This window comes from Chitinophagales bacterium, from assembly GCA_019638515.1.
Classification (GTDB): Bacteria; Bacteroidota; Bacteroidia; order Chitinophagales; family LD1; genus UBA7692.
The window spans coordinates 57,672-115,342 of record JAHBTS010000001.1 but is presented as its reverse complement, the minus strand read 5'-3'; the positions used below and the strand labels follow the sequence as shown (position 1 = coordinate 115,342).

Annotated in this window: 53 protein-coding genes and 1 tRNA gene (2 of these 54 cut by a window edge); 22 read left to right on the top strand and 32 right to left on the bottom strand. The window is 39.7% G+C overall.

The annotated features are described in order from the left end of the window. Position 1 carries a 1-nt sliver of a DUF2795 domain-containing protein gene (locus tag KF872_00530; GenBank protein ID MBX2902007.1) on the bottom strand. It extends 221 nt beyond the left edge of the window, so just 1 of its 222 coding nucleotides falls inside the window; only part of the start codon is in view: it crosses the left edge, with 1 base visible at position 1; the stop codon falls past the left edge of the window. Positions 2–149: 148 nt separating this feature from the next. Between KF872_00530 and KF872_00525 the strand changes: the two genes are divergently transcribed. Together KF872_00525 and KF872_00520 are read left to right on the top strand one after the other, a co-directional pair. Continuing rightward, the gene (locus KF872_00525) at positions 150–1,097 is read left to right on the top strand and encodes a hypothetical protein (protein MBX2902006.1); all 948 of its coding nucleotides are present in this window, start codon (positions 150–152) and stop codon (positions 1,095–1,097) included. Continuing rightward, entirely contained in the window at positions 1,098–2,540 is a 1,443-nt protein-coding gene (locus KF872_00520) for an O-antigen ligase family protein (protein MBX2902005.1), read from the top strand. On the opposite strand, the gene KF872_00515 is transcribed toward KF872_00520, so the two are convergent. Next, entirely contained in the window at positions 2,511–3,782 is a 1,272-nt protein-coding gene (locus KF872_00515) for a serine/threonine-protein phosphatase (GenBank protein MBX2902004.1), read from the bottom strand. The genes KF872_00520 and KF872_00515 overlap by 30 nt on opposite strands. A 151-nt stretch (positions 3,783–3,933) precedes the next feature. Between KF872_00515 and folB the strand changes: the two genes are divergently transcribed. Further along, entirely contained in the window at positions 3,934–4,284 is a 351-nt protein-coding gene (folB, locus tag KF872_00510; GenBank protein ID MBX2902003.1) for a dihydroneopterin aldolase, read from the top strand. Between the two features lie 43 nt (positions 4,285–4,327). Here the strand turns inward: folB and KF872_00505 are convergent, their stop codons facing one another. Then, a complete protein-coding gene (locus tag KF872_00505; protein ID MBX2902002.1) occupies positions 4,328–6,334 on the bottom strand; it encodes an OmpA family protein in 2,007 nt (668 codons plus the stop codon). Positions 6,335–6,506: 172 nt separating this feature from the next. On the opposite strand from KF872_00505, the gene KF872_00500 reads away from it, so the two are divergent. Beyond that, positions 6,507–7,781, top strand: a complete 1,275-nt coding sequence (locus tag KF872_00500; protein MBX2902001.1) for a DUF2851 family protein — start codon at positions 6,507–6,509, stop codon at positions 7,779–7,781. Positions 7,782–7,788: 7 nt separating this feature from the next. On the opposite strand, the gene radC is transcribed toward KF872_00500, so the two are convergent. The 8 genes from radC to KF872_00460 form a co-directional block, all read right to left on the bottom strand. Further along, a complete protein-coding gene (gene radC / locus KF872_00495; protein MBX2902000.1) occupies positions 7,789–8,490 on the bottom strand; it encodes a DNA repair protein RadC in 702 nt (233 codons plus the stop codon). 48 nt (positions 8,491–8,538) lie between these two features. Beyond that, entirely contained in the window at positions 8,539–10,029 is a 1,491-nt protein-coding gene (locus KF872_00490; GenBank protein MBX2901999.1) for a magnesium chelatase, read from the bottom strand. Between the two features lie 94 nt (positions 10,030–10,123). Further along, complete coding sequence (locus KF872_00485) at positions 10,124–10,501, bottom strand: hypothetical protein (GenBank protein MBX2901998.1); 378 nt, start codon at positions 10,499–10,501, stop codon at positions 10,124–10,126. Positions 10,502–10,513: 12 nt separating this feature from the next. Then, on the bottom strand, positions 10,514–11,098 hold the full coding sequence (locus tag KF872_00480; protein ID MBX2901997.1) for a DUF502 domain-containing protein: 585 nt from the start codon (positions 11,096–11,098) through the stop codon (positions 10,514–10,516). 25 nt (positions 11,099–11,123) lie between these two features. Beyond that, positions 11,124–11,654, bottom strand: coding sequence for a DinB family protein (locus KF872_00475; GenBank protein MBX2901996.1), 531 nt, complete (start codon positions 11,652–11,654; stop codon positions 11,124–11,126). 80 nt (positions 11,655–11,734) lie between these two features. Further along, positions 11,735–12,772 carry a hypothetical protein gene (locus KF872_00470; GenBank protein MBX2901995.1) on the bottom strand — a complete coding sequence of 346 codons (1,038 nt, stop codon included), beginning with the start codon at positions 12,770–12,772 and terminating at the stop codon, positions 11,735–11,737. Next, positions 12,753–13,649: an SDR family oxidoreductase gene (locus tag KF872_00465; protein MBX2901994.1), complete on the bottom strand. Its 897-nt coding sequence runs from the start codon at positions 13,647–13,649 to the stop codon at positions 12,753–12,755. The genes KF872_00470 and KF872_00465 overlap by 20 nt, the downstream gene beginning before the upstream one ends. Next, entirely contained in the window at positions 13,649–14,986 is a 1,338-nt protein-coding gene (locus KF872_00460; protein MBX2901993.1) for a T9SS type A sorting domain-containing protein, read from the bottom strand. The genes KF872_00465 and KF872_00460 overlap by 1 nt, the downstream gene beginning before the upstream one ends. 194 nt (positions 14,987–15,180) lie before the next feature. Between KF872_00460 and KF872_00455 the strand changes: the two genes are divergently transcribed. After that, positions 15,181–16,560: a hypothetical protein gene (locus KF872_00455; GenBank protein MBX2901992.1), complete on the top strand. Its 1,380-nt coding sequence runs from the start codon at positions 15,181–15,183 to the stop codon at positions 16,558–16,560. Positions 16,561–16,568: 8 nt separating this feature from the next. Here the strand turns inward: KF872_00455 and ftsY are convergent, their stop codons facing one another. The 8 genes from ftsY to KF872_00415 form a co-directional block, all read right to left on the bottom strand. Further along, positions 16,569–17,525, bottom strand: coding sequence for a signal recognition particle-docking protein FtsY (gene ftsY, locus KF872_00450; GenBank protein MBX2901991.1), 957 nt, complete (start codon positions 17,523–17,525; stop codon positions 16,569–16,571). A gap of 61 nt (positions 17,526–17,586) precedes the next feature. Beyond that, positions 17,587–17,754, bottom strand: coding sequence for a DUF4295 family protein (locus tag KF872_00445; protein MBX2901990.1), 168 nt, complete (start codon positions 17,752–17,754; stop codon positions 17,587–17,589). A gap of 19 nt (positions 17,755–17,773) precedes the next feature. After that, positions 17,774–17,962, bottom strand: coding sequence for a 50S ribosomal protein L33 (gene rpmG / locus KF872_00440; protein MBX2901989.1), 189 nt, complete (start codon positions 17,960–17,962; stop codon positions 17,774–17,776). A gap of 22 nt (positions 17,963–17,984) precedes the next feature. Then, entirely contained in the window at positions 17,985–18,218 is a 234-nt protein-coding gene (gene rpmB, locus KF872_00435; protein ID MBX2901988.1) for a 50S ribosomal protein L28, read from the bottom strand. A 107-nt stretch (positions 18,219–18,325) separates the two neighbouring features. Continuing rightward, on the bottom strand, positions 18,326–21,757 hold the full coding sequence (locus KF872_00430; protein ID MBX2901987.1) for a hypothetical protein: 3,432 nt from the start codon (positions 21,755–21,757) through the stop codon (positions 18,326–18,328). A gap of 78 nt (positions 21,758–21,835) precedes the next feature. Next, positions 21,836–22,471: an O-methyltransferase gene (locus tag KF872_00425; protein ID MBX2901986.1), complete on the bottom strand. Its 636-nt coding sequence runs from the start codon at positions 22,469–22,471 to the stop codon at positions 21,836–21,838. 33 nt (positions 22,472–22,504) lie between these two features. After that, positions 22,505–23,590 carry an endonuclease/exonuclease/phosphatase family protein gene (locus tag KF872_00420; protein ID MBX2901985.1) on the bottom strand — a complete coding sequence of 362 codons (1,086 nt, stop codon included), beginning with the start codon at positions 23,588–23,590 and terminating at the stop codon, positions 22,505–22,507. An 18-nt stretch (positions 23,591–23,608) separates the two neighbouring features. After that, positions 23,609–25,297 (bottom strand): AarF/ABC1/UbiB kinase family protein, encoded by a 1,689-nt coding sequence (locus tag KF872_00415; GenBank protein ID MBX2901984.1) that lies wholly within the window; start codon positions 25,295–25,297, stop codon positions 23,609–23,611. Between the two features lie 149 nt (positions 25,298–25,446). Here KF872_00415 and KF872_00410 point away from each other — a divergent pair, with 149 nt between their 5' ends. Next, positions 25,447–26,697, top strand: coding sequence for a hypothetical protein (locus KF872_00410; GenBank protein ID MBX2901983.1), 1,251 nt, complete (start codon positions 25,447–25,449; stop codon positions 26,695–26,697). A gap of 16 nt (positions 26,698–26,713) precedes the next feature. Here the strand turns inward: KF872_00410 and KF872_00405 are convergent, their stop codons facing one another. From KF872_00405 to KF872_00395, 3 genes are all read right to left on the bottom strand, one after another. Then, positions 26,714–28,267 carry a PglZ domain-containing protein gene (locus tag KF872_00405; protein ID MBX2901982.1) on the bottom strand — a complete coding sequence of 518 codons (1,554 nt, stop codon included), beginning with the start codon at positions 28,265–28,267 and terminating at the stop codon, positions 26,714–26,716. A gap of 52 nt (positions 28,268–28,319) precedes the next feature. Continuing rightward, positions 28,320–29,012 carry a response regulator transcription factor gene (locus KF872_00400; GenBank protein ID MBX2901981.1) on the bottom strand — a complete coding sequence of 231 codons (693 nt, stop codon included), beginning with the start codon at positions 29,010–29,012 and terminating at the stop codon, positions 28,320–28,322. A gap of 107 nt (positions 29,013–29,119) precedes the next feature. Beyond that, on the bottom strand, positions 29,120–29,965 hold the full coding sequence (locus KF872_00395; GenBank protein ID MBX2901980.1) for a transketolase: 846 nt from the start codon (positions 29,963–29,965) through the stop codon (positions 29,120–29,122). 244 nt (positions 29,966–30,209) lie between these two features. Between KF872_00395 and KF872_00390 the strand changes: the two genes are divergently transcribed. The 4 genes from KF872_00390 (at position 30,210) to KF872_00375 (ending at position 33,894) form a co-directional block, all read left to right on the top strand. Next, positions 30,210–30,827 carry a superoxide dismutase gene (locus KF872_00390; GenBank protein ID MBX2901979.1) on the top strand — a complete coding sequence of 206 codons (618 nt, stop codon included), beginning with the start codon at positions 30,210–30,212 and terminating at the stop codon, positions 30,825–30,827. Positions 30,828–30,932: 105 nt separating this feature from the next. After that, positions 30,933–31,652 carry a lysoplasmalogenase gene (locus KF872_00385; protein MBX2901978.1) on the top strand — a complete coding sequence of 240 codons (720 nt, stop codon included), beginning with the start codon at positions 30,933–30,935 and terminating at the stop codon, positions 31,650–31,652. Positions 31,653–31,697: 45 nt separating this feature from the next. Continuing rightward, on the top strand, positions 31,698–32,783 hold the full coding sequence (locus KF872_00380) for a glycosyltransferase (GenBank protein ID MBX2901977.1): 1,086 nt from the start codon (positions 31,698–31,700) through the stop codon (positions 32,781–32,783). Then, positions 32,764–33,894, top strand: a complete 1,131-nt coding sequence (locus tag KF872_00375; protein MBX2901976.1) for a glycosyltransferase — start codon at positions 32,764–32,766, stop codon at positions 33,892–33,894. The genes KF872_00380 and KF872_00375 overlap by 20 nt, the downstream gene beginning before the upstream one ends. A gap of 3 nt (positions 33,895–33,897) precedes the next feature. On the opposite strand, the gene KF872_00370 is transcribed toward KF872_00375, so the two are convergent. Further along, on the bottom strand, positions 33,898–36,771 hold the full coding sequence (locus KF872_00370) for a tetratricopeptide repeat protein (protein ID MBX2901975.1): 2,874 nt from the start codon (positions 36,769–36,771) through the stop codon (positions 33,898–33,900). 136 nt (positions 36,772–36,907) lie between these two features. Between KF872_00370 and KF872_00365 the strand changes: the two genes are divergently transcribed. From KF872_00365 to KF872_00350, 4 genes are read left to right on the top strand one after another with little or no spacing between them, the layout of a single operon-like run. Beyond that, positions 36,908–38,533 (top strand): alkaline phosphatase family protein, encoded by a 1,626-nt coding sequence (locus KF872_00365; protein MBX2901974.1) that lies wholly within the window; start codon positions 36,908–36,910, stop codon positions 38,531–38,533. Positions 38,534–38,575: 42 nt separating this feature from the next. Then, complete coding sequence (locus KF872_00360; protein ID MBX2901973.1) at positions 38,576–39,229, top strand: CoA transferase subunit B; 654 nt, start codon at positions 38,576–38,578, stop codon at positions 39,227–39,229. Between the two features lie 50 nt (positions 39,230–39,279). Then, positions 39,280–39,885: an NAD(P)H-dependent oxidoreductase gene (locus KF872_00355; protein ID MBX2901972.1), complete on the top strand. Its 606-nt coding sequence runs from the start codon at positions 39,280–39,282 to the stop codon at positions 39,883–39,885. Further along, entirely contained in the window at positions 39,882–41,759 is a 1,878-nt protein-coding gene (locus tag KF872_00350; protein MBX2901971.1) for a monovalent cation:proton antiporter-2 (CPA2) family protein, read from the top strand. Before KF872_00355 ends, KF872_00350 begins: the two co-directional genes overlap by 4 nt. A 1-nt stretch (position 41,760) precedes the next feature. On the opposite strand, the gene KF872_00345 is transcribed toward KF872_00350, so the two are convergent. Then, positions 41,761–42,324: a chalcone isomerase family protein gene (locus KF872_00345; GenBank protein MBX2901970.1), complete on the bottom strand. Its 564-nt coding sequence runs from the start codon at positions 42,322–42,324 to the stop codon at positions 41,761–41,763. A 79-nt stretch (positions 42,325–42,403) separates the two neighbouring features. Between KF872_00345 and KF872_00340 the strand changes: the two genes are divergently transcribed. From KF872_00340 to KF872_00310, 7 genes are all read left to right on the top strand, one after another. Then, a complete protein-coding gene (locus tag KF872_00340; protein MBX2901969.1) occupies positions 42,404–43,162 on the top strand; it encodes a hypothetical protein in 759 nt (252 codons plus the stop codon). A 90-nt stretch (positions 43,163–43,252) separates the two neighbouring features. After that, positions 43,253–43,963 carry an ATP-dependent Clp protease proteolytic subunit gene (locus tag KF872_00335; GenBank protein ID MBX2901968.1) on the top strand — a complete coding sequence of 237 codons (711 nt, stop codon included), beginning with the start codon at positions 43,253–43,255 and terminating at the stop codon, positions 43,961–43,963. Positions 43,964–44,033: 70 nt separating this feature from the next. After that, entirely contained in the window at positions 44,034–45,365 is a 1,332-nt protein-coding gene (locus KF872_00330) for a cellulase family glycosylhydrolase (GenBank protein MBX2901967.1), read from the top strand. 79 nt (positions 45,366–45,444) lie between these two features. After that, positions 45,445–47,022 carry a CapA family protein gene (locus KF872_00325; GenBank protein ID MBX2901966.1) on the top strand — a complete coding sequence of 526 codons (1,578 nt, stop codon included), beginning with the start codon at positions 45,445–45,447 and terminating at the stop codon, positions 47,020–47,022. 52 nt (positions 47,023–47,074) lie between these two features. Continuing rightward, positions 47,075–47,665, top strand: coding sequence for a Crp/Fnr family transcriptional regulator (locus KF872_00320; GenBank protein MBX2901965.1), 591 nt, complete (start codon positions 47,075–47,077; stop codon positions 47,663–47,665). Positions 47,666–47,732: 67 nt separating this feature from the next. After that, entirely contained in the window at positions 47,733–48,611 is an 879-nt protein-coding gene (locus tag KF872_00315) for a pirin family protein (GenBank protein MBX2901964.1), read from the top strand. An 84-nt stretch (positions 48,612–48,695) separates the two neighbouring features. Continuing rightward, the gene (locus KF872_00310; protein ID MBX2901963.1) at positions 48,696–48,977 is read left to right on the top strand and encodes an N-acetyltransferase; all 282 of its coding nucleotides are present in this window, start codon (positions 48,696–48,698) and stop codon (positions 48,975–48,977) included. A gap of 4 nt (positions 48,978–48,981) precedes the next feature. Here the strand turns inward: KF872_00310 and KF872_00305 are convergent, their stop codons facing one another. The 8 genes from KF872_00305 to KF872_00270 form a co-directional block, all read right to left on the bottom strand. Continuing rightward, positions 48,982–49,827, bottom strand: coding sequence for a hypothetical protein (locus tag KF872_00305; protein ID MBX2901962.1), 846 nt, complete (start codon positions 49,825–49,827; stop codon positions 48,982–48,984). Beyond that, positions 49,808–50,374: a hypothetical protein gene (locus tag KF872_00300; protein ID MBX2901961.1), complete on the bottom strand. Its 567-nt coding sequence runs from the start codon at positions 50,372–50,374 to the stop codon at positions 49,808–49,810. Before KF872_00300 ends, KF872_00305 begins: the two co-directional genes overlap by 20 nt. Continuing rightward, entirely contained in the window at positions 50,364–51,350 is a 987-nt protein-coding gene (locus KF872_00295; GenBank protein MBX2901960.1) for an acyl transferase, read from the bottom strand. The genes KF872_00300 and KF872_00295 overlap by 11 nt, the downstream gene beginning before the upstream one ends. A gap of 5 nt (positions 51,351–51,355) precedes the next feature. Further along, positions 51,356–52,201: a cupin-like domain-containing protein gene (locus tag KF872_00290; protein MBX2901959.1), complete on the bottom strand. Its 846-nt coding sequence runs from the start codon at positions 52,199–52,201 to the stop codon at positions 51,356–51,358. A 138-nt stretch (positions 52,202–52,339) separates the two neighbouring features. After that, positions 52,340–53,653 (bottom strand): tRNA (N(6)-L-threonylcarbamoyladenosine(37)-C(2))-methylthiotransferase MtaB, encoded by a 1,314-nt coding sequence (gene mtaB / locus KF872_00285; protein ID MBX2901958.1) that lies wholly within the window; start codon positions 53,651–53,653, stop codon positions 52,340–52,342. Between the two features lie 233 nt (positions 53,654–53,886). Then, entirely contained in the window at positions 53,887–55,266 is a 1,380-nt protein-coding gene (gene tig, locus KF872_00280; GenBank protein ID MBX2901957.1) for a trigger factor, read from the bottom strand. Positions 55,267–55,303: 37 nt separating this feature from the next. Beyond that, positions 55,304–55,388: transfer RNA gene (locus tag KF872_00275), tRNA-Leu, on the bottom strand. Between the two features lie 127 nt (positions 55,389–55,515). Further along, a complete protein-coding gene (locus KF872_00270) occupies positions 55,516–56,658 on the bottom strand; it encodes a T9SS type A sorting domain-containing protein (protein ID MBX2901956.1) in 1,143 nt (380 codons plus the stop codon). 161 nt (positions 56,659–56,819) lie between these two features. Between KF872_00270 and KF872_00265 the strand changes: the two genes are divergently transcribed. Continuing rightward, a protein-coding gene (locus tag KF872_00265; protein ID MBX2901955.1) for a YifB family Mg chelatase-like AAA ATPase crosses the window boundary here: on the top strand, positions 56,820–57,671 show its 5' portion. Its footprint extends 690 nt past the window's final position; only the first 852 of its 1,542 coding nucleotides appear in the window; the start codon lies at positions 56,820–56,822; its stop codon lies beyond the right edge, outside the window.

Below are 57,671 nucleotides of genomic sequence, written 5' to 3'. Positions count from 1 at the left end.
TGACTTTCCTTTATTTAAGGCGGCAAAAATAATTTTTCCGCGAACTATGCAAACCTTATTTAGAAATATGTGAAAAAAGTGTAGCCATTGTTTTCTTTTCAGCAAGGGAAACATATTCGATTATTTTCGCCCGAATAATTTTTTCTTACATGAGCGAACAACAGAATCTTGTATCGGCAACACGTATTCTCTTAAAGTGGAAAAAACACATTTTGGGTGTTTCTATCTTATCGGCAGTAGTGGCTGCCTTGGTAGCACTTTTTGTTTTAGACGAATACTATTTATCGCAATCGGTTTTTTACCCAATAAACCAATCTCAAAACGATCGCAGCATTATCTTCAACGGAGCACAGGTAATGGCTTACTATGGCGACAAAAACGATGTAAACCGCCTGCTTACAATGGCCAATTCAAAACAATTGATTGAAGAAATTATAGAGCAATTCGGTATTGTAGAACACTACAAAATAGATAAAAACAAACCCTTTTGGAAAACAAAAGTTTACAAGAAATTTCTAAAGAACTATGCTGCCATTAAAACTGAAAAAGATGCCATTGAAGTATCGCTTTTTGATACCGACCCTAAACTTGCCGCCACTATTGTAAATACCATCGTTAAAATTTTAGATACACGTAACAGCAAGGCTATTAAAGAAAACCGAAGCAGGTTGCTTACCGCTTTGGAAGAAGATATACAAAAAGAATCTACCAAGTTGAGTGGTTTAAATTTAAAAGCAGATTCACTTATTAAAGAACATAAATTGCGAATTACATTTAGCCAGTATGGCGAGTTATTGGTAGATGGCGATAACTTTTTGGCCCGCGAAACGGTACGCCAATTGTTCCGAGAAATTAACAATACCCAACGCGAAATGCTAAACAAAAGCAATATTCAAGACCAGTTAAAAGTATCGGTAGCCAATACTGTTTCCTCCATAAGCGTAGTTGAAAAAGCCGAAGCTGCGGATAGAAGAGAAAAGCCTCAGCGCACACTTATTGTAATTATTGCATTTGCCATTGCATTTATTTTTTCTTGCATAGGCGCTTTACTTTTAGAGCAATTCAACACGTTTAGAAAACAATTGAACGCTGCTTAAATGAACGCTATTTCCAAGCTGCATTTGGGAATATTTTGGAGCTACGGCATACTCACCATTGCTTGTATAGCCGGAGCTTTTGCTTTCGACTTTTTACCGCTGGCAGGCGTGCCGGCTTTGGTTCCTGCAATTTGGCTGGGTATTACCAACTTTAATTTGCTGTATTTTTTACTGCTGGCTTCGCTGCCAGTTTCTTTTGAATATAGTTTTAGCAATTCTTTGGCAACCGATTTGCCCACCGAGCCGCTCATGGTTGGTTTAATGCTGGTTACATTTTTCTTTTTGCTTACGCAGCCTAAATTTCTTTCAACAAATTTTTTGAACCATCCGGTACTATTGCTCTTACTGCTTTATGTAGCATGGTTTTTTATTTCTGCCCTCAACTCTTTAAATTTCACCGTTTCGCTAAAAATTTTTCTTGCTAAAATTTGGTACACCACTGTATTTGTGTACTTAACAGCCATTGTTATTCGTTCGCACCAACATTTAAAAACAGCATTTTGGTGCATCTTTGGCACATTGCTTTTTGCCACTACAATTATTTTCATCCGCCATGCTTTAACCGGTTTTGGATTTGAAGAAATAAACAGTTGTGTAGGTCCATTTTTTAGTAACCACGTAAACTATGCCTTAATGCTCATGGCTTTTTATCCATTTGTGTGGCTGGCAGCTACATGGTACAAAAAAGGCTCTTGGCAACACTGGCTTTTGCTATTTGCAAAGGTATTTTTTGTGGCAGCCATTTATTTTTCGTACACCCGTGCAGCCATTGGCGCCATAGTACTTATGATTCCGTTTTTCTTTATTGTAAAATGGCGTTTGGTAAAGTTGGCTTTAGCTGTTGCTGCCATTGCAGCCATTTTGGGTGCCGTGTATATTACAGATAATAACCGCTACTTAAAACATGCTCCCGAATTTGACGAAACGATTTGGCACGATGAATTTGGCGACCACCTGAACGCCACTTTAGAAGGAAAAGATGTAAGTAGCATGGAGCGCGTGTATCGCTGGATTGCGGGCGTGCGTATGATTGCCGACAGACCCCTGATGGGAGTTGGCCCCGGCAACTTTTATCCGTTCTACAAAAAATATGCTGTTTCCAGTTTTGAAACTTGGGTGAGCGACAACGAAGAACGCTCTACCATTCACAACTATTTTCTTACGCTTTGGGTGGAGCAAGGCATAGTGGGACTCTGCATTTTTTTAATACTCACTGCTACTATTTTTATAGTTGGCGAAAATGCTTTTCATACACAAACAAGCACTCATAATGCGTATGTGGTAATGGCTGCACTTGTGGCACTCATGAGCATTTATGTTTCGCTTACGCTAAACGATATGCTGGAGACCGATAAAATAGGAACGCTATACCTCTTTTTTATCTCGCTTATTGTAATTATGGCCACTCATGGCTTAGCGGATACGGATAGTGAGCAACGTTAAATCGTCATCGTAGTCGGTACCTTTTTTAAAATTTATCATTTCTTGAATAAGATTGGCATTAAACGTTGCAAGCGGAAGATGCCCATGCTGCTGTAAAAATGCCTCTATGCGTTCGCTTTCAAATAAATTACCCTCCGGATCCGATGCTTCAGACAAGCCATCGGTATAGTTTACTATTACGGCATCTTTTTCGAGTACCACCGCGCCCACACTTATGAATGGAAGCATTTCGAACATTCCTAAGATAGTACAGCCTTTATCTAACTGTATCAACTCACTTCCATTTAGCAAAAGCGAAGACGTGTGGCCGCCATTTACATAAGTAAGTTTGCGGGTTTCCAAATTTACTAAACCAATAAAAAAGGTAAAATACTTTTCGCCTTTGGTAATGCCCCGCACATTGCGGTTTAGCATATCTACCAACTGCTCCAACGGATAATTACGCATAGCTAAAATACGCAGGTTGGCTTGTAGGTTTGCCATAATCAAAGCTGCCGAAACACCCTTGCCGCTTACATCGCTAATGCAAAAAATAAACTCTTTCTCAGAGAGTTGAATTAGATCGTAGTAATCGCCCCCGATACTTTTGTGTGCTTTGTAAAAAGCATCAGCTTCAATTTGTTCATTGTTGGGTAACTTTTCCGGAATAAGCGTGCGCTGAATTTCTTCTGCCACCACAAATTCCTTCTCCATAAGCATCTTTTCCAACTGGCTTTTAAAGAGTTTTTTATTCTCGTTTGCCACCACTACAATATTGGTAATGGTTTGAATAAACTTCAACTTTTCTTCTTGTGCATCGCCATCGGTTTCTTTTATTTTACCGATAAACGAAAACCCAATGGGTTCCTTTTTATGAAAAACGGGAATGATATATTCAAAGTTGCTTAGGAAGCCGCCATCTGTAGGTTTTATCTTGTAAGTACTTTTGTATTGAAGCAGGCTTGCCACCATGGCTTCGCAATCTTCTATTGTGCCTACACTATCGCTCTGCAACTCGCAATGCCATTGTTGATCTACATCTTTCATTAGCAGTGCTACGCTACCAACACCTTGGTGGGCACGCAATATATTTTCATAGATTTTAGTAATGGCATAAATAGGCATGTTATGGTTTACTGCTTCGGTAATTTCGAGCAAAGAGTTCATTTGCTGTTGCTTGGTGGCAGCAAGCCTTTCTATGGAACTTAATCGCTTTCTAAAGAAATCAAGCTCTGTGAATGGCTGGTTTTTAACTTCGGTCATAAAGGTGAAAATAGAAGAAAGCTATTAGAATAAACAATGAAACCCTTTTGAAAGTTTTTGCAATAATAGTACACCACTTATTTGCCCGCTATTTACTACACTCTACCGAAAAAAGATAGGCACATTAAAAACTAAATATAACCTTTGCAGCATGAGCTTAATTGCAATAGAAGGAATGCAGTTTTATGCACACCACGGCTACTATAAAGAAGAGCAAGTGCTAGGCGGTAAATACACCGTTGATATTTACATGCAGGTAGAAGTAGCCGATGCTGCTGCCACCGATGACCTGCGCAAAACCATAAACTACGAAGAAGTATATAAGATTACAAAAGCTGAAATGGATGTACACAGCAGGCTAATAGAGCATGTGTGCCAACGTATTGCAACGCAGGTAAAATCTGCATTTACACAAATTCAATTGCTTAAAGTTAGGGTAAGCAAATTTCAACCACCGCTGAAAGGAAATGTAGAGCGTGTATTTTTTGAAATGGAATTGTAGCCCTACAGCTATATGCTTGGCATATAAAACAGTTGAACGGTACTTATTCTTTCACCTTTTCTATTACCGTAAATTCTGTTCTGCGGTTTAAGGCTCTGCCTTCGGGATTATCTTGCCCATCTGAAGTGGTATTGGGAGCCAGCGGCTTATCTTCTCCGTACGGTTTATTTACAATGCGCTTTGCAGGAATTTTTTTATTCAACAAAAACTTTACTACTGCTGCACCTCTTTTTTCGCTCAATTGTAAATTGTATTTGCTATCGCCCTTACTATCGGTATGTGAGCCAACTTCTATGATATATTGCGGGTTTGCAGTATAAAAATCAATTACTTTCTTTAAGCTGTCGGGAGCGGTTGGTGTAAGTTGAAATTTATCGTAATCCCAAAATACAGTTGCCAATTTTGCTCCAACAAAATCTTTAACCGCTGGAATACTATCTACTACCAAACTAAAAAAGAACGTATCGCTCTTTTGTAAGCCAACAGTAGAAAATGTTTTTTCAATATCGGCTGCGCCTTCGCGTTTTAGCACCAATTTATAGTTCTGCTCTGCTTCTACATCAAAGAAAAATGTGCCGTCTATAGCTTGCATGTAACCTGCTTGCGTATTGGTAGTTATTTCGGCAAGCGACACATAGGCATCGGTAACAGCTTCTTTATTACCTACATTCCAACGCACTACTTCTCCTTTCACCGCAGGATAAATTCTTGAGGTTTGGAGCAGCCAAACATCATCGTTGCAAGTAGTGCAAGCAGTATTGGTTACAGACTGGCGATTGCTTATCACAAAGCCTGTGTTTTTGCGTGCTTTATATACAAAACCATAATCATCGGCACCACTATTTACGGGCATACCCAAATTTTCCGGATTCAAAAAATCGCCAATTACCAAGCGCTGTGCACCTACCACATCAAAACCGCCTAGACCTCCCATTCCATTTGTACTAAAAAACAGTGTATTGCTTTCGTAATCGTAGAAAGGAGCAATTTCATCGCCTTTGGTATTGATTGGCGCTCCTAAGGTTTTAGCCCGCTGAAAACTGCCATCGCCATTTCGCACAGCATAAAACAAATCGTACCCTTTTCCCGGATTGCGGTTGCTGCTGAAGTACAGCGCTTCTTCGCCACCGGGAGCCTTGCCCACATGCGGCCACAAATTATTTGCCGTAGGAAGGTTTATGCTTGTGTTCAACTTTTCTGCTTTCTGCCATACGCCATTTGCCATATCGCTTTTGTAAATATCGCAACGCCATTGCAGCGCCACCTCTTCTTTACACATACTGAAATACAAGGTGTGGCCATCGTCTGAAAACGAAGGTGTGGTTACATACTGCCCATCTGTACTTTCTTTCAGTGCCGAAAAACTTTCTTTTAATTGCCAAGTATTTCCTTGCTGCTGCGCCAATTGCAATGTGGACCTATCGGCAAAATTCCATATCTTTTTTGTGGTGGCAGTCAGGCTGTTGTTCCATGTAGAAAACAACAAATTTTTCTCGTTTTGAAAAGCCACACTTTGCTCATCGGCAGTAGTGTTTATGCCACCTTCGAGATGTATTGCCTTAAACTCCTTTTTCACCGAAGAGTCTTTTTGTGCTATACCCAATTTGCAACCTTCTATTGCTTTCTTGGTTGCCTTTACCAAGTCTGAAAATTTATCGTCAACAGCAAGTTTTTTAAACTGATTGAATAATAAAATTGCTTCATCGTATTTTTCTTGCTGCTGCAATGCAGTGGCTTTATAATAAATAAGTTCGGGGTTTTTCTGCTTTTTATCGCGCTCCATCAACAGCGAAAAATAATGTGCTGCCTCCGCATAATTTCGAGCTTGCAATGCTGTTGGAGCCAATAGCTTTTCGATACGCTTATTGCCTTTCTTTTTTTCTGCTGCCGCTTCTAAATATGTTATGGCTGCTTCAACGGCTCCGCGCTTTAGCAACTTTTTTGCAGTTGATTTATTCTTTCCGAAACTTAAATCGGCCGGTGATTTCAATTGAGCACGGATGCTTACCACACTTAGTCCCAACAACAACAGCAGTAAATTTCTTTTCATAAATAACTAATTAAGAGAGTGGCAAAATATTTTGAAATACAATAATGCTAATGTTTGGTGCATTTAGCTTTACAGCCGCTTGTTTAATGAAAACAATTGCAGTGTGAACGCACAAAAAAATAAACGCTAAAAGAAAGCATTTCTCTTTTAGGGTCTTTTGTATCTTCGGTGTATGACCGAATCGCTATTGCACTACCTGTGGAAATTCCGCCTATTTAATAACCAAGGTTTACAAACCAAATCCGGAGAACCAATTGAAGTTTTGCACCCAGGCATACACAACACCAACAGCGGCCCCGATTTCTTTAATGCAAAAATTAAAATTGGCAATAAAACTTGGGCTGGGAATATTGAAATTCATGTTGATGGAAAAGATTGGTACACACACCGCCACCACAAAGATGCTGCATACAAAAACGTAATTCTGCATGTGGTACTGCACACATCTTCCACGTATGTTGAATGCTTGGAAAACACCACTATTCCGTGCGTAGAACTGCAAAATAATATTGCCCAAAACCTTTTGGCACAATATCAAAATTTGATGGATAATCAATTGCCTTTTCCGTGTGCCGCTTCTGTTGCCAACACAAATGAGTTGATTAAAAAAAACATGTTGGAGAGGGCGAGCATAGAGCGATTAGAGTCTAAAATAAACCATATAGAAAGGTTGCTAAAAAACAGCAATGGCAACTGGGAACAAGTATGCTGGCAACTAATGGCAAGATACTTAGGTAGCGGCATTCATGGCGATGCGCTAGAGCAAACCGCAACACAAATTCCCCTAAAAATTATTGCGAAACACTATGGCAACACCACACAAATTGAAGCCCTAATTTTTGGCGTAGCAGGTTTGCTCCAAGAAACCTTTACCGATGATTACCCCATACTGTTAAAAAGAGAATTCAATTACTTAAAGCAGCTACACCAATTACCTACACTAAATGCAGGAATTTTTAAATGGGCAAAAACCCGCCCTGCTAATTTTCCTACTATCCGTTTGGCACAGCTAGCAGCCTTAGCCAATGCCGCACAATCGCTTTTTTCAAAACTATTGGAAAGCAACATCCACTTCCTTACTCCATTCTTGCATTCGCTAGATGTAAACACCTACTGGAAAACGCATTTCAGGTTTAATGAAGCGGCAGAAAATAAGTTTACACGCATTGGAAAAAACACTCAGCAGATACTTGCCGTAAACGCTGTGGCACCGCTGCTTTTTGCCTACGGAAAAAATACCGGAAACGAATTGATGGTGGAAAAATCTCTAGACATTTTGCGCCAGTTTCCACCCGAAAAAAATGCTACAACCAATTTGTATAAGCAATATGGCTTTACTGCCGAAAGTGCTCTAGATACACAAGGGATATTGCAATTAAACCACACGTATTGTCTGCCAAAAAAATGTTTAAACTGCAGTATAGGAAACCACATTATGCAAAGTTGAAAATGGCTTACAACAAGCCTTCGTCTGCAAAGCTAAAGTAGCGCTGTTCGCCAACAATAATATGATCTAACAAAGAGAAATTTAAGAGCTTACACGCCTCTTTTAGCTGCTGTGTAATCCTTTTATCTTCTGCCGAAGGTGCGGGATTTCCACTTGGATGATTATGTGCCAACACCAAACCGCTACACAAACTTTGTATCGCTTCTTTCAAAATCATTTTTGTATCTACAATTGTACCTGCTACTCCTCCCGAACTCATTTTTACTCTGCCAACAAGTTCATTCTTGCGATTCAACAGCAAAACCATGAATACCTCATGGGGTAAATCTGCCAAGTAAGGCAGCAACACTTCATATGCACTGTGCGAAGATTGAATTACGATTTTTTGAAGTGCATTTTCTGCCTGCCGCCTTCTACCCAACTCCATTGCAGCCACAATGGCAACAGCCTTTGCATCGCCAATGCCTTTAAATTTCTTTAAGGCATTCACATCGCGCTTTGCTAATTCCAACAAACTGTTTTGTGTTGAATGCAATAAGTTTTTGGCTACATCCACAGCACTTTCGCTGCCACTGCCCGACCCAAGAATAATTGCCAACAGCTCTGCATCGCTCAATGCCTCTTTGCCTTTCAGCAACAACTTTTCGCGAGGGCGATCTGCCTCTGCCCAACTTTTAATACTTGACAATGAAGCCGATTCATTTTCCATTCTATAAAGTAACTAAAAAATGAAATACCGTAAAACTTTGATGTACTATCAATCCATATTCTCGATATTGAAAACAGACTTAAACAAGTCTTTAAATTGAATGGCCTCTCCGGTAATAACAGCTTTTCCTATTTGCGAATATTCTGCCAAAGCATGCAAAATAAATTCCTTCATCACATACCTTTCGTTGAATGAAAGCATACTGTGTTGCTCGTTTAAAATGGCATCTAAATTTTCAACTACATCAATTTTAAGTTGATAGCTTTTATTGTTCTCGCCTAGCAGCAGATCTAAACTGTTATTATCGGCAAACCAACTTACTACCTCTTTGTATATTGAATTTTCTTTGCGCTTTCTAAGAGCTGTTGGATCCGGGAACAAGGTTAAGAAACAACTCCGAATAGCCTTTCCTATAAGGCTTTGAGCCACTTTTGCTGCGCCTGCCTGCTCGCCCTCATACACCAATTCTATTTTTCCATTTATAGCTGGAATGGCAGCATACAAATCGCTGATGCGCACAAATCCTTCGGTATCTTTATTGCACAACATCCTCCGCTCGGCAGCGCTCACTACTGTTTCATAAATTGAAATAGCCAAGCGTGCACTTACACCGCTTTTGGTATCTACAAATTCGCTACTGCGTGCTTCTACTGCAATTTGTTCAATTAGCGTTGCCACCAAATTGCTTACTTCTATTTTTTGCTGCGTTTCCGAAATGGCAGCCTCCTGCTTTGTAATAGCTTTTGCATGTTCAATACTAGTAGGATAGTGCGTAAGAATTTGAGCGCCAATGCGATCTTTAAGTGGCGTTACTATACTGCCGCGATTGGTATAATCCTCAGGATTAGCCGTAAATACAAATTGGGAATCTAAGTTAAAACGCAATTTAAAGCCGCGAATTTGAACATCGCCTTCTTGTAAAATATTGAAGAGTGCTACTTGTATGCGCGCCTGCAAATCGGGCAATTCGTTTATTACAAAAATACAGCGATTGCTGCGCGGAATAATACCGAAGTGAATGGCTTCCTCATCGGCATAACTAATGCGCTTATTGGCTGCTTTTATGGGATCTATATCGCCAATTAAATCTGAAATACTTACATCGGGCGTGGCCAATTTTTCGGCATATCGCTCGCTGCGGTGCAGCCACGAAATAGGAGTGTTATCGCCCCTTTCTTCTATTAGCTTTCGAGCATAAAACGAGATGGGTTCAAAAGGATTGTCGTTTACCTCACTTCCTTCTACTACAGGCAACCATTCATCTAAAAGGTTTACCATTTGCCGTGCAATGCGCGTTTTTGCTTGGCCGCGCAAACCCAATAGGTTTATATGATGCTTGGCAAGAATGGCTCTTTCAATTTCCGGAATTACGGTGTTTTCGTAGCCAATAATTCCTTCAAAAACGGGCACTTTGTTTTGCAGTTTAGCAATAAGATTTTGGCGCAATTCATCTTTAATGCTCTTAGGCTCATAACCCGAAGACTTTAACGCGCCCAATGTTGTAGGGAGTGGAACTTTCAATTGTCTTTTCTTGGTCATAGTTAATTTCTTTAATTGCCTTATACAACAAAAGAAATGGTTCTAACTATAACTATTCCGCTTCGGGTAAGAATGGAAGAAAAAAGGTACTACTTTATTTTTTCTGCTTGAGTATTTGCCAAGCTTCGCCTACCAACACTCCGGTAAACACGCCATATAGTGCAAAAAACAACAACACAAACTTATTATTGGCAATTGGCTCCACAAAAATAAAATAGCACACAAACAGCAGCGATGCAAAAATTTTGAAGCCAAACATAGCGCCAAAATATTGCATAAACTGCGCATGCCCCTTCAGCTTTAAACCAATTTGAAGCAAGTAATACGAAACCAACGTAACTGCTACCAAAAACAACAAACTCAACCAACTAAAATTCACAAAATCGGCAATGAGGTTTGTATTGGATTGCAGCAGGAAAATAACTACTGCCGCAAGCAGCGATACCACCATTAACTTTATTAAAAAACGCATTGCTTCAATTGTTTATTCTTCAAAATTAGTTACGCCTCCGCTCAATATAAACTTCATAGCCTCTGCCGGAGTAACACCTTCGAGCGGTTGTACTTGCTCTTTATTCACCAATACCACATAGCCTGCAATACTGTAACTAAAGGGCAGGTATACCGCTACTTTATCGGCAATTTTTATACTGTTCAAATCTTTTTGGGTAATAAATCCAATTCTAAAAATGCCTGTTCCTTTGCCAACTTCAACCGTAACCGGATGCTTAAATTTTGCCTTGTTTCCCAAAAACGCTTCTATAAAATCGCGCATGGAACCATAAATATCTTTTACCAAAGGCGTGCGCTCTAAAAGGTCTTCAATAAAAACAAGCAGTGGCTGCAAGATTACGGTAGAACCTAACAATCCTATGAAAGTAATAAGCAAAAACAAGATGGCAATTCCAATACCTCGAATGCGCTTGCCAATAATAAGTTCGGTAACATCTGTAACATTGTTGTCGAGCCAGCTAAACATAAACCAGATAGCATAAAACGTTACAAACACAGGTGCTACAAGCAGTAAGCCACGAACAAAATATGTAATTAGTTTTCTAAAAAATATCATAGTAAAATATTGGCAAATAAAGTGCTTAAAAACCAAAGTGCCTCTTTATCCGCTGTTTTTGCTTTACATGATGGTTAAAGTGCATGGAGCATAATTTCAACCACTCTGCAGCAGTAAGGTATCCTAAGAATGGATGCTTTACGGTGGCGGTAGGCGAAAGGGTGTGCATACGTTGCACATTCTCACTTACCATCATTTTCACTTCATTCATTCTTTTATGTAGTTGCTCCTTACTTTCGGGCTGGTTGGGCTGCACTGCAACACTACCGGGCATTTCAATTTTTATGGATGGCATCATTCCCAATACAAACACTACATATCCCGAAAAGTTTTTAGAGCCGTTGGCCTTTACCTTCTCATCGCCATCGGCAATGCGCTGTATATTTTTAAAGAAAAAGCCCTTGGCTGCCATCCATAAATGAATATATACTTGCCCTATACTCCATGAATTTTCTGCAGGTTTTTGAAGTAACTGCTCCATGGTATAATTATCAATATCGCTTTCCCATTCATTGATAATATCAATGGTCTTACGCTCCAGTTTTTTAAAATCCATATTGTATTGTTTTAAAAAAAGCCTTTCAAACGTACATAAATTTTATGGTGGCAGGGCTGTTTCTTACAAGAAAACCACAACTATTTCACTACCAAATCGGTATAAACAGGAAGGTGGTCGCTAAAACCTCCGGTATATTTAAAGCCTTCGTAAGTTCTAAATGGCATTACACCAAATTTGCTGCTTTTATACATCAACCATTTGGGTTGAAAAACATAGCCGCGCTTTTTATCTATACACAAGTTACAATCGCTGCGTACAAAGTTTTCTGAAACAATAATTTGATCGAGCATATCTTGCTCACCTTCAAAGTTGAAAGTGTATTGCCCGCGCTGTGCCGCTTCGCTCATTAAGTTAAATAGCACTTTCTCTTTAAGTGCAATGCTGCTTTGTTTTGCCTGCAATACTTCGGCAACGCTATTGGCAAACGGAGGGTCGTTAAAATCTCCCATCACAATAATTTTGGCATTGTATTGCTTGGCATTTATCTCGTCTATTTTCTTTCGTAAAAGTTCAGCAGTTTTTATTCTGCGCGAATCGCTCTTTTCTGCTCCACCTTTGCGACTGCTCCAATGATTCACAAACACATGTATTTCTTCTTTTCCAAACTTGCCTCTTACATAAAGAATACCGCGTGCTCTGTACAAAGTATCAAAATCGAATTTAGGTTGAAGAAGCTCCTTATACTTTGGTTTGAAAAGTTTTCTATTGTACAGCAAAGCCACATCAATACCGCGCGGATCCACAGAATCGAAATGTATAAAAGTAAGTTTGTGCTTTGCCATAGCAGGGTGCTTTAACCAATCGCGAATTACCTTTTTGTTTTCTACCTCACACACGCCCAAAAAAAGTAGTGGCGTAGTATCGCACACAGTATTTACTACCTTTGAAAGATTGGCAATTTTAGTTTGGTAGCGCTGCGTATTCCACTCAAACTTACCGGAGGGTGTAAAATCCTGGTCGCGCGATTTTGATACACTAACCGTATCAAAAAAATTTTCTACGTTGTATGAAACAATTTTGTAGCGCCCCGATTCTTGCGAAAACAACCATGCCGGCAAGCACAAGCTCCAGCATAACAACAACAGAAATCTCTTATCAATTGAGGGTTGCTTCATGCGCAATCAGTCGTAATTCTTCTTCTGCACCTAACGGTCTAAAACCCAAATATATTCCCTTTGTTGAATTTAACGACACATCTTTTGGCCTGGGAGCCGGCATGTTAATATCTGATTGCAAACAAGGCTTAATTAGAGAAATATCGCACCCAAAAACCTTTGCAGCAAGTATGCCAAATTCATAGCGCGAAAGCCGTTCGTTTCCTCCCAAATGTACAACACCTTCGGCACGCTCCATAAGCGATAAAACACCTTGTGCCACACTCTTTACACCGCAAACACTTCTAAATTCATCTATAAATAATTTTACTTCTTGCTGTGCTTTTAGGTCGGCAATCATTTGCGAAAAATAATTTTGCTTGCCCACCGGATTGCCAAACATTAAAGGCAAACGAAATACTGCTGCACGAGGTGCCAACGACAATACTATTTTTTCCGCCTCTACTTTTTGTGCACCATACTTATTGATGGGATTGGGTATATCGGTTTCATCGTAAGTACCTTTGGTGCCATCGAAAACCAAATCGGTTGAGGCGAAACACAACTTAATACCCTCTGTGGCAGCAAGCAATGCCAAGTGTTTAGTGGCTTCCACATTTATTTTCCAACTACTCCACGGAAAAACTTCGCAGTGATTGGCATTGGCATCGGCCGCCAAATGCAGTATAAAATCGGGACGCAACAGCCGTACCTTTTGCTCCAATGCAGGGAAATAATTTAAAGAAACATTATGAGCAAAAACATTATTTATAGGGCTTATCTGCTTATGCGCAATGTAATGCACCTCAAACTTTGAAAGTGCCATACGCATAAGATGCGTGCCCAAAAAGCCCGACCCTCCGGTAACCAATAAACGTGGTTTTGCAAAAGCATTCATTAGTGCTGTATAATTACTTTTTGTGTAATGGAAGTTTCCGGCAAATCTATATTCAAAAAATACATACCGGGTTCTATATTCAATACATCCAATTGATACTTCCCTGCACCGCCAACAAGAATGGGCACTTTCTTTACACGCCCACATATATCCAACAATGAAAAATTGGCAGCACTATACACACCTTTTACCACTATAAAGCGCTTAGCAGGATTGGGAAATACACTTACCGAAACAGTTTGATTTTCGTGTAAAGAAGTTGGCGATGTAAACAACACACAGGCAGAATCTTCGCAAATACCATTGCTTATTACCACACAATATTTTCCTTCTTGATTATAGGGCAATACCGAAGTAGTTTCTAAAGGTAATAGACTATCGTTTCTATACCATTGAAATGAATATCCGATGGGAGATGCAACTAAAAATTTTCCATTCTCAATTATGGTGGGCTTGGGAATACTGTCTTTTACTTCTACTTGAATTGAATTGGTAACGACACTGCAAGCAGTATGGTCTGTAACCGTTACATCTATTTGAAACACACCTACTTTTCCAATAAAAACGGTAGCACTATTTTGCCCCGTACTCCAATAATAATCTACAAAACCTGCTGGCAAACTAAGGCCTACCGAATCGGGAAAGCAAACCACTGTGTCGCAACAAAGCGTAGGAGCCGCAAGTACTTTTTCTTGCACTTTAATTGTATCAAACACTTGTGTGCAAGTGCCAATAAAAGACTGATAAGCATAGCTTCCTGCCGTATCTACCAGCAAACTGTAATCGGTGCTGCTATCTTGCCAAATTGGGTTGTCGCCAAAACGAATACTAATATCAACTGGAAAAGAAGACGCACAAACAGTTTGTGTATCTGCCAAATGCAATACGCTGCCCTGCGGCAATGCATTTATTGCAACAGTATCTACTTGCCGTAAACAAAAAGAAGTATCAGTTGAGGTAAACCAATATAAACCCGGCATTGCTACTTCTAATATAGATTGCTGGCCGTTGTTCCATACGCCTTCGGGGCTAAAAACCCGCGAAGCCGTTACCTGCCATGGCGTATCGGCCAAGCACAAATAGCGATTGTCTGCCTCAAAAGTTTCTACCAACATACTTTTTTCGCTTACCACAATTGTATCGTAATGCAATATGCCATTAGCATTGGTGGCCACCCAATAAGTGCCTGCGGCATATACAGCTGTGGAATCGGCAGTGCTGCCATTGCTCCAAACATGCTGTGTGCTGCCGGGGGCAGCATGTAGCCATACCGGAAATTGCAGGGCGCATACTGTTATACTATCGCCTTCAAGAATAGTTGCTGCCTTTGATGCCATGCAAAACATCCCTGCAATTATTGTGATAATGTTTTTCAAACCGCTTTGCTATTTCATCTAAAGTAATGCTTCTTTTTCAATTTCCTTTTTCTGCTTTCACGCAAATGAAACTACTAAAAGCAACTGCGGTATAGTTTTTTTTACAAATATTTTTTCTCTTTTCAATAGGAATAAAATTCAGTTAGTTTCGTGCGATGCTTCTTGGGATTATTCTGGCTTCATTTCAATCGGTAAAACTTAGTCCGTACGATTTGGTGCTATATCCTATTTATTTCGGTATTGTTTATGCTTTAGGAAATAATTATCGCAAGCGCCTTGCATCGAATCCCGTACTTTTTAAGTATTACGGACAAGCGCTTTCATTAAAAATGATTAGCTCGTTTTTGTTTTGCATGGTTTATATGTATTACTACAACGGTGGCGATACTACCGGCTATTACCATTGGTGCGATCAATGGCTCAAGCATTTTTTTAAAGACCCCGGCAATGCCATTACTTTTCTTTTTAGTGGCGATATTGGCCCCTTTTATCGCTTCGTAACTTCATCGGATTGGGGTGCTTATTTATACCTGATGAAATTTGGTAGTAACGAAGTTTACTTTCTAAAAATTGCAGCCATCATAAATGTAATTGGGCTAAATTCTTTTGTGTGCACCTCGCTCTTATTCGGCTATTTGGCATTTTTAGGTTCTTGGCGTTTATTTATTGTGTTTTACGATATGTATCCGCACTTGAGCAAGCAACTTGCCATTGCCACACTCTTTATTCCCTCTGTAGTTTTTTGGAGTTCGGGGCTTATGAAAGATACACTTTCTTACATGGGCATTTGCTGGCTTACTTACACCCTTTACTTTGGGATAATTAAAAGGCAGCGTATGGTAAAGAATGCCATTACAAGTTTGCTGTTGGTGGTAATGATTGGCAAATTGAAAGGCTATATTATTCTATCGTATATTCCTGCTGCCGGATACTGGCTTTTTGCCAAATACAAAGAAAAGATACAAAGCCCTGTGCTGAGATTTGTTACCGGGCCATTCTTTATTATTGGCGCTGTTGTTTTGAGTGTATTTTTACTGTCGCGCATAGGCGATAGTTTAGGCAAATACTCCTTAGACAAATTAGAGCAAACTGCCGAAGGATACCAATCGTGGCACCAAGCAACCGGAGGTGCTTCTTACACTATTGAGGGCGTAGGCGATTTTTCTATTACAGGCTTAGTTAAAATTCTTCCGCAAGGAATAATTGTTACGCTATTTCGACCCTTTTTATGGGAAGCAGGTAGCGTGTTTAACCTCTTAGCATCCATAGAGGGATTGATATTTTTCTTCCTTACACTCCGGGTGCTTTGGCAATCGAAAATTATACGCCTACCCGAAGCACTGGCTTTGGATTCCAATATTATATTCTGCTTTATTTTTGCTTTAATTCTTGCTTTTGCCGTAGGCATTACCAGTTTCAACTTTGGCGCATTGGTACGCTACAAAATTCCAATTATGCCGTTTTACGCCATTGGCTTAATTATTATAGAAGATGTATTGAAGCGAAAAAGCCTATTAGGCAGTTTGAAAAATTAAACAAGCTGTTACGCGCGTTTAAATAAACTTTCCACAAACAGTTTACGGTTAAAAACTTGCAGTTTATCTATGGCTTCGCCCACGCCAATATACTTAACAGGAATTTTAAATTGATCGGTAATACCCAATACCACACCGCCTTTGGCAGTTCCATCTAACTTAGTAATAGCAAGAGCCGTAACTTGTGTTGCTGCCGTAAATTGCTTGGCTTGCTCAATAGCATTTTGCCCGGTGGAGCCATCTAGTACCAATAATACTTCGTGTGGCGCATCGGGAATTACCTTTTGCATTACGCGCCTTATCTTGGTAAGCTCATTCATTAAATCCACTCTGTTGTGCAAGCGCCCCGCAGTATCAATAATTACCACATCTGCATTGCCTGCCACGGCACTTTCTAAAGTTGTAAAAGCAACCGAAGCCGGATCGGCTCCCATTTGCGATTTTATTATTTCTACCCCTGCACGGTTTGCCCACACATCTAATTGATCTATGGCAGCAGCCCTAAAAGTATCGGCAGCGCCCAACAATACCTTTTTGCCTGCCTGCTTAAACTGGTGCGAAAGTTTGCCGATAGTAGTAGTTTTACCTGCTCCGTTTACGCCCACCACCATTATTACAAATGGCTTTTTCCCGGCAGGTGTATCAAAATTTTCGGCATCGGCATTTTGGCTTTCGGCAAGGAGTGTAGCAACTTCATCTTGAATGAGTGCATACATTTCGCTTTCGTTTGAAAACTTATCGCGCGCGGCACGTGCTTCTATACGTTTAATGAGTTTTGAAGTGGTGGCAACGCCCACATCCGAAGCAATAAGTGCTTCTTCTAAGTTATCTAAAACTTCATCGTCTATTTTGCTTTTACCGGTAAAGACTTTTGCGATTCTTGAAAAGAAACCTTCTTTGGTTTTTTCCAATCCTTTTTCGAGGTCGTCTTTCTTTTCTTTGGTAAAAAAACTGAATAAGCCCATAGCCCAAACGTAAATAAAAAAAGCCTCGCGAAGAGGCTTAAAATTTTGAAATTGCTTTCGATTAGTCTTTTTGTGCTAAAAATTCTTGCACTTTATCTTTGTGCACTATTTTTTCAAGGAAGCCATAAGATGCTCCTTTAGATTTTACAGCTTTAATTACTCTAACGTAATCTTTAGAGCCCGCTTGTACTTGACGGTCTGTTCTTGAGTTTTTCGAAACCTTTGCCATTGCTTAAGTTATTTACAGGTTACTTAATTTCTTTGTGAATAGTATGTCTTTTTAAAATTGCATTGAACTTGCGCAATTCTAATCTTTCGGTTGTGTTTTTGCGGTTTTTATAGGTAACATAACGAGATGTTCCGGGCATACCGCTTGTTTTATGCTCGGTGCATTCTAATATAATTTGAATGCGTGCGTCTTTACTTTTCTTAGCCATTTTCGCAGTGTTTTAAAAATGTTTACAGAGCAGCTTTTTTATCTAACTCTTTCAAATATTGGAAAATTCCTTTTTTGTTGATAGTGCGTAAAGTAGATGCTGCTACACGCAATTCAATCCATTGGTCTAATTCAGGAACGAAGAAACGTTTCTTTTGTAAGTTTGGTAAAAACTTACGTTTGGTTTTGCGGTTACTGTGCGAAACATAATTTCCGCTTACCGGACGTTTTCCTGTTAATTCACATACACGAGCCATTGCTTCAAAAATTTTGGGGTGCAAAGATGCTAAAATATTTTGCTTTCACAAATTTCATTGAAAGAAATAATCTTCCATAAGGGTGATAATGCAGCCAAATAGGGCTTTTACTGGCTCAAATTTCTGAAATACTGCTCCGAAAGTTGCTTGTAGTATGGCTTTAAAGCCGGAGGTGTGGTTTTGTAAAAATCGGCTTGCTGCTGCTGTTGCTTTAAGTATTCTTCGAGGGCTGGCGGCATGGTTCTGTTTTGGTCTTGCCCGGTGCGGCTTTCGCGCTCCGGTTGCTCATCGCGTTGGCGTTGGGCATTTTCTGCTTCGAGCAGGCGGGTAAAAATTTCTTGCTGGCGTTTGAGCATTTCGGTGGTGAGCTGCTTGTTTACCAATTGAGTTTCGGTTTGGTTCATTTTATCTATGGCTTCGCCTAAGTTGCCTAGAGAGTTTTTGCCGTCTTTATTTTGCTCTTGGTTTATTTTTTCCAATGCTTTGCGCAGTTCTGCCTGCTTGCCTGCCAACTCGCTAAACTGCTTACTTAGTTCTCTTTGGTATTCGCGATTACCTTGCTGGCCTTTGCCTTCGCGCTTCATCATTTCGCCCAATTGGTTTATTTTATCGTTTAGCTGCTTTTGCATTTGCGACATATTGGGCATTCCTTTGTTGTTTTTGCCGGGCTTTTTGCAGGCAGCGCTCGGCTTGCCGCTTTGCTGTTGGTCGCTTTGGCTTTCGCTCATTTGCATTTGCATGTTTTGCAGGCTTTCGCTGAGCATAAGTGCCAGGTTATTGTATCCTGTCATTACAAATTGTTGATCGCTTAGTGCGTTTGAAATGTAGCGATCTTCTAACCGCTCTATGGATTTGGAGAGATAGCGGTTTACGTTATTCATTTCTTTGGTAACAAAACTTTCTATGCTTTCTTGCCTGCGGGCAAGTGCATAGAGGCTATCTTCAACCATTTTAGAATTTTCGCGAATTTTCTGCTGTGCTTTCATTAGTTGCACATACTTTGGATTGTTGATGTTTATGGCTTTCAATTCATCCATGAGTTTTTCTTGCTCGAATGAAAGTTTCATGATGTTTTTAAGCAACTGGCGCAGTGCTTGCATGTCTTCTGCCATGGCATCTTGCTCCATTTTGTTTTTCATGTCTTTCATTTTCTGTGCTGCATTTTTCATGTTGTTGGCAGCGCTTTTTTGATTTTGTGCAGCTTTTTGATTTTGATTTTGTTCCATTTGCTGCTGGGCTTCATCCATTTGCTTATCGGCAGTTTCCATGCTCTGTTCTGCCTCTTTCATATCTTGGCCGCTCTTGCTTTCTTCGTTTAGCTTTTTCAAATCATTAAGATCTTGCTTGGCTTCTTTTAACTGCTCTTGCAGTTTCTTTTGTTCGTCTTGCAGCTTCTTTTGCTGTGCCTGTTGGTTGGTATCGGCTTTGCCGTCTTTATTGTTTTTGTCTTGCGCTTTATCGCTGGTGGTATTTTCTTTTTGCTGTTCTGTTTGTTTTGCCAACTCTTCTTCTTTTTTGGCTAATTGCTCTAACTTGTCGGCAGTTTCTTCTAACTTTTTATTGAACTCCAACTTTTTAAAGAGTTCCAACATGCGATCGAGTTCTTTCTCTAGCTTTTCGTTGCTCATTTCCATTTCGCCCATTTTCTCGATGGCATCTTTTTTGTTTAGCTCTTCGAGCATTTTCTCTAATTTTTCATAGAGTTTTTTTATTTCTTCATCTAAAACCTTGTTGAATAAATCTTGCAACTTTTCTTGCTTCTGCTTGAGTTGTTCGCTAACAGGTTTTATGTCTTCTTGCTTCTTAATAGTTTCATTGAGCTTATTTTTAATTTCTTTTAGCTGCTCTTGAAGTTCTTTTTGCTTATCGGCAAGTTCGCTCAGGTTCTTTTTATCTTCCCAATTTAGATTTTTCTTTTCGAGCATTTTGTCTTGCGCTTCTTTCAACTTTTCTTTTAGGTCTTTTGCCTGTTTCATAGAAGCACTTAAATCTTTCTTGAGTTCGCTGCTTTGGTTATTTATTTCTTTTTCTAATGCGCGCTGCGATGGCATATTAAAGTTGCGGATATCGCTGCGGGTACTTTTACTGCCATTGATGCCGTCATTATCCCATACTTCAAAATAATAGCTCATTTTATCGCCCGATTTAAGTCCAATTTCTTTTATGTTCCAGAAATATGTAAAACGCGTATTGGTATTGCCGGACACAATTGGCACATTGGTAAGTTGTTTCACATTGGAGTTTTGTGAAGAATCTTCGCGCTCAATAAAATAATGAAACGATATGTTGCGTACTCCGTAATCATCGGCTGCTTCGCCCAAATAATAGAAGTAATCTTTATTGGTGGAATCGCGCTTTTCGGTAAGGTTGATGGTTGGATATAAATCTGGAATTACATTTAAATTATAGCTTACAGAATCTTCTATGCCGGTATTGGCGTTAGATATATACAATGTGTAGCGAAGCGAATGCTTGGCCGTTTGTACCAACTGAAATTCACCAGCCTCTTTTTGCTCTAAATTATACACAGCATCGTCCATTTTTACCTTTACCGAAGATGCTTGAGTGGTTTTAAACAACCATGAAATTTTGGTTCCAATCGGCACATTTAAATCGCCCATGCTGCGCAAAGTTTCATCTTGCTTGCCAATGTATGCAGGATAGTTGCAGTGCACATCGAACGAAGAAATTCCGGGCTTTGCCACTACTGCCAATTCATACTGTTTTGAATAGAAGCCACTTGCCTGCAAGCGAAACAATACCGATTGCTGCAACGAACTAAACTCGTGCTCAAATACGTTTCCTGCTTTTTTCTTTAGCTTGAAATTTTGCTTTTCTGTTTCTAAAAAAACCTCTGCCGGCAACACTTTGCCTTCTATTTTTACGCTAAGCGTGAAGCCGGAGTGCTGCAAAGCTTTCAGTTCTTTGTTTTCTATTACAAAGGTGAAAGGAGCTTCCGGTTCAAACTCTCTATTATTGAAATATAAACGCTTACTGCTTTCGGTAATAATATTGGGTGCTGCAATAATTATGAACAGCAACACCATCAATGGAGGCAGTAGAAATTTTATATATTTTTTATTCTGCTTAAGATCTATGGCTAACGAGAAATTGATTGGCTTTAGCTCTGCAATTTTTTGTTGAATACTTGCTTGCAGCAAACTGTATTCGCTACCCGAAGCCATGCGGTTAAGTTGCAATACATTCAGCAACTTATCTTTTACTGATACAAAATGTTTGCCTATAATTTCGGCTGCCTTCTCGTGCGAAATAATTTTTCCTAACTTATAGTAGTGTAGCAGCGGCAGCAGCACAAACCGCGCTACTACCAATAAAGATGAAAACACAAAACCATAAAATAACACTTTGCGCAGAGGAGCCGAAAGAAACAAGTAATACTCGGTAAGGTTTACCGCCAAGAATAGCGCCAACACATAAATGCCTGTAAAAATAACACCGCGCAATACTTCATTTAGGTAGTACTTTCGGGTAAAGGCATCTAACTTAATCAATAAATCGTTGTAACGCTCTTGGCTCATTATATGCTAAAATAACCTGCAAATTTTAGAAACGAAGTTGTTTAGGAATTATTTAACTGCTACCAATTTCTTGAATAGCTACAGTTTTCTGGCAATGTTTAAACCATCGCGCAGTGGCAAAATAAAATTTTCCACTCGTTTATCGTGCAATACTTTTTGATTGTATGCATGCAAAGCTGCGGTATCTTTATCGTGTTTATCGAGTGCTACTTTGCCGCTCCAAAGTACGTTGTCGGCAACAATAAAACCACCGGGGCGAACCTTATCTATTACCAAATCAAAATACAAACTATAGTTCTGCTTATCGGCATCAATAAACACCAAATCGAACGTTTCGTTTAGAGTAGAAATGATATTGGCAGCATTGCCGCTGTGCAATACAATATTGCTTTCTAAGTGAGCCATAGCAATATACTTGGCTACCATACTGCGCAACTCTTCGTTAATATCTATGGTATGCAACACACCATCTTTACTTAATCCTTTTGCCAAACACAATGCCGAGTATCCTGTAAAAGTTCCAATTTCTAAAATTCTTTTTGGCTGCAACATGCGGCTAATGGTTTCTAGAAATTTACCTTGGATATTGCCGCTCAGCATTTGCGGCATTTGCACTTTTAAATGTGTTTCGCGCGTAAGTTTTGCTAACACTTCATCTTCTGCCGAAGCATTATTTTCTATATAGTTATTGATTGAATCCGGAAGTAACTCCATACTGTATGATGCTTTAATTAAAATGCTGTTTACCTACTTTAGCTTTACTTCCATACGCACAGGCTGGTGGTCGCTATACTTAAAACCCAAGTCTATGGTTTCTATATTTACAGCTTCTATATTGGGTGAAACCAAAAAATAATCTATTACCGTAGTAAATGTTTTTTCAGGGCTGAAGGCTGTTTTGTTTTTGCGATTAGAGCCTCTAGAAGAATCGAAAACATATTTCCATCCCGAAATATAATTTGCATCGGCATTGATGTGTAAATAATCGGTTTCCGGCTCTTTGGCAAAAGCATAGGCATCTATACCCGGAGGCGCAATATTCCAATCGCCACCCATTACCACATAATTTCCTTTAGCATATTCTGCCTCTAGAATTTTCTTTGTAAATGCCATTTGTTTTTGCTTTACATCGCCATTATCGTACGCTTCGAAATGTGTATTTACTACCACCAGTTCTTTTTTGCTATTTGTAATCGGAAAGCGTTGCAGCAACAAGCATCTTTCTAAATAAAAAAGTTGGTCGGGAAACTTATCTTTATTGGGCAACTGAATACGCTTACTTTCTATTGGTCCGGGTTTTGAAAGCGAAAGTAAACCACCTAACACTCTGCCCATTGGATTGGTATAAGGCACAGGAACAAAACGCACATCGTAATTTACGGCAAACGAATAATTAAACGCAGGAAGTGCCTGCGCAATATTTTCTTTTTGATTGATATTCCAACTTCTTCTTCCTGCTGTATCGGCTTCTTGCAACAGAACAAAATCGGCATCCGTATTCTTCAAGTATTCAACTATTCCTGCATTGTATTTTTCTACCCACTCTTTTGGACTTACTACCATTTTTCCCCCATCGTAAAAAAAATCGGCTTCGGCACCCAAACCTCCATATCCAATATTCCAAATTAAAAACTTGAGTGTATTTGCAGTACTGCTATCGGTTGCAATCACAGCACTTTCTGCTATACCTTTTTTACTTATGGTAAGCAGTTCTTCGGCCTGCGGTTTAAACTTTGTAATACTGGCAAACACTATATTACCCACAACATAAAGCGCAAACAACACTACCGGAGTAAGCAAAACGAGCAGCGCAATTTTTATCATCTTTTTCATTAGATTGAAAGTTTAAAGTTACTTGTAAATCCTTCTTCTTAAAATGGTGTAAAGCAGAATTACAAACAATCCGCCAGCAATGCAGTATCCCGTGAAACTCCATTTATTTACACCGTAAACAAATTCCATTTCAGTTGGAAATTTTGCCAATAAAGCTATAGAAGAACCAATAATAAGTGCACAAATAATGTAAGTAATTACAATACGATTGGTAATACTATCCCACTTTTTAAGCGCATAACCATATCCCTGCAACTCTACTTCAAAATGCAACTTTCCTTTCTGTGTTTTTTGAAGAATATTACGCAGCTCTACCGGAAATGAGTTTAAAAACGCATTAAGATTAGAAAAGCGCGATTGAGCTTCGGCTGTTAAATTTTCGGGGCGAAGCTGTTCGGTAACAAGGCGCTGTCCATAGGGTCGAATAAAGTCGTATGTTTTAAAATTAGGGTGCATTTTTTTTCCTATTCCTTCTAAAATAGCAAATGCCCGAAAGATAATAAACACCCCGCCCGGCACTGTGATTTTATAATCAAACATTATTTTTTGCAGGCGTGTTATTACATCTTGAATGCTGCTTTCACTCACATCTAAATGCGCATAATCTTCTATTAAATCGTTAAGATCATATACAAACTGGCGCATATCGGTTATATTATCTTCAATAGCCAATTTGCGAAATTGCACTGCCATTTCGCGGGCATCGCTACGGCTCATGGCAATAAAGATTCCCGCGAAGGCATATTTATCTTTTTTCATCAATTGCCCTACCATACCAAAATCTAAAAGAATAATAGTGCCATCTTGCCGTACCAATATATTTCCCGGGTGTGGATCGCCATGAAAAAAACCATGCTCAAAGATTTGAGTAAGGTAAATATCCATGCCACGCTCTACTATTTTTTCCGGTTCTATTCCCCACTCGCGTAGTTGGCGCACATCGGTAATTTTACAACCGCGCACAAACTCCATCACCATTATTTTAGAGGTACTAAACTCGCGGTAAACCTTAGGCACATAAAAATCTCTCCTGCTTTTATAATAATTACGGAAGCGTTCTATATTACGAGCTTCGTTAAGGTAATCGAGCTCTTTGTGCATGGAGCGCTCAAATACAGTTACTACTTCTTCGGCATTTAATATTCCTTGCTTTTTAAGATAGCGATCGCTCCTGCGCACCACTTCGCGCAAAATACTTAAATCGCGCTCTACTACTTCGCGTACTTCCGGGCGCTGAATTTTCACAACTACATCTTCCCCTGTTTTCAACTTTGCTTTATGCACTTGCCCAATTGAAGCAGAGGCTATTGGCACTTCGCTAAACTCTTCAAAAATATCGGTTATCTTTTTCCGCGACTCCTTCTCTATAATCACCTTTACCTTTGCATACTCAAAAGGAGGAACTTTATCTTGCAGTTTTTCAAACTCCTTTACTAGTGCTTCGGGAACAATATCGGGGCGATTGCTAAGCACCTGAGCCAATTTTACAAAAGTAGGTCCCAACTCTACCGCTGCCATACGAATGCGCTCCCAACGAGTGTATTCCAATGCTGGTTTTTCATCGCGTAGCCAGCGCAGGCGCATACTTTCTGTAACCAAATTACGCAAAGTACTATTGGCAATAAGGTCTTCAAAGCCATATTTCACAAGTACTCCCAAAATTTCTCTGGTACGTCCTAAGTTGCGGAAAGTGTTATTTAAACTCATTCGGGTGCTAAATGTAGCATTAGTTTGAATACTGAAAAACGAACCACCCTTGCCTCCATAATTTTCCGGTGCAATAAAATACCTTATTGCTATCCTATATTCTAAAAATAACTTTTCTTTAAGCCTTCATCCATAAAAAATAATGTACCATGCCTGATTTTACACAGGAAGAAATGCAGCAATTACAACAAGTATTTAAAGCTGCGGCCGCATCGCTTCCACGCAGAGTTTTTACCGGAGCCCGTTTAGAATGGAAACCTGGCAAAGTAGCCGCTTATAGACAAATGATTGTTGCTTGTAAAAATGCTGCATTTGATGAGTATAAGAAAGCTAAAACAGCCAATCCTAATTTTCTAAATGCCAATACCGGTACGCGTGCACGAAGCAATGCTGTAGTTGGCAGGGGCATTCCAACAAATAACCGCCACGATAAAATGGATGCCTTGGTGAAAGGGCAGGGTCCTGCCGATGCTTTAGCTATGATAAAAGCCGGTGCAACTTGGGGTGTAGAAAAAGCTATAGACCCTATGCAGGAACAAGCGCTCACCGGCATAGTAGAGATGGTTAAAGAAAGTGGACTTATTGGTGCGGCTGCCGTAGATAGTGGTGTGGATTTAGCTAAAGAAGTAATGGGCTGCCTTCCGCTAATTGGCGCTGCCACTAACTTAGGACAAGGTGTAGTAAATAGCGTGAATGCTATTTTAAAACAGAAGAACATCAATAAAATAACAAAGCTATCGGGCATAGTTACACCCGGCAATCCGCGCAGCGGCTTATATGCAGTAAGAGCGCTCCTAGAGCGAAAAAGAAATGATTATGCCTATAATGCAGCTTTAGACATAGCAGCCGGATCTGCCCAAACGGCTAGTGTGTTTGTAGATGGAGGCGCAGTAATTGGAAGTGCGGCAGGCTTTGCCAAAACAGCATTGAAATTATTGTATTCCATTATGAGAACCCGCCAAAACTTTATGGAGTTTAAGCAAGGAAATCAATTATTGGAGTCGCTGGCAGAGTTTGATGCCAACGATATTGAGTTGTGCCCTATTTTAGGAGCCTATTTAATTACTGAAGCCGAAACCAGCACCTTACTTGCATTCCTCGCAGGTGGAAGTTTAGGTAGAACGTGGATGGACGAAGTAGAAAAATCTAAAGGTGATATTAGTACACTTATACGGCTTGCCAATAATTGCCAATTGATTGCACCTTATGAATTAAAAGGGCTACGAGCTTCTTACAATGCTCCGCAAAACACACTCTATAAAGGCTCTCACTTTTTAGATTTTAGAGTTCGGAAAACTCCACAGCGCATAAGGCACGAAGCTGAAATGATTGCAAGACGCGACCCGCGCGGTGCTGTTTCTTTTGGCAGAGGCTGGCTTGCTAAATTAGGTATTAGCTAATACTGTAAGTACTACACTATTTACTGCTGAGTTGAACTACCGGAACCAACATTTCTTCTAAAGAAATTCCTCCGTGTTGAAAGGTATTTCTATAGTAATTGGCAAAGTGGTTATAGTTGTTTTGATACACTAAGTAGTTATTCTCTTTTGCAAAAATATAAGATGAAGTTAAGTTGCCTTTGGGCAACAAAATTTCTTCTGGGTTTTTTACGGCAAATACATCGCGCTCTTCATAGGCTAAATTTCTACCTGTTTTGTAGCGAATGTTTGTAGTGGTTTGGCGATCGCCAATGCACTTGCTTGGGTCTTTTACACGCACAGTGCCATGATCGGTAGTAATAAGCACGTTTACATTCTTATCGGCAATTTTCTTTAGTGCATTGTGCAGTGGGGAATGGTCGAACCAACTCACGGCCAACGAGCGATAAGCAGCTTCATCGCTTGCCAGTTCTTTTAGCACTTCCATTTCGGTGCGTGCATGGCTGAGCATATCTACAAAGTTGTAAACAATAACGGTAAGCTTATTGGTAAGGTAGTTGTGTATGTTATTTTCCAATGCTTCGCCATCGCGATGGTTGGTGATTTTTATATACTGATGTTTTATCTCATCGCGAAAAGTGCGCTTTAGCAGTTCGCTCAGAAAATAGTCTTCGTTTAGATTTTTGCCTTCGTCATCATCATCCATTATCCACTTATCGGGGAATTTCTTTTGGATTTCGAGCGGCATCATTCCGGCAAATATGGCATTGCGCGAGTATTGTGTAACGGTGGGCAGGATGCTGTAAAAGATATCTTCTTCTTCAATTCTAAAGCTATTGCTTACTGCGGGTTGAATGGCTTTCCATTGATCGAACCGAAGGTTGTCTATTAGTACCAAGAAGGTAGGTTTATCTTCTTTAAGCAGACCAAACAACTTGTTCTTAAGCAAAGTATGGCTCATTACCGGAGCGTTGGGGGCTTCTTCTTTTAACCAGTTTCTGTAATTTTTACTTACAAACTTATTGAACTCTCTATTGGCTTCTTCCTTTTGGGCATTAAACACTTCTTGCATTTGCGATGCATCGGAGTTGTCTAATTCTATTTCCCAGTATATGAGCTTTTTATAGAGTTCTTTCCACTCATTAAAGTCGAGATTATCTTGCAGGCGCATGAATAGCGACTGAAATTCTTTTTGATAATTGGAGGATGTTTTTTCGCTGATGAGGCGGTTGCTGTCTATTACTTTCTTTAAAGTAGAAAGTATTTGTTGCGGCTTTACCGGCTTAATCAAGTAATCGGAAATTTGCGACCCAATGGCATCTTCCATAAGGTTCTCTTCTTCATTCTTGGTAATCATTACACATGGCAAGTGCGAATGCTTTTCTTTAATCCGCAATAGTGTTTCTAATCCGGTAAGTCCGGGCATGCTTTCATCTAAAAACACTACGTCCACCGTTTCGGTATCTACTTTATCTAAAGCATCTTTTCCGTTGGTTACCGGAATAACGGTGTACCCTTTTTCTTTTAAATACAAGATGGTGGGCTTGAGCAAATCTATTTCATCATCTGCCCAAAGAATGTTTATTGCCATATAGCTTTTTGAATTACAGAAGTTAAGAATGAAAACCTGCGTAAGCGTTTGCTTACTTTTTCACTAACAGCTTAAAGCCTGTTCCGTGAATATTGAGTATTTCAACGTTTGAATCGGCTTTTAAGTATTTGCGAAGTTTGGCAATGTACACATCCATACTTCTTCCGGCAAAGTAAGAATCGGTTCCCCACACGGTGTTGAGTGCTATATCGCGTTCTAAAACACGATCGAGGTTGGCTGCCAACATTTTTAGCAGTTCAGATTCTTTGGTGGTTAGCTTTAAAACTTGGTCTTCAATCTTTAAAGTGCGGGTGGCATTATTAAAGTCGAAGTTTCCGATTTTAAATTCATCTTGGTCTATTACTTCTGCCATTGGCAAGCGCTTAAAGATGTTTTCCATGCGCAAAATCAACTCTTCCATGCTAAAGGGCTTGGTGAGGTAGTCATCGGCACCAATTTTTAAGCCTTCGATGGTATCTTCTTTCAAATTTTTTGCGGTAAGAAAAATAATGGGCACATGCGAATTGAGCCTGCGCACATCTTTAGCGAGTGTAAACCCATCCTTTTTAGGCATCATTACATCGAAGATACACATATCGTATCTTCCGGCTTTAAATTCGTTTAAACCGTCTTCGCCATTGCGCTTAAGCGTAACTTCGTAGTTTTTGATTTCTAAAGAATCCTGAAGCAAGTTTCCGAGGTTCAGGTCGTCTTCAACGAGCAGAATTTTTTTCTTGTTAGCCATAAATATTCATTTTGTTAATTTGACAATATAAAAGTACGTTGGGTTGCCTCTTTTATTGCCCAATTAGCATTTGTTAAGATTTGAATATTTCTGTTAATACTGACAATCTAATAATCGCCCAATGTTTCTTCTAACTGTGCTAATGCTTTTGCCAATTGGTCGTTATTAGGAGCTACTCCATGCCACTTATGGTCGTTGAGCATAAAATCTACGCCTGCTCCCATAGCTGTTTTCATGATAATGGCAATGGGTTTTCCATTTCCGGTAGCCGCTTTGGCAGTGGCTAGCGTTTGCAATACTTGAGCCATATCGTTTCCATTTTCGAGCCAAAGTACTTGCCAACCAAAGGCAGCGAGTTTGGCTTCTAAATTGCCTAAAGAGAGTACTTTTTCGGTGGTGCCGTCTATTTGCTGTCCATTAAAATCTATGGTAGCAATTAAGTTATCTACTTTATTGTGCGCTGCAAACATGAGCGCTTCCCAGATTTGCCCTTCTTGAATTTCGCCATCGCCATGCAGTGTGTACACAGTGCTTGAGTCGCTATTTAATTTTTTGGTGAGGGCTGCGCCAATAGCCACACTTAAACCTTGCCCCAAAGAGCCCGATGCCATGCGAATGCCCGGCAAATGCTCGTGCGTGGTTGGATGCCCCTGCAAACGCGAATTTAACTTGCGAAAGGTTGATAATTCTGCCACCGAGAAATAACCGCTTCGTGCCAATACACTATACCAAACCGGAGAAATATGTCCGTTTGAAAGAAAGAAAACATCTTCACCTTCGGCAGCTTCATTGAATGAAGGATGGTGCTTCATGGCATGAAAATATAATGCCACCAAAAATTCTGTACAACCCAAAGAGCCGCCCGGATGCCCGCTTTGTGGTGCGTGTACCATCCTTAAAATATCTCTGCGAACTTGCGAGCATATTTTCTGTAATTCCTCAACGTTTGCCATTGGCTTTCTTTTGCCGCAAAAGTAAGCATTGGAGCGGGCTTGCATACATTTTGTTTACACGTTTGTTGAAAACCAACCTACTACCCAAAAACCTATTCCCACAGTCGTTTTAAGTATAACCACCCATAAATTTCAACGGAATGTTACCAATTCTTAAATACAAATTTGCGCGTATGCAATTGGAACAATGTTTATGTATGATTCATTATACTTGCCATATTGTTTCATCTAAAATTAAATTACCATGTCATTTACATTACCGGCATTACCTTATGCTTACAATGCATTAGAACCATATTTGGATGCGCGCACTATGGAAATACACCATACCAAGCACCACAATGCGTATGTAACCAACTTAAATGCAGCCATACAAGGCACAGAGTGGGAAAACAAATCTCTGGAAGAAATTATGGCTAATGTTTCTAAACTTTCACCTGCTGTGCGCAACAATGGTGGCGGGCATTTTAACCACTCGCTTTTTTGGAACATTATGGCTCCCAATGCCGGTGGCACACCTACCGGAAAATTGGCAGATGCTTTACAAGCTAAATTTGGTTCGTTCGATAAGTTTAAAGAAGAATTCAGCAAAGCTGCTGCAACACGCTTTGGTTCCGGTTGGGCTTGGCTTACAGTAACTCCGAGCGGCTTAGAGGTGTTTTCTACCGCCAATCAAGACAATCCATTAATGGATATTCCTGAAGCAAAAGGCAAAGGCGGTACTCCCATTTTAGCATTAGATGTATGGGAACACGCTTATTACTTAAACTATCAAAACCGCAGACCAGATTATGTTTCGGCATTTTACAGTGTAGTAAATTGGACTGAAGTAGGTAAGCGTTTTGAAGAAGCCAGCAAATAGTAAAACGCTGTTTTTACAAAATGCCGCAAGAAATTTCCTGCGGCATTTTGTTTTTATGTAATATCCTAAAATGAAACTTACATTCGTTCATAAAATTTACCAAAAATGAACAATGCTCTTACTGTGGTATATGCCATAATTGCGCTATTAGAAATTACGGCCGAGTTTTTTAATGGTGCCGAAGTACTAACCGGAGGAGAAGCCAGCATCAACTACCAACTGTTGCGGTTTACTACCAAACCATTGCTAATGCCGGTACTAATAGCTCTCTTTGTAAGTTCAACTTCTAAACTATTTAACCTTAGAAATTTGCTTATAGTTGCCTTCTTCTTTTCGTGGGTGGGCGATGTGGCTCTTATGTTTGTTTTTAAAAACGAAAATTTCTTTTTAGCGGGCTTAGTAGGGTTTTTAATAACGCACATTCTATACATTGTTGCATTCGCAAAAATATCGGGCAACAAAATTGGTTTCCTCAAAAGATTTCCATGGGTGGCAATACCTTTACTATTATATTTTTCGATACTTATTGTTTGGATTTTCCCAAATGTTCCCAGCGAAATGAAAATACCTGTAGTGGTATATTCGCTTACCATTGCGATTATGGTACTTTCTGCCATGAATAATTTTAGCAACGTACCCAAAAAAGTATTTGCAAACACTTTTATTGGAGCCTTACTGTTTATGATTTCCGATAGCATTATTGCTATCAACAAGTTTGTTTTTCCGGTAGCATTTGCAGGTGTGCTTATTATGGTTCTGTATATTAGCGGACAATACTTTATAGCCAAAGGATTTTCAAAATTTGGAAATGAAGTGGCTGCTTAACATGGTATTAAACTCTTATACTCTTTTTTCCCTGCCAAAGCAGTTATGAAGCGAATAATATGCTGTCTTACCAACGACCTTTCATTCGACCAGCGAATGATAAGAATCTGCAACAGCCTAACTTCTTTTGGTTATGAAGTAGTATTGTGCGGAAGAGAATTGCCGGCTTCTATTCCTTTAGTAAATAGAGCTTTTCGGCAGCATCGTATCCGCTGCATTTTCAACAAAGGGAAATTGTTTTATATAGAATTTAATCTCCGACTTTTCTGCTTCCTGCTCAAAGAAAAAGTTGATGCCATCAATGCTATAGACTTAGATACTGCTGCCGCTTCGCTCATGGCAGCAAAATTGAAAGGCACCAAATTGGTGTACGATGCACACGAGCTTTTTACAGAAGTTCCCGAAGTGATAAACCGCCCGCTCACCAAAAAAATTTGGGAGATACTCGAATCATTCTTTATTCCTAAAACAAATCTGACCTACACCGTTTCCGAAAGCATTGCATCTATCTTTACTAAAAAATATGACAAGTCGGTTTTTACTATTCGCAACGTGCCACTTTTGCAGGAGTTTACACCCGCGCAAAAAGAGCGAGCAATTATTTACCAAGGTGCTTTAAACCAAGGCAGAGGCTTAGAATTTTTGCTACTTGCCATGCAAAATATTGATGCCCAATTGTGGTTGGCAGGCGATGGCGATATAGCCCCTGCGCTTAAACGGCAGGTAAGAGAACTTCACTTAGAAAACAAGGTGCATTTTTTAGGAAAACTTACTCCCGAAGCATTACTGCAAAAAACCAAACAGGCACTAGCCGGCTTTAATGTACTCGAAGCACAAGGATTAAGCTACTACTATTCTTTGAGCAATAAAACTTTCGACTACATACATGCCGAAATTCCACAAGTAATAAGTGCTTTCCCGGAAATGAAACTACTAAACCAATCGTTTCAATTTGCATTAGAAATAGAAGAAATTTCTGCAGAGGAAATAAGCAAAGCATTTAATCGTTTACTCTTAAACGAAGCGCTTTACAACACCTTAACCAATAATTGCGCCAAAGCAAAACAAGTATTAAACTGGCAAAACGAAAGCCTACAACTTAAACAGTATTATGAACAACTTTTCCGGTAAACATCTACATATTGTTTCATTTAACGTTCCGTACCCTCCGGATTATGGCGGAGTAATTGATGTTTTCTACAAAATAAAAGCGCTACATGCATTAGGCGTTCAGGTACATTTACATTGTTTCCATTACGGCAGAGAAGAATCCAAAGAATTAGAAGCCATTTGTGCTTCGGTAAGTTACTACGAGCGTAAAAAATTCTACCAAGCAATTTACCAAAGTGTGCCTTATATAGTTGGCTCTCGCAAATCGGGAGAATTGCTTGCCAATATTTCTGCCGATGAACATCCCATTTTATTTGAAGGGCTACACACTTGCTTTTACCTTTCGCACAAAGCAGTGCGCGAAAAAACAAAAGCAGTGCGCATGCACAATGTAGAGTGGGATTACTACAAAAGTTTAGGCGAACAAGAGCGCAATTATTTGCTGAAATTTTACTTTAAATACGAAAGTCAAAAACTGAAAAAATTTGAAGAAGAATTACAACACGCCAACCATGTTTTTACAATCAGCAAAAACGACTTTGAATACTTTTCTAAATACGAAAAAAACATACACTACTTGCCCGCATTTCACTCCAACGAAACCGTAACATCCAAAACCGGAAAGGGCGATTATGTGCTGTATCACGGCAATTTAAGTGTGGTAGAAAATAATCAGGCCGCCCTGTATGTTTTAAAGAAAATAGCCGCACACTCCAAACGCGAATTTATTATTGCAGGCAAAGATCCATTAAACTCATTACGCAAGGAAATAAATAACCAACCCAATGTAACGCTAGTTTACAATCCTTCATTTGAAACCATGAGCAGTTTGGTGAGCAATGCGCATATAAATCTGCTTCCTACCTTTCAAAATACAGGTATAAAATTAAAGTTGCTCAACTCCCTATACAAAGGAAGATTTTGCATTGTAAACGAGCCTATGATTAAAAATACCGGTCTAGAAGAACTTTGTATTTTAGAAGAAAATGCAGAAAAAATTATAGAAACAATTGAAGAACTTTTCCAAAGAGATTTTACCGAAAATGATAAACTGGTGAGAGAACAAGTACTACAAAACGGATTCTCAAACAATGCAAATGCTCTAAAGATTTGCAACGTACTTTGGCCTTAACTTTTACCTAATTGCGCCCATCTTCTTTAACTCATTGTAGTAATACAATTCCTTTTCCGGATTAGCGCTCTTTTCGCGCCACAACTGATGTAGCATTTGCACCAACCCAACATCGGATTTGCGGAACTGATATGCCTTTTCAAAATAATAAACAGCACTATCGGTTTGGCTCATATTCATAAACGTTTTCCCGATATTCACCAACGGGTCGCTATTTTGCGAATTAAAAGCAAATGCCTGCTTACATACATCTATTGCTTTTTGGTATTGCTGCTTTTTAAAATATAGGAAACTAAGGTTATTAAATGCCTGCGCATTTCCCGGATTTACCTTTACCACATACTCATAGCAAATTGCTGCAGAATCTGCATTAGACAAGTTTTCATACATAATACCGGCTCTAAATATGGCATCGCTAAAGGAGGTATCTATTTTAAAAGTTCGGTGGTAAGCATCCACAGCTTCGCGCCACCTGCCAAGTTGCTCTAGGTCTCTTCCCAAATCGTAAGTGGCATTCATAAAACCGGGCCAAATTTCAGTTGCCCTCTTAAAATGCAATACAGCCTCTTCCAACATAGCCATACGCTCCGGAACCATTGCAACCTTTTGGGCTTCCATTGTTAAATGAAATGCCAACAAATTGTGCGCCTGTGCCGAATTTTCAACATGCTGAATATCATTTCTAAAGAGCGTAAGCCTGTTTTTCCAATCGGCATTACGGGCAATAGACAAACCGCCATAACACATTAAAACAACTGCCAGAATAATCTTTACGGCCGATGGCAACTTTGCCTTAGTTAAGGTCCTTGCATGAATATCTATTTTGAAAAAATGGCTCAAAACTCCTACCACCACCAATGCAAAACCCAATGTAGGAGCAAACAAATATCTATCGGCAATTACTCCCGGAATAGGATAAAAAAACGTTGAAAACGGAGAAATAACAACTAAATAAAAACCAATACCAAAAGCAATAAAGATATTGCGCTTAAAAAAGTAAACGGCAGCAGCTACCAAAAGTAAATGCAACAGTACCGACAGTATTACTGTAAAACTACTCAATGGCAACACTTCAATTTCTCTATATCCATAATAAAAAGCCAATGGGTATGGCATTACTGTAAGTTTTAAATACTTTAAAAGTGCCGTGGCAGCTAAGGCTGTTTTCTTTTCTATCGGCTGTGGAAATTCAGCAATAGGAAACTCGGCAAACAACACCGGGCGGTACGAAGCCGTTGGAACAATCTTGGGAGGAGAAGCTGTTTCAATTGTATTTACCGTAGTGTGTATTGCCTTAGCATACTTCAATTGGTAAGCATGAGAATATTTAGTTTCTAAAAAATCTAACTGAACCGCAATGGTTGTAATAAGTAAAAAAAACAGCAAAAATTTTTCTTGTGAAAACCTCTTCAAAGTCCAGTCGTAAAAAACTACTGATGCCAACAGCAACAACATGAAAATTCTTCCCAACACATATACAATACCATTGCCAAAAAAGGAAGATGCAATCATTCCAACAAAAACAAAGCCTAACACATAAGCAATAATTCTTTGATACTTCTTGGAACTATGAAACCAAAATATAGGCACACAAAATATAGCAAATGCGTATGGAGGAATTATTACTTCTTGTGGAGGCACCACAATAGTTGGAATCAAATACACCACAAAAAATATTGGGTGAATAAGTTTTAGCCGCCATGCTATTCCACAAAATATCAATCCTGCAAAAAATGAAAACGAAGGATCGTTGTTAAATATAAGTAAATACACTTCGTACTGCAGCACAATAAAACACAGCAGTAGTAATTTTCTAAACTCTAATGACTTTGAATACTTGAAAACAAGCACTATACCTACCATCAACAACAACCAACTCCACCACGGTGCACCAAGTAAAAACACACCTCCATTGAGCAATACAAACAGTAGCATCCACCATTTATATTGCCATAATATTTTAAGAAACCGAACCGGACTACCAACAAAATATCCCGCATTTTCTTCTATTGCAACTTCGCCCACACCTGCACTATAACCTCTAAACGAGGCACTCAAATAAGCCATAAAATCTTTACCCTGCTTCCAAAAAGCGGCTGCGTGAGGAATAGCAGCAACCAACACACAAGCAGCAACCAAAACCAATTGCTGTATAAACGAAAACGTTTCTATCCAAAACGAAGCAAACAATGGCAACAATATGGCAAGAGCCATAACTTTTAGCACTTGTTTAGGCTGCAACAGTATGCTTATAGAAAGTGGAATTGCCAATGCAAAAGGCAATATTGTTACCTTACTTCCCATTGCCAAATTAAAACAAATAAGCACCGTAAATATCCGCCACCACTGATTGGTTACCGAAAATTTTATAGCCTCCCCAAATGCCAAAAAAGTAAACAGCAGCGCCAATATTTCATCCCTATTTTTAATACTCGCCACCACTTCTGTATGCGTGGGATGCAATGCAAACAACAAGGTAACAACGGCCAATATCTTTTCATTCACCGATGGAAAGAGTTCTCTTAAAAGTGCAAAAACCACCAACACCAACACCATGTAAAGTATCAAATTCACAAAGTGGCTCATGCCTGCACTTTCACCCAAAAACTGATGTTCCAAAGCAAACGAAATATGTACTATTGGGCGATACTCATAAGAATACACATCTGCCTTAAAATAAGGCGATTTTAAAATTTCAGGAATAGCAGAAATACCTTGCGATGTAAGCGGATGATTATTAGTAACAATTTCATCGTCCATGCAATAATCGTTTACCAATGTATTGGCAAACACAAAAAACACTATCGAAAGAATTGCTACAAGCAACCCGTTTCTTGCAAAGAAAGATTCTTGTTTTACAACTGCGGCTTTTGCCATTTTAATCTCCAAACGTAAAAATCAAAGAAAAGAGAAAATAGGGAAAAAGCTAATTCTGTATTTGTTTCCTTGCATTCCTTCTTTTTATTTCCTTCGTTGCTCTATTCTTCAATTCAGTTATATGAAAAACTCAATTATGCTACGTACCATTTATACGCTTATACTCATAGCAATTGTTGCGAGCACTACAGCACAAACCGTTACCGACCGCCCCAAATTAGTAATTGGCATAGTAGTAGATCAAATGCGATGGGATTACCTATACCGCTACTCCGATAAATATACTTCCGAAGGATTTAAAAGACTCCTCAACAAAGGATACTCTTGCGAACAAACTTTCATCAATTATTTTCCAAGCTACACTGCACCCGGCCATACCGCAATTTATACCGGCAGCGTTCCTGCCATACATGGCATCACTGCTAACGATTGGTTCGATAGAAGCGAAGGAAAAATGGTGTATTGCACCGAAGATACCACCGTGCAATCTGTAGGCGGCAGCCAAAAAGCAGGGCAGCAATCGCCCCGCAGAATGTACACTTCCACCATTTGCGATGAACTCCGCCTTGCCACCAACCTACAATCAAAAACCATTGGTGTAGCTTTAAAAGACAGAGGCTCTATTCTTCCTGCAGGGCACACTGCCAATGCTGCATATTGGTACGATGGTGCCACCGGAAACTGGATTTCTAGCACTTACTACATGAAAGAACTCCCAATGTGGGTGCAGCAATTCAACACACAAAAATTACCCACCAACTATGTAAAGAAAAACTGGAACACACTGCTCGAAATTTCTAAGTACTATGAAAGCACCGAAGATGACAAATGGTACGAAAGCACCTTTTCTAATGAAGACAAGCCCGTATTTGAGCACAAAATATCTGAAATAAAAAAGCAGCCGCTTACCGAAGTACTTAAAGCCACACCATTTGGCAACACACTTACCTTGGCATTTGCCAAAGCCGCAATTATTGGCGACACTCTGGGCAACAGAGGTACTACCGATTTCTTAACCCTTAGCTTTTCTTCTACCGATTACATAGGGCATCAGTTTGGACCCAATTCTGTTGAGGCAGAAGATGCCTATATTCGTCTTGATAGGGAATTATCAGAATTTATAGATTTTTTAAACGAAAAAATTGGAGACGGAAATTTCACCCTATTTCTTTCTGCCGACCACGGTGCAGCACATGCAGCAGGATTTAGCCACGAAAACCATCTTCCGGCAGGCAATATCTTCGACAAAAAACTTCGCCATTTCACAGATTCTATTCTACAAAAAAGTTACCAGCGAAAAAACTTAGTAAGTGCCGTTACCAACCAACAAATAATACTTAACCACCAAGCTCTTCAAGCAGAAAAAATAGATTTAGATGCCGCTTGCAAATTATTGGTTACAGAACTTAGTAAAATTGAGGGTGTAGATCGCGTAATTTCCTATAACAATTTACAACAAGAAACCCTGCATTCGTGGTTTAAAGAATGTTTGAGTAATCAATACAAACCCAATCGTACCGGAGATATTCAACTTCTGTTTCATCCAGCATGGCTCAACGATTTTGAAAAAGGCACCACACATGGCACTATATTTCCTTACGACACGCACATTCCACTACTCTTTTACGGTTGGGGCGTAAAACACGGCAAAGATTATTCAAGAACATACATCACCGATATTGCACCCACCATTGCAGCATTGCTTAAAATACAAATGCCAAACGGAACAGTGGGAAAACCCGTTACAGGAATATTGAAATAAAAAGACACTTGCTTTCACCTAATTTTTTCTAATTTTTGAACCATGCTTACCAAAGAACAAATAGCACAAAGAATTGCCAAAGAATTACGTAATGGCTTTTATGTAAACCTCGGTATAGGTATTCCAACCTTAGTGGCCAATTATATTCCGCAAGGAGTAAATGTAGTATTGCAATCCGAAAACGGCTTACTCGGCATAGGTCCTTTTCCTACAGAAAGCGAAGTAGATGCCGATTTAATAAATGCAGGAAAACAAACCGTTACCACCTTGCAAGGCTCTGCATTTTTCGATTCTGCCACCAGCTTTGGAATGATTCGTTCGCAAAGAGTAGATTTAACCGTTTTAGGAGCAATGGAAGTTGCAGAAAACGGAGATATCGCCAGTTGGAAAATTCCCGGCAAAATGGTAAAAGGAATGGGCGGAGCCATGGATTTAGTTGCATCTGCAAAAAACATTATTGTAGCCATGATGCAAACCAACCCCAAAGGCGAATCGAAATTATTACCGACCTGCACGTTGCCGCTTACCGGAAAAAATTGTATTCAAAAAGTAATTACCGAATTGGGATACTACGAAATTATAGATGGCGCTTTCCATTTAATAGAAATAGTACCGGGGGTTACAGTAGAAGAAATAAAAGCAAAAACTGCCGGAAAACTAATCATTAGCAATACGCTGAAAGAAATGCAGTTGTAGCATTTTGCATTTTTTACTTTTAATATATTTCATTCTAGTTATTTTGCGCTATGCAACATAACATCCTTATTTTGTTTGCACATCCGCGTTTGGAGCGCTCCAAAAATCACCATCAACTATTACAGTATATTCCAAAAAGCAAAGGAATTACACTACACGATTTATACGAAGAGTATCCCGATTTCAATATTGATGTTAAACGTGAAAAAGAACTACTTACACAACATGATATTATTATTTGGCAACACCCATTTTATTGGTACAGCATCCCGCCACTCCTCAAGCAATGGATAGATATTGTATTTGAGTTTGGATGGGCTTACGGTACTGGCGGCACTGCGCTTAGAGGCAAAAAAGTACTCCATGTAATTACCACTGGCGACCCCGAAACAGTATATGCCGAGAACCAACCACATAGCTTTACCATTCCGCAACTTTTAGCTCCATTGCAACAAACCGCCCGCGAATGCAGCATGGAATTTTTACCTCCTTTCGTAATCCACAATGCACATCGGTTGCCTTTCGAAGAATTAGAAAAACATTGTAGAGACTACTACCTTCTGTTGGTATTACTACAACAAGATAATTTACCGCTCACAGTTATTCACCAACACAAATACATAAACTATTGGGTACAAAATAAAAGAGAAGCATGAGTGAATTTTTTCTGTTGCAAGCAATTATTTACCTATCTGCCGGAGTATTTTGTGTTGCACTGGCAAAGCGCATAGGATTAAACTCTGTATTGGGCTACCTCATTGGCGGCATGTTAATTGGTCCCTATATTCTAGGATTGGTAGGCAATGAAGGCGAAGACATTATGCACTTTGCCGAATTTGGAGTAGTAATGATGCTCTTCTTAATTGGGCTAGAATTAGAACCCGCACAATTTTGGCAAATGCGCAAAGCCGTATTGGGTTTGGGCAGCATCCAATTTGGTGTTACCACTTTGCTCTTTTATGGAGTGGGTTTAGCTATTGGTTGGCAATGGCAAATGAGCTTAGCCATTGCAATGGCACTTTCTATGAGTTCAACAGCCATAGTGCTGCAAACTTTAAAAGAAAAAGGACTATCGCAATCGGCAGCAGGGCAGGCATCTTTTTCAGTATTACTATTTCAAGACATTGTGGTAATTCCTATACTGGCACTTTTGCCATTGCTTACCTCCCAATCACAAATTCACATTGTAGAAAAACATTCTCAAGCCATCATAAAAGACTTACCAGCCTGGTTACAAACAGCTATGGTTATTGGAGCAGTTGCTACCGTATTATTAGCAGGCAATTATCTTGTAGTTCCCATACTGCGCATGATTGCCAAAACTAAACTACGCGAATTGTTCACAGCCTCCGCTTTGTTATTGGTAGTATCAGTATCGTACCTTATGGAATTGGTAGGTTTAAGTGCCGCTTTAGGTGCTTTCTTAGCCGGAGTAGTATTAGCAAATAGCGAATTTCGACACGAATTAGAAAGCAATATACAGCCATTTAAAAGTTTGCTATTAGGTTTATTTTTTATTGGAGTAGGAGCATCTATAGATTTTAAACTTATTGCACAAAAACCCCTACTCGTAACTGCCATAGTGCTTGGGTTAGCAGTGTTGAAAGCAGTAGTACTTTTTATTGCAGGAAAAATATTTAAAATGAAAACAGACCAAAACATACTATTCACTTTTGGTTTGGCACAGGTAGGAGAATTTGCATTTGTAGTGCTTTCCTTTTCTTTTCAACTAGCCATTATAGATAAAACATGGAACGACTTACTTATGGCAAGCACCGCAGTAAGCATGACTCTTTCACCTATTCTACTTATCATAAACGAAAAATACATAGACCCTTACTTAGGCACTCAAGAAAAAGAACCCGATAAATCAACCGACACAATTGAAGAAAAACACGATGTAATCATTGCCGGCTTTGGGCATTTTGGCAGCACCATCGGCAGATTTTTAAGAGCCAATGGCATTGAAGCTACCATCCTCGATTTCGATTCAGACCGAGTAGATTTACTGCGAAAAATGGGATTTAAAGTATATTATGGCGATGCCACCAGGATAGATCTTATTGCCGCAGCCGGTGCCGAAAATGCCAAAATACTTATTGCCGCAATAGACTCGCCAGCGGCCAATGCCCAACTTATCAAAAACGTAAAAAAACATTTTCCTCACTTGCATATTTTGGCACGAGCCAAAAACCGCTTCGATGCTTATGAGTTAATGGATGTGGGCGTAACCGATATTTATCGCGAAACACTCTACACCTCGGTACACCTTGCGGTAGATGCCCTAAAGTTCTTAGGATTTAGAGCTTACACCGCCACTCGGCAAGGACAAAACTTTATTCGCTACGATGAAAAATCTATGCGCAAACTACAATTAGATCGCTACAATTTGCAGCAATATGCCCTCAGTGCCAAACATCAAATAGAGATGCAGGAAAAATTATTGCAGGAAGATTTATTTCAAAACCTTACAGACCGCGGTCACTCATGGGGTGGCACACTTCCACACGAAGAAGAGGCAAAGGCGTAATTTAAGAACCTAAAAGTCCGGTCTTCAATTTAGCATCGGCAGGATTAGAACCCAACCAAATACCATATAAAGCAGTTTTAAAATCTAAACCGGGAATTACGTCTATCAACTTATTATTCTTAAACACTTTTACACCTTCCATAGGCAAAAATGTAAGATCATAAACATCCCCTTTGGTTATTGCTTCTTTTAAAAACAACTTTAAAAATCTATCAACTTTATCTTGAATTGGTTTTATATTTCCTGAAGTAGATTTTTGGAAACCTTCTTTAGTAGATTCAATAAATTTTTCGGAAGTAACTAAGCCAGAAGTAATAACAATACGCATATTCTGCGGTTCGTTTGCCTTAGCAATAGCACCGCCATCTTTTGAAGTTGCCTTTACATACAATCCTGCCACATACACATCTATAAACAGTTTCTTCCTTATGCCGCCACCGTTAAATTTTAGCACAGCATCACCTGCTTTAAATGTAGAAGGCAGTTTAACATCGCCCACCGTAACTTGCGCAAAACAAAACCCAACTGTAATCACAGCCATTAGTATCAAAATAAATTTTTTCATGAATATTTTTTTTCGTTCAGATACATAAATAAAACATGAAGTTTAATTTCAAAACAAAACTTTATGTACGTTTGAAAATATGAGCCAAAAACTAAAACTCAGCCTTATCGAGCGCTATCGCGAAACTATTCACGCGCGCTATCAATTCAGCCAAATTAAAGACAACAAAAATTTACCCGATTTTTTCACGCAAGAAAAAGCCGATGAACTGCGTAATTTCTTTCTTCAAAATTTATACCCCGATATAAATAAGCGCCAAGAGCTAGATGCCGCTTTTGCTCGTTTAGAAAGTTACGTAAACGATCCCGCCAAAATTTGGGGCATACTGGGCAATTTAACCGCAGCAATTTTTCGTTTTGGCATCCTGTTTCCCAAAGCCATAAAAGCAGGTATAGAAACACTGCACACCCACACCGCTGCCCGAAACTTCGAAGAGCTGCTATTACAAACCGCCCTAAAACAAAACCTAACAGCACCCGTTACCGAAGCCCAACTGCTACAATGTATAGCAGACCTACCACAAAAAAAAATACAGCAATTTATTGATGAACTCTGCAACCTCTTTTTAATTATTACCGATACCAAAATGCTTGAAAAAACAATCGGCATTTTAGAAGATGTAGCCACACGCATGAAAGCTAATACTAAAACCTACGACAAAAATGATGTGCAAGCCATTCTTTTAGGCGCCAATATTTTAAAAATGGGAAAAGAACTGATGCAACAATACAACGATCACGAAAAAAAAGCCATTGTTGAATTTATTGCCCAAACCGAAACCAAGTTCATAAACAACATAAAAAGCAGCACTACCAAAAACCGAAAAAAAACATCATAGCCTGTACCATAATGTTTTTAATGACGAAATATTTGGAATTGTGAAACGTCTTATGCAACATTGATTTTGTAAGCAGAAAAAAAGTATAAAATGAATATTAAAGAAGCTAAAGATTTTGCCAACTATGCCGTAAAACACCATGGCATAAACAGGCTTGGAGTAGAGCAATACATTCATAAAATTGAATCGCTGCATCCGGTTACCAATCTTACCAGAACTGTAATTGAAGAGCGCCCGATGCCTTTTCGCGAAGTAGATGTATTTAGCCGTTTAATGATGGATAGAATTATTTTTCTTGGCACAGCGGTTGACGATTATATTGCCAGCATTATACAAGCGCAACTCCTATTTTTAGAAAGCAGCGATGCACGCAGCGATGTTCAAATCTACATCAACTCACCCGGTGGCGAAGTATATAGCGGCTTAGGAATTTACGATACTATGCAATACGTAAATATGGATGTGGCAACTATTTGCACCGGAGTAGCCGCATCTATGGCTGCCGTAATTTTATGTGCCGGAAAAAAAGGAAAACGCACTGCATTGCCACATGCCAGAGTAATGATTCACCAGCCGCTTGGCGGTATTGGTGGCAAAGCCAGCGACATTCAAATTTCTATCAACGAAATCAGAAAAATAAAAGATGAGTTATATGAAATTATTTCTAACCACAGCGGCCAACCATTAGAAAAAGTACAAGAAGACAGCGACCGCGATTATTGGATGCGCGCCCGCGAAGCCAAAGAATATGGCATGATTGATGAAGTACTGGAACGCACTAACCGCAAATTAGAAGATTGATATTAAATAAAAAAGAGGCTGCTATTCACAGCCTCTTTTTTATTTGGATTTACATTAAACTCATACACGTATGCAATACACTATAAAGAGCTGCTACTCCCTGTTTTTTCTTTTAGTTCTTTTACTTGCTCATACATACACACATGCACAAAGCAATGCACAAAACAGGTGCAACGCATTTGGCAAGGGACAAAACCTAAGCAATTGGTTAGAAGCAACCTGGGATAATACTTGGCCCAGCACTACTCGCTACACCAAATGGCACCTCCAAAAAATGAAAGAAGCCGGCATTCAATCACTAAGGCTTCCCATTCAATTTGCAAAAATTACCGACACCATAGCTCCATATAACGTAGATCAAAACCATGCCCTTTTTAGCCGAATAGATACCTTAATTGCGTGGTGCAACGAATTGGATATGATGCTCATTATAGACAACCATCACGGTTGGCAAATTACCAACAACAATTGGCGAACACAACAACAGCGCTTTGCACACTTATGGAGTGTGGTTGCCAAACGCTACCAATACCTAGATCCCAACCGCTTTACTTTTGAACTGCTAAACGAACCCGGCATCCCTTCTAATGGCGCATTAGACAACGATAGCCTAAGCTTGCTCTTAACGGTAGCCATAGACTCTATTCGCCAGCACACAACGGCACACAGCATTATTGTGTCTCCAAGTTTTGGCAGTTGGGGATTGGCATACGAAAGTTACGCTCCACTTGCCGATAGCAACTTAATTTACACATGGCATCTATACGACCCCATCAACTTTACGCATCAAGGATTTTCGTGGAACACGCCCTTTTACCCCGCAGGGCTTACTTATCCAAGTACCGGAAATGTGTACGAACCCGCATTGGCACTTAGTTGGCAACATATAGTGCAATGGAAAAACACTTACAACAAACCTATTTTTTTAGGCGAATTTGGAGTAAGCCACTTTTCCGATGCACAGAGTAAATGTAATTGGATAGAATATGTGGGAACCAAGATTTTACAGCATAATATCTCTTGGTTCTATTGGGATTGGGCTATTGATTTCTCTATGTTCCAATCGGGAAGCATAGATAAAGACAGCATAATACCTTGCTTTAAAAGAGCATTGCGGCTATATGGCGACACCTCTTTTACTTCTATCCAAAACAGCAGCGGAGAAATTATTTCGTTCACCACATTTCCAACATTGCTACACAAAGGCACACCCTTACTTATAGAAACCAACTGCGAAAAAGAATACACTGCAGAATTGCTAAACATCATGGGCAACTCCCTTGTAAAAAAACAACTATCGGGATTTAAAAACGCTATTGAAATCAATCTGCCTTCCGGCCCGTATTTTTTATTTATTGAAGTAGAAAAACAACGAATTGTAAAGCGAATTGTAATACAGTAATCTACCAGCCAAGTATATAAATACACATACCTTCCTTACTTTTGAGTATTCTTACCTCCGTTTAATTGTTTACTCATTCATGAAATTGGTTATTACTGTAAGACACTTTGTTTTTTTTACCTTATTGTTTTCTGCATTTTTCTCAAACGCACAAAAGATAGTACCGCGCCTTATTGAGCGCGATGAAGCCGCAGAATTTGAGCAATTAGATTCTTTTAGAACGCTACATTTAATGCTTGCAGGCAATATTTACCAAAGCGAGCAGCAGATTAAAAACAACTATAATCATACCGAGCGCCAATACGAGTTCACCAATGAACTGCGCTTTGTTCAACCCATTTTAAACTTAGGCGATATTACCATTGCCAATCTAAAAACATCATTTGCCGGAGATGTGGCTTCGCCCTATTCTTCGCCCGATGAGCTAGCACTAGCATTAAAATATAGCGGCATCAATACCTTAGTGTACGCCAATTCCAATGCTGCCAACATAGATAAAAGTATGCTGCAACGCACACAGCAAATTTTAGGCTCTATGGACATTGTTTCTACCGGAGCATTCACGGGAAATGTACAACGCAACGGCAACTGCCCGCTCATTGTATATAGAAAAGGTTTTAGGATTGCCATATTAAACTACGCTATCTTAGCCAACCGCTCTGCCGTTTCAAACGATATTGTAATTAACACTGCCGACAAAAACAACATTGAACGCGACATTCGCGCTGCCAGAATGCAGAATGCCGATTTTATTATTACATACTTCGATTGGGGTAGCAACATGCAAGATATTCCTTCGTACTCCCAACAAAATTTAGCTCGCTGGTGCTTCGAACAAGGTGTTGGCCTGGTGGTAGGCACACATCCCAACACCGTGCAACCAATGGAATTTATAGAATACTATTACCACGCTCAACCGCAAACAGGCTTAGCAGTTTACTCACTGGGCAATTTAATATCGGGTAGCAACGACCTGCGCAATTGCAATGGTATTATTTTAGATATGGAACTAAAGAAAAACAATTTTACAGGCAAAGTTTCTTTAGGAGATTATGGCTTTATTCCCATTTGGAATTACTACGACACTACTTCTGTAAAAGGAAAATCTAATTTGTTTGCATTGCCATCTGCTGCGGTGCAAAATGGCGATGTATTTAAAAACATTCCTTACATAGAGCAACGCAGAGCTGCCAACAGCGCCTTCGAAATACGCAAAGCATTAGGTACACACAGCGATGAAATTCAATACAATGTTTCTGACCATGTAGTAAACAATGTAGATGAAACCGTGCGCCTCATCAATGCTTCGCTCAATAATAAACTCAGCATTTTCAAACCTGAGTTTATGCAAAAAACCGAAGCTCCGGTACTTGCCAAACGCCCTTTAAACAAAGAAGAAATTGACACTTTCTACTGCATACAGTTTTATGCCATGAAGAAACTAATTCCGTTAGACACTAATTATTACGACCACCTTAAGGGCTTTTCAATTGCAGAAGAAGATGGCATTTTCAGATACTACTCTAAAGGCTCTTTCAATCTCGATGAAGTAATGCAGCTCTGGCTACGCGTATTTAAACCTCGCTATAAACAGAGCTTTATTGTAGCAATGATAAATGGTAGAAGAATACGCGAAATTACATTACAAAACAGATAACTAAGTATATTGGAAACTGTTTTATGGCAGCCTAACTTTTACACACCAAACCATGAACCATTTTCGGCTTACAACTTACTTAACATCTAATACCGATGCCGATAAAGAGGTAACCAATCAACTACTATTACACTGCCGCATTAAGCAAGTTTACAAAGGCGAATTCTTATTAAGACAAGGAGAAAAATGCCACCATACATTTTTTGTTGAAAGTGGATTGCTACGCCAATTTTTTACTGATGAAAAAGGAAAAGAACACATCATTCAATTTGCCCCCGAAAACTGGTGGATGAGCGACCGCGGAAGCGTATTTTTCAATCAACCTTCCGTATATTTTATTCAGGCATTGGAAAACACCAAAGTGTTTCTGCTAGAAGAAACCGTTATCCTTCAGCTTGCTAAATCCAATCCTTCATTTTTGGAGTTTAACCACAAGTTGTTACACAACCATATCAGGAGTTTACAAAAAAGAATTACACAATTACAAAGCGCTTCTGCCCAAGAGCGCTACCTCGATTTCATTACTGTTTATCCCGATTTGGTGCTTCGTGTGCCACAAATTTTTATAGCCTCCTACCTAGGCATTACACCCGAAAGTTTAAGTAGGGTAAGGCGCGAATTATCTGCAAAAAACAAACAATAGTTTTCTTACCATAGGTTAAGGTTTTGCTCAGTTTTTACCTTCAACTTTGCACCATAAACTAAAAAATATGGAAACAAAACATGTTGAACTAGTAATGAGTCCCAAAGAGCCTCATTTTGTTGGAGATGGGTTTAGGGTTCACAATTTTATACCAAGCGCTTACCGCTTAGATATGCAGCGTATGGATCCTATTATCTTAATGGATTACAACTCCAAATATTATTTTGAACCAAGCCAAACACCAAGAGGCGTAGGTGTGCATCCACATCGCGGGTTCGAAACCGTTACCATTGCCTACAAAGGTAAAGTAGAGCATCACGATAGCAGCGGTGGCGGAGGAATTATTGGCGAAGGCGATGTGCAATGGATGACAGCAGCAAGTGGAGTGCTGCACAAAGAGTTTCACGAAAAAGAATGGAGCAAACAAGGAGGCGAATTTCAAATGGTGCAACTTTGGGTAAACCTGCCGGCCAAATACAAAATGAGTGCGCCTAAATACCAAGCCATCGAAAATGCCACTATAAACCGTTTTCAACTCGAAAATGGCAAAGGCGAAATTGAGGTAATTGCAGGCGCATACAAAGGTGTAAATGGCAGTGCCTCTACCTTTACTCCACTCCACATGTTGAACGCCAAACTGCAAAGTGGAGCAATAGCCGATTTCAGTTTTCCCCAAAATTACAACACCGCTTTACTCGTAATTGAAGGAAGCATTACAGTAAACAATACCGAAAAAGCACCTACAGATAATTTTGTGCTCATGGCAAACGATGGCGAAGTATTTACCATTCAGGCAGAAACCGATTCTATAGTATTAGTGCTAAGTGGCGAACCAATCAACGAACCAATTGCAGCCCACGGCCCATTTGTAATGAATACGCGCCAAGAGCTAATGCAGGCATTCAACGATTTCAACACAGGTAAATTCGGTTACTTAGAAGAGTAACACCACTTCTTGGAGCAAAAAAATCTGCACAGATTAGCTTTGGGATTCAAAGCATTTAAGTTTTAAAAAAGTAAACAACTACACATGAAAATAGTACACGAACAACAAGAAGCGCAAGGGCGCTTTGCATTGTATGAAAACGAGCAATTTGCCGGAGAAATAACCTATACCAAATTAGGCGAAAACAAAATATCCATAGACCACACCATTGTAGAAAAAGCCTTTGGTGGAAAAGGATTCGGGAAAGTACTGGTACTCGAAATAGCTGCTTATGCCAGAGCAAACAACATAAAAGTGGTGCCTATATGCACGTATGCTAAAGCTGTGTTTGAAAAAGATACCACCTTACACGATTTAATGGCATAGCAACTTACTCATACGGTGTTGCAGTATTGAGATTTGCCTCCCAAAACTCACTGGGCAATAAGGTTAAACCCAACACCAGCAACTCAAACGACACTATGCGCATTACCGCATAATTCACTATTACAAACAACACCATTAAACCCAATAAAACCAGATCGGCTTTACGTGTAAAAAAGCCAACTAAAAAAAACAGTTGTATTGCCACTGCACTAAAAAGCAGCACCGTGCAAAAGCCACTGTGCGCCATCAACCAACGGAGCAGCATGGCATGAATAGATGTTGGCTGCTCGTATAAAAACTGTGCGTGTTGAGCTTTTAGGATATACACCATTTGGTATGTTTCAAAAATATTGCCGCGTGCAATTTTCCATAAGGCTGCCGAAACAAAAACAAACAAAGTATAATAGCGCATGGCACGCCACAAATGCTCAAATCGCTTAGCACCAAAACAAAAAGGCAGCGATAAAAAAACCACACCCACAAAGCTGTGAAAATGATGACCCGCAATAATATTCTGTGCCAAAAAGTAGAACACTGCCAACAGCAAAAAAAGTATAAACAACCACTGCCTCGTAGGTAAAAAAACAATAAGCAGCGGCATTGCCAACAGTGCAATATCAAACAACACCGTAAGCAATCCATGCTCTACTACAAACTTGTAAACACCACTGCCCAGCAGCGCCCAATACGCATTGTCTATAGATGGAAAAACCAGCGGTGGTGCCAACGGGCGGCTTAATTGCGACAGCAATACATTGTTGTAAAAGAAGTAGCAAATAACCAAAAGTACTCCCGTAAAAAAGTAGCTCTTCTTTTTCTCGAAAACCGTATTAGAATCCTGCTGCTCCATCTATTACCACTTTACTTTGAACGGTATCCAATAAAAAATTGGGATTATACTTTGCAGTAACAATATGCGCCTCCATTACAGGATTTTCAATTAACCGCATATCGGCTATGTATTGAAACAACCATGCCGGAAAACGCTTAATTTGGGTTGAATCATTTAAAATTCGCGATGCCAATAAGCGATAGTTTTCTGGCGATAAGCGTTGGGCAAAACGCTTATCGAATACCTTCTGTGTAGAATCCGAATAACCGTGTTGCACCATTGCATTATACCAAGTAAACGAACCCTGCACCATTGCCCCCTGTACATCCGAAAGGCAGGTAATACAAGCTGGTTTATTATCTATTCTAAGCGCTATTACCTCAACTGTATCGGCATTGCCAGCCTTGCCGGAATACATACCATAATTTAAAAACGGAAATGTTTCTACACCTTTCCATGTAAAGAAAACTTGCCCGGCAATAAACAATATCACCAATACAAACAACAGTTTATCGCTCCTGAATAGTTCAACAAGGTAAGTGTGTTTCAGCATATTAGTTTGCATACATTAAACTGCAACCGCGTATATCGCTATTATCTATTCTTCCTGCTACTTCAAAACAATTGTTGGGCAAAATAGTTCCCAAATCTTCGGTGGCAATAAACGAGCAGGCGTAAACATTCGCCAAATCTATCACATTTAAAGCTCCGGTGCGGGGCAAGGCTGTTACACTCAATGGATTATACACATCGCGCACCAACACTTTCATCCACGGAGTACATTCAAAAATACCATTGCCATAAGAATATGCCTGCGAGAGCAATTCCGTCATTCCATATTCCGAATGAATGCTTTGCAAGGCAAATGCTTGCTTCAATACTTCATGCACTTCGGTACGCAGCATTTCGCTTTTTCTTCCTTTCATACCTCCGGTTTCCATCACAATGGTATGGTTGAGCTGCATGGGATACAAGGCTGCAAAATCAAGCAATGCATACGTTACGCCCAGCAACAGCACTTTTTGCTGCTTAAATTCCAACGCTGCCAAGCGCGCTGCCAAATTTTCAAAATCACTCATAAAGAAACCATTTTCGGGATGGTTGCTGGCGCGCATTAAACGCTCTGCCATAAATACCAACGATGAATTTTGGCGCTCCAAATACGAGGGTAGCAATGCCAATATGCAATAGTTTTCGGGTGCGCCATAAAACCTACGAAAGGTGCGCATAAAACTTTCTTCATACACCGTTGAATCGGCAACTAAATGTTTAGATATAGCAGCGCCTGTGGTGCCGCTGCTCTCAAACACTACTTCGGCACTTGCGCCATTGGTAATTATTTCGTGCGTTTTAAAAAAACTGATAGGCAGAAAAGGAATATCGGCAAGCGTAGAAACATTATTGGGATGGCGTTTCAGCCCTTCACAAAATGTTCTGTAAATGCTTTGGTGTTCAAATTGAAATCTAAAAACATCTAAAGCAGTTTGCTCAAAGGTGTTTTCTGCAACAGTAAAAATGCTTTTGGTATTAAAGGTGTTCATTGATTTTACACCTCAAAAGGCTTGGCATTTTCGTAAGCTTTGCGCTCTTTCCACGCATGCCATGTTTGCCCCATTAAGCGGTTTAAACCCTTATCTACCACAAAATGCGTGGCAAGGTTAAAACTGCCTTTGGCAGCTGTAAGCGGTGAATTTTGAGAACGCAGCGCCATACCGAAACTAAAATCCATGTAGTACATATAATGCCAATAACACGAAGGCATAAATATGGTTTCGCCATGTTGCAGCACGGTTTCGTAACCGGTTACATTTTTCAATGCCGGAAACTTATCGTAGTCAGGATTTTTGGGGTCTATTAAACTCTTTACTGTAAACGGATGGTGGTAAATTTTTTCCGACTCCTCCGGAGGAAAAAGAATAATACGCTTGCTGCCTATGAACTGTGTAAGAAATACATTGGCACAATCTATATCGTAGTGCATAGTTACTTCGGCACTCTCGCCACCAAAAAACATGAATGGCACTTTTATCCAAAAGTTTTGATACTTAGGAAAAAAGAAATCGTTTTTAAGCTCCGGAGCGTGTTCAAAAATATCGAAAAGAAACAGCCTGTAATCGGTAGGACCTGATTTAATATTTTCCAAAAATTCGGCAAAGCGCATGGTACTGTCGTTGGTCATGTAGCCTTTGCCCGGCTTGGAATAATTACTGGAGAAAACCGGCACTTCCAAGTGCCCGTATTTATCGTGAAAAAGGTTGTAATTCCACTTTTCTAAGGCTTTCCAATCTTTGGTAAAATCGGTAAAAACACAAGGCTTATTTTTCTTTTGAAATTCTTCTTTAAACTCTTCCGGAGTAATGTTGCTAACTCTTTCAACTTGCAGAAGTTTCATATAGTTTGTTTCGTGAACAAAATGTTTTTTGCGTATCAGGTTGAATACAAACGTACATAAATTTTTCTGTACAAAACATAGTGCCTTGCTCCCCAAAAAAGATGTACTTTTTAGTTAAAATAAGCTACGCAAAAGTGCTTACAGAGCTTCTACCTCGCTCTTAGTCTCCATGGTTTGCAGCTTAAAGGGCGTAATAGTGTTAGAAAGATTGGCTTCAAAATTGGTTTCCACTTTAATGTAATTGTCGGTAAAGCCGTTCATTCTGCCATCGTGGTTTTCTGCTTCCCAAAGTACCGCACGCACAGTGTTATGAAAAGCACTGTAAAATGCATATCGCTTTTTCTCGCTTAAAATACGCAATCTTTTATTGCGCTCTTTGCGAACTGCCAACGGCACAGTTTCTTCCATGTTAGCAGCCTTGGTATTGGTTCTTTCAGAATAGGTAAATACGTGAAAATAGCTTACATCTAAAGCATTTAAAAAGTTATAGGTTTCTAAAAATGCCTCATCGGTTTCGCCAGGAAAGCCTACAATTACATCTACGCCAATACAGCAGTGTGGCATAAGCTGTTTAATAGTTTGCACACGGCTTTCGTATAGTTCACGCAGATATTTTCTGCGCATAAATTTTAAAATTCTATTGCTGCCGCTCTGCAATGGAATATGAAAATGCGGCATAAATTTTTTTGAACCTGCTACAAACCGAATAATATCATCGGTAAGCAAATTGGGTTCTATAGAAGAAATGCGAAAACGCGGCACATCTACTTTTTCTTCCAATTCCTGAATAAGTTGCAGGAATGTTTCTTCGGTACGCGAAGAACCATCGGGCATTTTACCAAAGTCGCCAATATTTACGCCCGTTAGCACTATTTCTTGTACTCCGGTGGCTGCGGCTTTTTGTGCGTTGGCAACCGTTTCGGCAATATTGGCACTGCGGCTGGCGCCACGTGCCAAAGGTATGGTACAAAAAGAACAAAAATAATCGCAGCCGTCTTGTACCTTTAAAAAGGTTCTGGTGCGTTCACCTTGGCTCCACGCTGGCGAAAAAAACTGAACCGCTTCTATATCGCTGGCTTCTACTATAGTTTCGGTTTGCCATTCGAGTTGGCGAATATGTTCGTGCAGTTTAAATTTTTCTTTAGCGCCCAGCACCATGCTCACACCCGGAATAGAAGCTATTTCTTCAGGCTTTAACTGTGCATAGCAGCCAATAATCACCACTTTGGCATCGGCATTTGCTTTGAGTGCGCGCTTTACAATTTGGCGCATTTCTTTATCGGCACTTTCGGTTACGGAGCACGTGTTTATTACATAAAAATCTGCCGGCTCGTGAAACTCTGTTTTGGCAAATCCTTCGGCTTCTACCGTTCTGGCAATAGCTGCTGTTTCTGCAAAATTCAACTTGCAACCCAATGTGTGAAAAGCAATTTTTGGTAACGGTGCCGACATGTTTATTCTCTGCTACAATTTTTCTATAACCAACGTATTTCTACTGCTATACCGCTATGGTTTCTGCCTGCGAAATAAGTAAGAAAGTTGATAAAGCATACCTTCTAAAATTTTGCACAAGTGCTTTTTAAAAAAGATTAAACGCTTGCACTAACAAGGTGCAAACCATAGGCAAGTATATATTGCGGGATTTTACAAAAAACAAGATAGAAACAAAACGGTGCTTATACCAATTAAGCAACTGCAGCATTTTCTTTCTGAACCATTGCGTTAAACTCATCTAACGTAATGGGTTGCTCTGCTAAACTCACCTTAGATTTAATGAAAGCAATTACTTTACCATCAAGCACTTGGTCGTGTGCTTTGCGCACGTATTCTTTATCTTTCATTTGGCGTTGAACAAAGCCTTCTATCCAATCGTAACCCATTCCGGTTAATCCGTATTGGGTTAATTGTTGAAGTGTTTCTTGCCTTACTTTATCGAGCAATTCTTCTTCTTTTACTTCAAAATTTTGCTCTTTGGCAATACGTGAAGTAATTAAATCCCAACGCAATTGTTTAGAAAAAGTTGGGTAGTCTGTTTCTATTTGCTCTTGGGTAATAGGTTTATCGTTGGTGGTGGCAATCCAGCGCTTCAAGAACGCATCGGGCAGCGGAAACTCTATGTGCTGCATCATGGCACGGTAAATATCGTTCACCAAAAACACATCGGTTCTGCCATCAAAATACGCTTCTAAATCGCTGGCAATAAACGTTCTTGCCTCTTCTTCGGTTTTAGGGCCGTTGGCTCCAAACGCCTTGGTAAAAAATGCTTCGTTTAACTCGGCAGGGATGCTGCGTGTGATATTTACCAATGTAATTTTAAAATTCGGATTTAGAGCATCTAATTCTTCAGCGCTTTTTAAGTTTAAAATAAACTTAGCCACGCCCTCTTTATCGCGATCAAACACCTCTAAAACATTTATTGTAGTAGCGTCTTGTTTTTTAAGATTTGCGATAGCACTTCTAAACTCCGGCTTCACAATTTCCAATAAGGTAGAAGAAGATGTGCGGTAGCCGCCTTCTTTAAGACTGCCATCTTCGTTCAATTCTTCGTACTCTAATGCTACAATATCGTTGTCGCCAACCAATTCCGGATACTCATAGCTGGCATGGCGCTTGCGTAAACGATCTAATTCATCGTTTATCATTTTTTCTTCGGCAGCAATTCTATATTTGGTAAAGGCTGGTGCGCCATCTAAATAGCTTAAATCAAAAGCTGGAGCATGGCCAATTTCAAATGCAAAATTAATATCTTTTAAATCGTTAATATCCCAATTTACCTGTTGGTTGGCAGCAGGCAGCGGCTGTGCTAAGATTTCAATTTTATTCTCTTCTAAGAATTTATTTACGTTGTCGGAAAGTATTTTATTAAGCTCTTCAAACAACACACTGTTTCCATACATTTTTTTTACCAACGAAATTGGAGCCATTCCGGGTCTGAAACCTTTTAAAGACACCTGCTTTCCTAATTTATTGATGGAGGATTTTATCTGTGGCTCGTAGTCTTCTTTTTTTAGGTCTATAACGATTTTAGACTGTAGGTCGCCAACTTTTTCCTGATAAACGTTCATGATTCTTAATTATTTAGCCCCAATTATATTGGGTATTTGGTGCGGGCGGAGGGACTCGAACCCCCATGCCGTGAAGCGCTTGATCCTAAGTCAAGTATGTCTACCAATTTCACCACGCCCGCATTTCCCTATTGAAAGGGAGCGCGAAAGTAAAATTTTATATTTATTTCTACTAATAGCACAGCAACTTATTTAAAAAGTTAAGAAAACTAATGCCTTTTTATATCCAAAACAAGCAAATTCAGGCTCTTAGCGGATGTTTAATTTTTTGGTTATACAGAAATTTTTGCCCGTTATTTTGGCAACATAAAGTCCGGAGGGTAAAAAATCGAGATTCATTTCGCTTACCAAAGGCATTCTTTGTGTTGCCACCAACTTGCCTTGCATATCGGTAATTTCCACGCTTGTAATTGGCATGTTATTAGTTGCAAAATGCACTATACCTGTGGTTGGATTGGGATACATCTTTATATCGGCAACTGTTGGCGCTTCCACTGCAGCAACACTGCTCAATGTATATTGGCTAAAGAACCTCCACAGTTCCTTGCTGGCACTAAAATCTAAACACGTATTGCCATTGCTGGGAAGCGGTATGTTACTACCCGGCCATGTATGGCCTCCACCAATTACTTTAAACAGCTCTACCGATTTTCCATTTATGCCATTGCCATACACATAATGCTCTGCAGTAGCATTATCGGCAATGCTGGTATTGGCTACAGAAGTAATAGAAGGTGTGGAATCGCAACCATTTTTGGCAGCCCAAAACTTCACCACATCCTCAATTCCTTTAAAAAGACTATCTCCGGCATAAGGTACTACCAAATCGCTGGTGCCGTGTATTTCCATTACTGGAATAGCGCGTGCCGGATTGCAAGTGCCATACATGGCATTAGACATGGAGCCTGTAACCGACCCAACCGCAGCAAAACGATTGCTCCTACAAGCCAAAACATAACTCATATAAGCACCATTCGACATGCCTGTGCTATAAATTCTATTTGGGTTAATAGTATAATGTGCAGCTATGGTATCTATTAACGCCTCCAAGAAACCGATATCGTTTACATTAGTGGCACCCAATAAATCGAAACTCCAAAAGCGCTGACCCGAAATTGGATGAATAGTACCATCAGGATGAGCGATAATGAAACCTGCCGTATCGGCAATTGGTTTAAAATTGGAATAAATACTTTGTTGAAAACCGTTGGAAGTATAGCCGTGCAAATTTAGAATTAAAGGTACGGCTTGACCCTGCGTGTAAGTAGCCGGCACATAAAATGAATAGGTGCGGGTAATGCCTTCAAATACAAACGAGCCGTTTATGGTGGTTTGTGCAACCATTAGTTGCGCACAAAAAAATATTGCAATTGAAAGTAGCAGTTTTTTCATCGGCATAATTTTAGCCAAACCTACACAACTTTCATTAAACAAGAAGCCTGCAATCTCATTAAGAACTCATTTCAACCCTATTGTTTACTTTCATTCAAGCCATTTTTTTGTGCCTGCTCATCTATTTTTAATAGGTTTGAAATACTGAAACAAAAATCCCTATGCTCGTAAAAACTTATGGCAGCGCAGTATATGGCGTAGATGCCGCTACAATAACCATAGAAGTAAGCAGTGGCGGCACAGGGCAAATTGCCTACTTTATGGTTGGCTTGCCCGATAATGCCGTAAAAGAATCTTGGCACCGCATTGAAACTGCCATAAAACATAACGGCTTCAATATGCCGCGCACAAAAATTGTAATAAACCTTGCTCCCGCAGATGTGCGCAAAGAAGGCTCTGCTTACGATCTTCCGATGGCCATTGGCATTTTAGCTTCGAACGAACAAGTACCCGAAGCCAACTTGAACAAGTACATCATTATGGGTGAATTGAGTTTAGATGGCAGCCTACTACCTATTAAAGGTGCTTTGCCAATAGCCATTCAAGCTCGAAAAGAAGGCTACCAAGGCTTTATTCTTCCAAAACAAAATGCTCGCGAAGCCGCCATAGTAAATAATCTTGAAGTACTGGGCGCAGAAAACATAACCGATGTAGTTGCCTTTTTGCGTGGCGAAAAAAGCATTACTCCAACTCAAATTGATACCCGTGCAGAATTTACCGACAACCAACAAAAAAGCGAATACGATTTTGCCGATGTAAAAGGACAAGAAAACATAAAACGTGCCATGGAAATTGCGGCAGCAGGCGGCCACAATGTTATTTTAATTGGTCCTCCCGGTGCCGGAAAAACTATGCTGGCAAAGCGCTTACCCACCATTTTGCCTCCGCTTACTTTAAATGAGGCTTTAGAAACCACCAAAATTCACTCTGTTGCCGGCAGGCTTTCTAAAAATACGGGACTTATTTACCAGCGCCCTTTTCGATCGCCACACCACACCGTGAGCGATGTAGCA

Bases quoted from the DNA above. Each gene is read 5' to 3' on its own strand.
- KF872_00525 (MBX2902006.1), top strand. From the start codon at position 150: ATGAGCGAACAACAGAATCTTGTATCGGCAACACGTATTCTCTTAAAG.
- KF872_00315 (MBX2901964.1), top strand. From the start codon at position 47,733: ATGGAAACAAAACATGTTGAACTAGTAATGAGTCCCAAAGAGCCTCAT.
- KF872_00305 (MBX2901962.1), bottom strand. From the start codon at position 49,827: ATGGAGCAGCAGGATTCTAATACGGTTTTCGAGAAAAAGAAGAGCTAC.
- KF872_00455 (MBX2901992.1), top strand. From the start codon at position 15,181: ATGCTTCTTGGGATTATTCTGGCTTCATTTCAATCGGTAAAACTTAGT.
- KF872_00380 (MBX2901977.1), top strand. From the start codon at position 31,698: ATGAAGCGAATAATATGCTGTCTTACCAACGACCTTTCATTCGACCAG.
- folB (MBX2902003.1), top strand. From the start codon at position 3,934: ATGAGCTTAATTGCAATAGAAGGAATGCAGTTTTATGCACACCACGGC.
- KF872_00420 (MBX2901985.1), bottom strand. From the start codon at position 23,590: ATGAAAAAGATGATAAAAATTGCGCTGCTCGTTTTGCTTACTCCGGTA.
- KF872_00395 (MBX2901980.1), bottom strand. From the start codon at position 29,965: ATGGCAAACGTTGAGGAATTACAGAAAATATGCTCGCAAGTTCGCAGA.
- KF872_00480 (MBX2901997.1), bottom strand. From the start codon at position 11,098: ATGATATTTTTTAGAAAACTAATTACATATTTTGTTCGTGGCTTACTG.
- KF872_00340 (MBX2901969.1), top strand. From the start codon at position 42,404: ATGAGCCAAAAACTAAAACTCAGCCTTATCGAGCGCTATCGCGAAACT.
- rpmG (MBX2901989.1), bottom strand. From the start codon at position 17,962: ATGGCTAAGAAAAGTAAAGACGCACGCATTCAAATTATATTAGAATGC.
- KF872_00445 (MBX2901990.1), bottom strand. From the start codon at position 17,754: ATGGCAAAGGTTTCGAAAAACTCAAGAACAGACCGTCAAGTACAAGCG.
- KF872_00430 (MBX2901987.1), bottom strand. From the start codon at position 21,757: ATGAGCCAAGAGCGTTACAACGATTTATTGATTAAGTTAGATGCCTTT.
- KF872_00310 (MBX2901963.1), top strand. From the start codon at position 48,696: ATGAAAATAGTACACGAACAACAAGAAGCGCAAGGGCGCTTTGCATTG.
- KF872_00375 (MBX2901976.1), top strand. From the start codon at position 32,764: ATGAACAACTTTTCCGGTAAACATCTACATATTGTTTCATTTAACGTT.
- mtaB (MBX2901958.1), bottom strand. From the start codon at position 53,653: ATGTCGGCACCGTTACCAAAAATTGCTTTTCACACATTGGGTTGCAAG.
- KF872_00460 (MBX2901993.1), bottom strand. From the start codon at position 14,986: ATGGCATCAAAGGCAGCAACTATTCTTGAAGGCGATAGTATAACAGTA.
- KF872_00320 (MBX2901965.1), top strand. From the start codon at position 47,075: ATGAACCATTTTCGGCTTACAACTTACTTAACATCTAATACCGATGCC.
- ftsY (MBX2901991.1), bottom strand. From the start codon at position 17,525: ATGGGCTTATTCAGTTTTTTTACCAAAGAAAAGAAAGACGACCTCGAA.
- KF872_00410 (MBX2901983.1), top strand. From the start codon at position 25,447: ATGCCTGATTTTACACAGGAAGAAATGCAGCAATTACAACAAGTATTT.
- KF872_00365 (MBX2901974.1), top strand. From the start codon at position 36,908: ATGCTACGTACCATTTATACGCTTATACTCATAGCAATTGTTGCGAGC.
- KF872_00405 (MBX2901982.1), bottom strand. From the start codon at position 28,267: ATGGCAATAAACATTCTTTGGGCAGATGATGAAATAGATTTGCTCAAG.
- KF872_00390 (MBX2901979.1), top strand. From the start codon at position 30,210: ATGTCATTTACATTACCGGCATTACCTTATGCTTACAATGCATTAGAA.
- KF872_00350 (MBX2901971.1), top strand. From the start codon at position 39,882: ATGAGTGAATTTTTTCTGTTGCAAGCAATTATTTACCTATCTGCCGGA.
- radC (MBX2902000.1), bottom strand. From the start codon at position 8,490: ATGGAAAATGAATCGGCTTCATTGTCAAGTATTAAAAGTTGGGCAGAG.
- KF872_00490 (MBX2901999.1), bottom strand. From the start codon at position 10,029: ATGACCAAGAAAAGACAATTGAAAGTTCCACTCCCTACAACATTGGGC.
- KF872_00335 (MBX2901968.1), top strand. From the start codon at position 43,253: ATGAATATTAAAGAAGCTAAAGATTTTGCCAACTATGCCGTAAAACAC.
- KF872_00385 (MBX2901978.1), top strand. From the start codon at position 30,933: ATGAACAATGCTCTTACTGTGGTATATGCCATAATTGCGCTATTAGAA.
- KF872_00425 (MBX2901986.1), bottom strand. From the start codon at position 22,471: ATGGAGTTACTTCCGGATTCAATCAATAACTATATAGAAAATAATGCT.
- tig (MBX2901957.1), bottom strand. From the start codon at position 55,266: ATGAACGTTTATCAGGAAAAAGTTGGCGACCTACAGTCTAAAATCGTT.
- KF872_00515 (MBX2902004.1), bottom strand. From the start codon at position 3,782: ATGACCGAAGTTAAAAACCAGCCATTCACAGAGCTTGATTTCTTTAGA.
- KF872_00465 (MBX2901994.1), bottom strand. From the start codon at position 13,649: ATGAATGCTTTTGCAAAACCACGTTTATTGGTTACCGGAGGGTCGGGC.
- KF872_00370 (MBX2901975.1), bottom strand. From the start codon at position 36,771: ATGGCAAAAGCCGCAGTTGTAAAACAAGAATCTTTCTTTGCAAGAAAC.
- KF872_00415 (MBX2901984.1), bottom strand. From the start codon at position 25,297: ATGAGTTTAAATAACACTTTCCGCAACTTAGGACGTACCAGAGAAATT.
- KF872_00505 (MBX2902002.1), bottom strand. From the start codon at position 6,334: ATGAAAAGAAATTTACTGCTGTTGTTGTTGGGACTAAGTGTGGTAAGC.
- KF872_00500 (MBX2902001.1), top strand. From the start codon at position 6,507: ATGACCGAATCGCTATTGCACTACCTGTGGAAATTCCGCCTATTTAAT.
- KF872_00345 (MBX2901970.1), bottom strand. From the start codon at position 42,324: ATGAAAAAATTTATTTTGATACTAATGGCTGTGATTACAGTTGGGTTT.
- KF872_00520 (MBX2902005.1), top strand. From the start codon at position 1,098: ATGAACGCTATTTCCAAGCTGCATTTGGGAATATTTTGGAGCTACGGC.
- KF872_00485 (MBX2901998.1), bottom strand. From the start codon at position 10,501: ATGCGTTTTTTAATAAAGTTAATGGTGGTATCGCTGCTTGCGGCAGTA.
- KF872_00330 (MBX2901967.1), top strand. From the start codon at position 44,034: ATGCAATACACTATAAAGAGCTGCTACTCCCTGTTTTTTCTTTTAGTT.
- rpmB (MBX2901988.1), bottom strand. From the start codon at position 18,218: ATGGCTCGTGTATGTGAATTAACAGGAAAACGTCCGGTAAGCGGAAAT.
- KF872_00355 (MBX2901972.1), top strand. From the start codon at position 39,280: ATGCAACATAACATCCTTATTTTGTTTGCACATCCGCGTTTGGAGCGC.
- KF872_00270 (MBX2901956.1), bottom strand. From the start codon at position 56,658: ATGAAAAAACTGCTACTTTCAATTGCAATATTTTTTTGTGCGCAACTA.
- KF872_00290 (MBX2901959.1), bottom strand. From the start codon at position 52,201: ATGAAACTTCTGCAAGTTGAAAGAGTTAGCAACATTACTCCGGAAGAG.
- KF872_00360 (MBX2901973.1), top strand. From the start codon at position 38,576: ATGCTTACCAAAGAACAAATAGCACAAAGAATTGCCAAAGAATTACGT.
- KF872_00400 (MBX2901981.1), bottom strand. From the start codon at position 29,012: ATGGCTAACAAGAAAAAAATTCTGCTCGTTGAAGACGACCTGAACCTC.
- KF872_00295 (MBX2901960.1), bottom strand. From the start codon at position 51,350: ATGAACACCTTTAATACCAAAAGCATTTTTACTGTTGCAGAAAACACC.
- KF872_00325 (MBX2901966.1), top strand. From the start codon at position 45,445: ATGAAATTGGTTATTACTGTAAGACACTTTGTTTTTTTTACCTTATTG.
- KF872_00475 (MBX2901996.1), bottom strand. From the start codon at position 11,654: ATGGATTTTAAAAAACTGGAGCGTAAGACCATTGATATTATCAATGAA.
- KF872_00300 (MBX2901961.1), bottom strand. From the start codon at position 50,374: ATGCAAACTAATATGCTGAAACACACTTACCTTGTTGAACTATTCAGG.
- KF872_00470 (MBX2901995.1), bottom strand. From the start codon at position 12,772: ATGAAGCAACCCTCAATTGATAAGAGATTTCTGTTGTTGTTATGCTGG.